The following is a 57,671-nucleotide window of genomic DNA, read 5'->3' as shown; positions in this document are numbered from 1 at the left end:
CACTTTGGCTTCCAGAATGGCCTCCTGCTTTTTGAGCATGGCCACCGTATCGGCCTGTGCCTGCTCCTTCTGGCGTTTGAGCTTGTTGAAGCGGGCGGCCAGGGCAAACGATAGCAGCAGCATTTCCAGTGCCGAGCCGATTTGAATGCCGTGCAAAGTAATGAAGTTGGCGGGCAGAACCCCCATGTTGCGTAGCGCAAATACCGCCGCACCCAGCAGGAAGATACTCCACGCCAATACGAAGAGGCGGGCACTGGGGACGCGCCGCCAACTGCCGTAGATGCCGCATACCAGCAGCAAAAGCGATGCGCTCAGCCCCGTGACATCCGTCAACTGCAGTGCCCACGGAATGGGTAACACCAGTGACGCTGCCAGTGCCGTCCAGCAGTAAAGCCGAAACAGTGAAATGACGCTATGCCAGCGAGGGGTATAGTGCGCCGTGTTCAAAAAGCTCTGGGCAAACAGCGTCGCCATGGCGGAGGCAAAGGTAAAACCAATGGCCACCAGCCGCGGTGTCTGTTCGGCCAGAAAGCTCCAGAACATCAGTGTCCCAAGGCCGTTGAAGGTCAGAATGGCCAGGGTGAAGCCGAATGCAAACAGGGCGTAGTGCAAAAAGACCCGTTCTTTCAGGCCAAAGAACAGCAAAAAGTTGTAAAGCCCCAAGGCGAGCAGCATGCCAAAGTAGGTGGCCAGCCAGAAGTTGTAACGATCGTTCTGCGCATGGAACGCATCAGGGGTCATCAGGCTGTAGCTCAAGAACTTGCTGCCGGAGGTATTGGCCTGCAGGTACAGCGTGACGCTTTCTCCTCCTTCCAGATGAATGGGAAAGACGATCTGGCGATGGGCCAGGGCACGCTCATCCACGGGCAGAGTACTGCCCCCGAGCTGTACTTCGCTGAACTGGTCGCGCAGCGTATAGAGCGCAATCCTGTCGATGAAAGGATACTCGAACTTGAGCATCCATTGGGCGGGTCGTGGCGAGGCGTTGTGCAGACGAGTGGTCAGCCAGGTCTCTTCGGCGGTATAGCCAAAATGCAGGTCGGAGGTCTGTGACACGGGCGTGAAAGATGGGGCGAGTGCCAGCAGTTCGCGCAGCGTCAACGACTCAGGCGTGTGCCAGAAGCGGGTGTTGCCATTCAGGGAGTAAGACGTCTGATCCGGTGAAACAGACAGCGTCGGCACAGCCCCCGCAAGAGAGCTGATACCCGACAGGTACAGCAGCAGGATGACCAGCAGGCGCTTTCCCCAACCGTGATGACCCATAAGCATCGCTTTTTTGATTTTTTTTCTCCTCTCGGCAGGCCGCTGCAGGGTTCCCTTGGCCTGGGAGAGCGCTATACGTTGTCACTGGGTTTTCCCGATGACAGTAGTAGCAAATTAATCACGCCGCGACCAGTGCTCTGCCTTGGCATTAGCGGCGGGTGCTCCAACGATACAAACGTGAGTGTAGCCAGCTTTGAAGATGCAAGCATGAAGGTAAAGCAAGATTGGTGCTAAATCGTGAAGCGGTTCAGTCTTTCGGTCAGCCGATGCAGCAGGTCGCCACTGTGCCGCCAGAAGTGCCAGTACAGCGGTACCGTCAGTGAGCTGCCTGGCGCAATGCTGACCAACTGGCCGCTCTTCAACAGCGTGGCGGCCTGTAACTGAGGGACCATGCCATACCCCATGCCTGCTGCGGCAAGCCGCACGAAGCCTTCGGAAGAGGGGCACAAGTGATAGGGAAAATGCCCGTGGTAGCCACACTGCGCCAGAAAGCGATGCTGCAGCTGGTCATGTGGGCCAAACACGATGGCGGGTGCGTGTTGAAAGGCCGTGGCCGTTGGGCCATTCGGGAAGAAATGCGCCACGTAGCCGGGTGAGGCCAGCGGCAGGTACACCATCTCGCCGACCTTGATGCAGCGTGCGCCTGCCATGGGCGTGGGCGTTGCACACAGGCAGGCCGCCACATCGCCATCCTTCAGGCGCTTCAAGCCGATTTCCTGATCTTCGATCACCAGATCCAGCAGGATGCCCTCGGCAAGACAGATTGGGGCAACGGCATCGGCCCACCAGGTGCCGACGCTGTCGGCATTGACGGCGACTCTCAATCGGGAGGCTTGTTGGTCCAGGGTGGGGAGGGTTTGCCGAAGGTCGCGTTCGAGCAGCCGTACCTGCTGGTAGTGAGTCAGCAGCCGCTGCCCAGCGGGAGTAGGGGTCAACTCGGGGTGACGTATCAGTACTGGCTGGCCCAGGCGCGTCTCCAGCGCTTTGATCCGCTGTGAAACGGCAGATTGGGACAGGCCGAGCAGCTCACCCGCTCGTTCGAACCCGCCGCCTTCCATGACTGCTGCCAGTGCTTGAAGAGATTTGTAGTCCACCATGGCCGTTCTTTTCGGGGGAGAAAGTGATGATCTTCCCTCAATACGCCACTGCGATGCCAGAACTCAATGGCGCTTGCGCGCCGCGCGGTCGCAGCCCTCCAGCGGGCAGTTGCTGCAGACGTCGAACTCCTCCAGCAAGTATCGCAGGCAACAAAGTTTGCGCACACGTTTGACGTCGTCGCTGCCGCTGGGCTGGTAGGTGCGTACTGGCTCGAAGAGTGGATTGCGTTGGCCGTTGAGCGTGCGCGACTCCAGCAGTGCCCGGGTCGCGGCCAAGGCGGAAGGCTTGACCAAGGGGTGAGTAGCGAGGGCATTGACGTAGTAATCCACATAGCCACCGGCGTTGCTCCAGAAGACGCGGGGAGCCGCTCCTGACAAGGCTGACAAGCGCTCAATGAGCGGCGCCCAGTGTTGCTCGATCAGCGTCGCGAAGCGTTGGCGGGTGTCCAAGGTGGTAAACCGTTCGCCTTCGTGTGGTAGCCAGAGTCCTTGTGTGCCCCCCTGATCATTTTGCATCACATGGAGGTCGTCCAGCCCTACGGGTAAATCGCGGTCAAGCAGTAGATGTGCCGTCAGTGTGGGGACGGTGACCGTACTGAAATGCCACTTCGACCAGAGCGATGCAATGGCGCGCAGGTCGCCACCTGGGTAACGGCTGGCGAAGTGCGCCATGTCCTCTTCCAGCAGCGCGGCATTACGCCATCGCGCAGCCTTGATGGCCCCTTGGGGGGGCACACCGCCGATCATGGGCACGGTAAAGTGCTCAAGTGGGCCCTGGTAGCAGTCGGCCAGGGTAGGCGGCGTGACGGTGTCGGGCTGGCGCAAGGCAAGTGGCATGACCAAACTCCAAGGCGTAAACGGGGCGCGAGGAAAGAGAGTCAGCATAAGCGATAATGCTTATCAGTTGAAGTGCTGATTGAGAACGACTCTTTTTCCTGTGGGGTGGAGTGGCGCCTACTGGGCGACGGCAATCCGGTGTTCTCCATTGGGGTGTGGCATCACCTGCATGGGTAGCCCGTAGATGGCTTCGAGGGTGGCGCCGTGCATCAGGACGTCGGGGGCGCCGTGTGCCAGCAGCTGTCCACTATGCAGCGCCATGAGCTCATCGCAGTAGCGCGAAGCCATATTGATGTCATGGAGCACGATGATGACGCACAGGTTCAGTTCGTCGCATAGCGTGCGTACCAGTGCCAGCACTTCCATCTGGTGGGCAATGTCCAGGGCTGCCAATGGCTCGTCCAGCAATAGAAATCGGCTGCCTTGGGCAATCAGCATGGCTAGCCATACCCGCTGGCGCTCGCCCCCGGAAAGGGTATCTACCAGGCGGTCGGCAAAGGCCTCCGTATGCGTCAGGGTAATGGCGCGCTCGATGGCCGCTTTATCCCGCTGGTCGTGACGCCCCAGTAGCCCGTGCCAAGGGTAGCGGCCAAAGGCGACCAGTTCACGGCCAGTGAGATTTTCAGCGCTGGGCAAATGCTGCGGCAGGTAGGCCACCTGGCGCGCAAACTCGCGCGTGCCCCAGGCACGCAACGGGCGATGGTCGAACAGGATATCGCCTTCGGTGACGGGCTGCTGCTGTGCCAACAGTTTGATCAGCGTCGACTTGCCCGAGCCATTATGGCCAATCAGACCGTATACCTTGCCCTCATGAAAGGTGTGCTCAATGGGTGCAAGGATCTGCTTGCCATTGATTTCAAAGGTGGCACCTTTGACCTCGAACATGAATGACTCCTGAAGATGGGTTGACCTTAACGTTCCATTCTAGTGCTAATGGTTCTCATTTTTAAAATAAAGATGCACTGATTCTACAACGGCAGGCACACGGCCAGGGCTATCTCGCCAGCCCTGGGGCGTTTGCCGGGCGGCTCCTGTGCATGATAATACAATTGTAGTGCTAATCGTTATCATTTAGAATCATCGCCGATGATTAAATCGGCAATGTTCCGTCCACTCGTTTTCCTCCAAGGTAAGGGTAAGACCATGATGGTGTTGGCTATCACGTCCAGTCTGGTGAGCGGTATGGCCATCACGAACGAGGGCTTGCCATGCTAGGTACCGCACGAGTTGCTCAACGTCTGGGAGGAGTATCACCCGCGAAAGCCTGCCTGCTGCTTAGCCTGCCGATGGTGGTGCTGTTTTGGGCCGGACTGGAAAGCCAAGGCGGAGTCACCTTGGGCCTGCGTGCCCTGGTGGCGCCTTCTTTCGAGAGTGTCGACGAGCTGCTGCTTTACTACGCTTGGTGGCCGCGCCTGTCGGTCGCGCTGCTGGCGGGGGCTGGCTTGGGATTGGCGGGTGTGCTGATGCAGCAAGTGCTGCGCAACCCGTTAGCTTCGCCGACGACGCTGGGGGTGGCATCGGGCGCTAACCTGGCGCTGATGACCGCCACTTTGCTGGCGCCGGGGTTGTTGGTGGCTGGGCGTGAGTGGGTCGCCTTGCTGGGCGGCGCGCTGGCCGTGGGGCTGGTTTTTCTGCTTTCCTGGCGTCGGGGGCTGGCGCCTATCGTGGTGGTGTTGGCGGGCCTGGTCGTCAATTTGTACCTGGGCGCGCTCTCGACAGCGCTGCTGCTGTTCAACCACGAGGCGCTGTCGGGGCTGCTGATCTGGGGGGCGGGGTCGCTGGCGCAAAATGGCTGGGACGGCGTGGCCGTGCTCTGGCCTCGGTTGGCGATTAGCTGCATTGCTGCCTGGTTCTTGCTGCGCCCGCTAGCAGTGCTGGAGCTGGACGATGCCAGCGCCAAGAGCCTGGGTGTCTCGTTGGCCTATCTGCGCTTTGCGGGGATGGGGCTGGCGGTATTCATTACCGGCAGTATCGTCAGCGTGGTGGGCATCATTGGTTTCATTGGCCTGGCGGCGCCCAATATCGTGCGCATGGCCGGGGCGCGCCGATTGGGATCGCGGGTGTTGTGGTCGACGCTGCTGGGGGGCGTGCTGCTGGCGACCACGGACCTGCTGCTGCAGCAGTTCGGTGGTATGGGGGCAGCCTTCATTCCCACCGGGGCGGTTACCGGTGCTTTGGGGGCACCGCTACTGATGTGGCTGATTCCGCGCCTGAAACTTCAGGGCGATCAGCCGCCCAGAGGGGCGAGTGTCGTTGCCCGCCGCCATGCTGCGCCGTCACGCTTGGTCACCGGATTGATCCTCGCACTCTTGGCGGCCACGCTGCTGGGGCTGCTCTTAGGCCAGGGGGTCGATGGCTGGTACCTGCTCTCGCCAGAGAGCTGGAACGTGATGCAGTGGCGCTTGCCGCGGGTGATGGCGGCCGCTGCCAGCGGGTTGATGCTGGCCATTGCCGGGACGATACTCCAGCGCCTTTCCGCCAACCCCATGGCCAGCCCGGAAGTGCTGGGTATCAGCGGTGGCTGTGCCATCGCGCTGATTCTGGGGATTTTTCTGTTACCCACGCCCACCAACATGATGCTGATGGGGGTCGGCACGCTGGGGGCTTTCGCCACGTTGCTGGTGCTCGTGGGCATCAACCGCAAGAGCGGTTATCTCCCCGAGCGTTTGCTGCTCACGGGGGTGGCCGTCAGTGCCCTGTTCGATGCGGTACGCAGCGTGATGCTGGCGGGGGGCGATCCGCGTGGCCAGCAGGTCATTGCCTGGCTGGCGGGCTCCACCTACTACGTGGATGTCACCCATGCGGTGACGGTCGGGGGAGTGGCTGCGGTGCTGGCGTTGATTACGCTGCCCTTTACCCGCTGGCTGGATATCTTGCCCTTGGGCGCGCCGACCGCCAGAGCATTGGGAGTGACCCTCAACCGTGCCCGTTTGGCGCTGCTGCTGTTGGTGGCGCTGTTAACCGCCTGCGCCACCCTGGTGGTCGGGCCGCTGTCGTTCATTGGCCTGCTGGCGCCGCACATGGCGCGCCTGGTCGGTTTCTCTCGGGCGGGGCAGCACCTGCTGGGGGCTGCGTTGATCGGCATGCTGCTGATGGTGCTGGCGGATTGGATCGGCCGACAGATCATTTTTCCCTATGAGATACCGGCGGGCTTGGTGGCGTCCTTGATCGGCGGCGCCTATTTCATGTGGGGGCTGCGGCGGTTGTGATTGCCCTCTCTATTGGTGGTGATATGAAAAAAGCCCAGGAGTCGTGGTGATGGAGCTGTTGAAGATCGTATGGCGTGATTACCGCTGGCCCTTCGTCGTCGTGTTGCTATTGAGTCTGGCCAGTGCAGGCCTGGGCATTGGCGTCATCGCGTTTATCAATCAGCGCCTGCTGGGTTCCTTCATTGATCCCTGGCGTATCCTGCCCGAGTTTCTGGGGTTGATCGCGCTACTGCTGCTCATAACCCTGGCATCGCAATTGGCGCTGACCACGCTGGGCCACCAGTTCGTTTATCGGCTGCGGGGGCAGTTGATCAAGCGTATTCTGGATACCCATCTCGAGCGTGCCGAGCAAATCGGCAGTGCGCGCCTGCTGGCGAGCCTCTCCACCGATGTGAACTCGGTCACCGTTGCCTTCATACGTTTGCCGGAGCTGGTGCAAGGCGGGGTGCTGACGGTGGGTGCCACGCTTTACCTGTGGTGGCTTTCGCCTGCCATGCTGGGGATCTCCGCATTGTGGGTGATCGTGACGGTGGTCATCGGTATGCGTCTGGTGGCGCGAGTCTATGGGCACATGGCCAAGCTGCGCGAGATACAGGATCGTCTCTACGCGGATTACCAGGCCGTGATCGAGGGGCGCAAAGAGCTGGCGCTCAACCGCGACCGAGCCGAATGGCTGTACCGCGATGTCTATACGCCCAACGCCAAGAATTGTCGCCGTCATTACATTCTGGGCGATACCTATCATCTCAGCGCCGTGAACTGGTTCAACATCATGATGCTAGGGGCGATTGGCATCACCTTCTTTTTGGCCAATGGCCTTGGCTGGGCATCGGTACAGGTGGCCACCACCTTTTCGCTGACTCTGCTGTTTCTGCGCGCGCCGCTGATACAGGCGATAGGCGCTTTCCCGACGCTGATCAACGCCCGAGTCGCGTTTGAAAAGATTCGTAGTCTGGAGCTGGCCGAGCACAGTGAAACCTTCGGCCACGTGGCCCTGCGCCACGATTGGCAGGAACTGACCCTGGAGCAGGTCTGCTATCGCTATCCGGATGAGGAGTCGCGCTCGGGCTTTGCCATTGGCCCTATCGATCTGACCTTGAAGCGTGGCGAAGTGGTCTTTCTGATTGGCGGAAACGGCAGCGGAAAATCGACCCTGGCGAGGCTACTGACCGGGCTTTACCACCCTCAGCGTGGCTGTGTCCGCGTCGATGGCAAGCCGCTGCGCGACCAAGACTGGACACGCTATCGACAGCACTTTTCGGCCATTTACACAGACTTGCACTTGTTTGACCGGTTGATGGGACCAGGGGGCGAGGCACCCGACCCGGCCCTGGTGGAACAGTGGCTGGCCGCCCTGGCCATGCAGAACAAGCTCGATTTCGACGGCGACCGCGTCACCAACGTCAACCTCTCCCAGGGCCAGCGCAAGCGCCTCGCCATGCTGCTGGCGGTAGCCGAACAGCGCGATGTGTTGCTGCTGGACGAGTGGGCTGCCGACCAGGACCCTCAGTTTCGGCGCGTCTTCTACCGCGAGCTACTGCCGCAGCTCAGGGCGCTGGGCAAAACGCTGGTCGTGATCAGCCACGATGACCACTATTTCGACCAGGCCGACCGACTGCTGGAAATGCGCGGCGGGCAGCTCGTCGAGCTCTCCGGTGAGCAGCGCGCAGCCGCCAGCCGCGACGCGGTGGCCCGAGTGAGCGGATGAAAGCACCATGACGATCCCTCCCGCCGTCGGGCACTCGGCTTATCATACGGGTTGTCGAGAGTCACTGGGCCAGCTCTATCATCACCATCAGCCTTGGTTGCAGCAGTTGCTCAGGCATCGGCTGGGATGCGGCGAATCGGCGGCCGATTTGGCGCAGGATGCGTTTGTGCGGTTGCTGAAGACGCCGCGCCATTTCGATAGTTTCGATGGCGCCCGAGCCTATCTCAGCCGCATGGCCAAGGGGATGTGCGTGGATCATTGGCGCCGTCAGGACATCGAGCGAGCCTGGCGAGAGACATTGGCCGTCCGCGCGGAAGTGAACATGCCCTCCGTCGAACACCATCAGATCGTCATCGAAACCCTGTGTGAAATCGACCGCATGCTGGCGCAACTGCCGGAGAAAGTCGTCAGTGCCTTTCTGGCCTCGCAGCTACACGGTAAACCCTATCGGCAGATTGCCGAGGAACTGGGGGTTTCCGAACGGATGGTCAAAAAATATATGGCACAGGCCATGCTGCAATGCGCGTTGATCGAAGCAGGCTTCGAGGCGAGCCTCTAGGTGGAGACGGCTGCCCGCGACGATGAAGCCGCCAAACGTCGTGCGTTGGCGGAGGCTGCCGAGTGGTTTGCCGAGAGGCAATCAGCGGAGCCGTCGGCCATGGCACATCGTCGTTGGCAGGAGTGGCATGAGGCCAACGACACCCACCGCTGGGCTTGGCAGCAAGTGGAAGGCGTCAGCCAGCGTTTCACCGCCCACCTTGATGATGCAGAGCGGCAGGCCGCCGACCGAGTCATCAGCTCGGCGCGACATCGGCGCCGAGGTCGGTGGCATCTGCTGAACGGGCTGTCCAGCCTGGTGGTCGTGGTCGTGCTGGCAGGGCTCTCCTGGCAGTGGACGCCGTTGCCTCAATGGGTAGCCTATTGGAGAGCCGATTACCGCTCTGCCACCGGCGACATTTACCGTATCGAACTGGAGGACGGCACTCAGGTATGGCTCAGTAGCGCGTCGGCGCTGAATGTCGACTACGCCGCTGGGTATCGTCGGCTACAGCTGGTGGTAGGCGAGGTGCTGATTGACACAGGGGATGCCCCCGAACGCCCCTTGTACATGGATACCCGTCATGCGCGGCTGACTCCCCTGGGAACCCGTTTCAGCGTTCGCCAGCGCCAAGACGACGAGCTTTTGGCGGTGTTCGAGGGCGCGGTGGCTATTCAGACCCTTGGCGATGGCGGGCAGGCTGGCCAACGTCAGGTGGTCGACGCCGGGCATCAGGCCAGCTATTCCGCTCATGAGGTTAGCGGGCTCACGCCTGCCGTGGTGAGTCAGGCAGCTTGGGCCCAAGGTGTCTTGCTGGCGGAAGACATGTCATTGAAAGCCTTCGCCATGGAGCTGAGTCGGTATCATCATGGCCGCCTGGAGGTCGATCCAGCGGTGGCAGAGCTGAACCTGTTCGGTGCCTTCCCCATTGACGACCTGGAGCGCACCCTGAGCATGGTCGAAACGACGCTACCCGTGAAGGTACACCGAGTCATGCCCTTTTGGGTCAAGATCGAGGCGGTGTCGGCTGACAAATAACAGCACACCCAATATAAAAACACGTTCTGGGTTCCCCTTTTTGGCGTTGGTTCGATTCCTCTCCATAAGTCGTCAAACATCATCTGCAAGGGGAATCGATATGCCGCACCAGCGCTCTGTATTGCCTTCATCGTCGACTGTCACCCGTCTGTTGCCAAGGCGTCACCGCGCCCTCGCGCTGGCAGTGCACCTCACAGCCGTGGGCTGGTTGGTGACACCACTGCTGGCGATGCCGGCCATGGCGCAAACCAGCCAGCAGCAAGCTCGCGACTATGAGATCCCCGCTGGCTCGCTCAGCACAGTGATCAATCGGTTTGCCACGGAAGCGGGGGTATTCATCAGCGGTGCCAGCCAACTGGGCGAAGGGCGCCAGAGCCCTGGGCTGTCTGGGCAGTACAGCGTCGAGGCGGGGCTTGAGCGGCTGCTGTACGGAACCCACCTTGGAGCCGCGCGGCAGAGCGATGGCAGTTATCGGCTGATAGAGCAGGCCGGTGATGAAGCGTTGCCGGTGCTTCATGTAGAAGCCGAGTGGTTGAGCCCCTCTGCCGTGGGGCCTGACCATGGCTATCGAGCACAGCGCAGTTTGACGGCCACCAAGACCGATACCGCGCTCGAGGACACGCCGCGTACGGTGTCCGTGGTGACTCGTCAACGCATCGAGGATCAGAACCCTCGAACACTCAGCAACATCTTGAGTTACGTGCCCGGTATTTCGTCGAGTGACTTCCCGGTGGGGGATGGCTTGGCAGGCGATATCTTCTTTATTCGCGGTATGAACCAGCGCGATTATGGCTACGGTACTTACCGCGATGGCCTGCGTGTGCAACCCAACGCCTACTCCACGTCGGCAGAGCCCTATGGCCTGGAGCGGGTTGAAGTCTTCAAAGGGCCCACCACGGCGCTTTACGGTGAAAACGTGCCTGGCGGATTGGTCAACTTGGTCAGCAAACGACCTACCGCTGATCATCAAGGCGAGGTGAACCTGAGTTATGGTAGCCATGACCGCCGCCAAGTCTCGGCCGACGTGTCTGGCCCGCTGAATGCTGACGGGTCGGTACAGGGCCGAGTCGTCTTTTTGCATCGCGACTCGGATACCCAGATCGATAGCGTACAGGACGATCGCACCTACATCGCCCCCTCGTTGACCTTCGAGCTGAGTGATCAAGACCGGCTGACCGTGTTGGGTATGTACCAACAAGATGACACCGAGCTGCAGCTAGGATTGCCAGCGGCGGGGACCCTGCTCGATCACCCTTCAGGAACGCTGAGCTCCCGCACGAACCTGGGCCATCCCGAGTGGGACACCTTCGAGCGGGAAGTCTGGTCGTTAGGCTATGAGTACGAGCACGCCTTCAACGAGGATTGGCGTTTTCAACAAAATGCCCGTTACTTGCGTTCTCACGTGAATCGTCGGGAAGTGTGGTGGAGTTACCCAGGCGATGGCTATGACGATGTCATTGGTGCTTACGGCAGAGACCGCGATAACGATAGCAGGACCTTGGCGATTGATAACCGCGTGGTAGGCAAATTTGGTAACGATACCGTTGAGCACACCTGGCTCGCCGGGTTTGGCTATGATCGAACCTCTTTTTCTCAGACCCAGGATGTGGGGTTCAGTACGCCTCAACTGATCAATATCTTTAACCCCCAGTGGAGTTCATCACCGCAAACGCTGCAGCGCTCTGAAGATGGTGAGGACGTCCAGGCGTTGACCGGTATCTACTCCCAGTTGCATAGCCAAATGGGGGGCTTGATTGCCCAGGTGGGTGGGCGCTTTGACTCGGCCAGGACGGAGTACAACAACCATCTGGCACCCGGAAGTGGCTTTTCTGTCACCGATGAGGAGTTTAGCTGGCAAGCAGGCTTGATGTATCAGTTCGACTCCGGTTTATCACCCTATGTGAATTATGCGACTACGTTTGTGCCCGCGCGCCAGGTCTCTGTCGCCACCAACGAGCCGCTAGATCCCATTACAGGCCGCCAGTACGAGTTGGGCCTGCGCTACGACCTGCCTGACTCGGATACCGCCATTACGCTCTCGACCTACGATATCGTGATGAAGAATGACATCAACTACGACAGCGCCATCGGTGGCTACCGCAACGTGGGGCGTACCGATTCCAATGGTATCGAACTGGAGTTGGTCAGTGATGTCAGCGATGCGCTTAGCGTTGCCGCCGCATACACCTACACCGATGCGCGTATTGTCGAGGACGTGGCGTTTCCCCGTTATGAGGATAATCAGGTGGCTGGCGTACCTCGCCACAAAGCCTCCCTATGGGCCCACTATGAGGTTCTCCAAGGGCCCATGCAAGGCGCTGAAGTAGGGCTGGGCGTGCGCTACCTGGGAAGCTCCAACGCCTATCCTGACGCGAGCCTGGCATACGGCGATACGCTCGCCACGCGCGCCGTGACGCTCGTTGACCTTTCCCTCGGCTATGCCTTGGATGCGAACTGGCGGGTAGGGCTCAATGTGGAGAATCTCTTCGATAAACAGTATGTGGGCGAGTGCAACAATGCCGCCCGTTGCTACTGGGGCACTGACCGTACGGTCCTGGGCACGCTGTCATTCCGGTATTGATCCATGCTGCAGATCATGCGCAGGGCCATGTGCGGGCTGTTGCCCGCCATGTTGTTGGCGACTCCGGCGTGGGGTCAACACGACACGCTCGGTAACGTCATAACGCTGGACTATGCGATAGCCGAAACCTTGCACGCGCTGGGGGAACCGCCTGAAGCCTTGGGCGGTCTCTCGGGTTATCGCGTATGGTGGCGAGACCCTCAAGCGCTGCCCGCCGTAATGGAGCTGGGTAGCCGCCACCTGCCCAACCTCGAGTTGATACAAGACATTGCGCCTTCGCATATTCTGATCTCGCCACCCGCCCACGCCAATCTGGTGCCCCAACTGAGCCGCCTGGCCGCACTGAAAGAGTGGACAATCTATCAGCAGGGCACACCGTTAAGTGAGCGGTTGGATGGATTGACGGAGCAACTGGGAGAATTAGCAGGCGTACGCAGCCATGCAGATGAATATTTGCAGGGCGTCAGGGCCCAGTTTGAGATCTTGGCTACTCACTTTCAGGACCATGACCAGGCGACTCAACCGTTGGTGCTGGTCAGTTTGATGGATGAACGTCATGCCAGAGTGTTTGGCCAAGGAAGCCTGGAAAACCTGGTGCTGGAGCAGTTGGGCCTGCGCAATGGGTGGGATGGGGAGGTCAATCGCTGGGGGTTTGCGACCGTCACCGCCGGGCAGCTGTTCGAACTCGAAGGCCGAGTGATGCTGTTGGAAAGCCCTTATTCTGCGGCGGGGACACAGCAAACGCTGCTTGAACGGGGAATTTGGCAATATTGGCCGGCCGTGACCCGTCAGGAAGCCACGACGTTGTCCGTAGCCTATTGGCACTGGGGAGGCTGGCCCTCGGCATTACGCTTTGCCACCTCGCTGGTGGAAGCGCTGGGTCCGCACGAGATGCCGTGACCTGCAGAGTCATGTTTCTCGTGTCTGCCAATCGACACCTCATGATTATAAGAAAAGCTAATGGCCTATTCACAGTATGATTTTTATTTATTGACGTTGCCACCTATCGTAGCGCTTCACTTCTTGCAGCGGCGATAGGGATAGGTCATGTGGCAAAGCTATATAACGGGGCTCGTGGTATGCGGCGGGATCATCATGGCCATTGGTGCACAGAACGCCTATGTGCTGGGGTTGGCCATTCGTCGGGAGTACCACTGGTGGTCGGCGGGTGTGTGCATGAGTGCGGACATACTGCTGTTGACCGCTGGCATGTTTGGCGTCAGTGCGTTCCTGCTGACCATGCCCAATGCCATGGAGGCCCTGCGCTGGGTAGGGGTGCTGTTTCTGGGCTGGTTGGCCGCCCAGGCCTTGTGGCGTGCAGGTAGTGGCCGAGAGGGGCTGACCGCCAACCACGCACGCACACGCAGTTTACGCGGCGTGCTGTTGGCGACCCTGGCTGTTACGGTGCTCAATCCACAAGTGTATCTGGATACGCTGCTGTTGATTCCTGCCGTCGGGGCCCAGCAGGAGAGCGCCGGGGTGTTCGTGGCGGGCGCCGCGACGGCCTCGGTTCTCTGGTTCAGCTTGCTGGCCTGGGGTGGCTCGGCGCTTTCCCCCTGGCTCTCTCGCCCCGGCGCCTGGCGCGTCATCGATGGCGCCATTGGCGTGATGATGCTGGTGATTGCCGTGCACCTGGCCTTGGGGTCGACACTGCTATCGTGATGCCGCCGCGTCGAAGTAGCGCCCCATGACCTCCAGCACACGCTCGACAGCGGCGTCATCGATATCGCGATGGATCACCAGTCGCGTGGCGTAAAGCAGCTGGATCAGAATGTCGTGCTCTTTCAGCCAGGCAGCCAGCGGGGTCACGTGGGCCTGATCGACGCGCAAGAACACCATGTTGGTGGCGTGAGAGGTGACCTCGAGCCCGGGCAGCGCTGCCAACCCCTCTGCCAAACGCGCCGCGCGGCGATGATCATGGGCCAGGTCGGCCACATGATGGTCGAGGGCATGCTGGCAGGCCGCGGCGATGATGCCCGCCTGGCGCATGCCGCCCCCTACCATCTTGCGCCAGCGCCGTGCGCGCTCGATCAATGCGTGCGACCCTACCAGCGCCGAACCCATGGGCGTGCCCAGCCCTTTCGAAAAGCAGAGTGACACGCTGTCGAACGGTTGGCACAGCTGCTTCAGCGAGGTATCCGTGGCGACGGCGGCATTGAAGAGCCGAGCACCGTCCAGGTGCGTTGCCAGCCCGTGAGCGCGCGCCAGCTCGGTGGCCTGCTGAACGTACTCGGCGGGCAGCACTTTTCCACCGATGGTGTTTTCCAGCGCCAGGAGCCGCGTACGGGCAAAGTGAACGTCGTCGGCTTTGACGGCGGCAGCGATTTTGTCGAGTGGCAGGCTGCCGTCTGCGGCGTGTTCTATCGGCTGTGGCTGGATGCTGCCCAACACGGCGGCGCCGCCGCCTTCGTAGCGGTAAGTATGAGCATTCTGGCCCACGATGTACTCATCGCCGCGTTCGCAGTGCGCCATGAGCGCCACCAGATTGCTTTGGGTGCCACTGGGGAACAGCAGGGCAGCCTCCTTGCCCGTGCGCTCGGCAAGGGTCGCTTGAAAGGCATTGACCGTCGGGTCGTCGCCCCAGACATCGTCGCCCAGAGGCGCTGCCAGCATGGCTGCCCGCATCGCGGAGGTGGGGCGAGTGACCGTATCGCTACGTAAATCGATCATCGTGACTCCTTGTTCACAGCGTGGCCGTCGGGCAGATCACCGATAAACCACTATGGTTAATGGGTGACAGGATCACCCAGCATAGGCGAAAAAATGGATCTTAAAAGTGGCTACCCCTTCTGGACGGTCAGCAATGGCTTGTTGACCCGTTATCCTCAGCTTACCCATGATCTTCAGGTAAACATAGCCATCATCGGCGGCGGTATCACCGGGGCGTTGATCGCCGACGAGCTGACACGCCATGGCCATGACGTGGCCGTCCTCGAGCGTCGTGACGTGGGGTGGGGCAGCACGGCGGCCAGTACGGCGCTGTTGCAGTACGAAATCGATACACACTTGTATCACCTGGCGCAGCAATATGGTGAAGCGAGTGCCGTCATGGCCTATCAGGGGTGTGCCGAGGCGGTTCATGCATTGGCCGCCCGTGCGGCAGAGCTGGGCGATATCGCCTTTCGTCGCCAACAGAGCCTTTATTTTGCCAGTGAAGCGGGCCATCTCTCTTCTCTTCGGGACGAGTTTGCCATTCGCAAGCGGTGGGGGTTCGATGTGCAGTGGTGTTCGCCCGAGCAGTTGCAGGAGGCGTATGGCTTTAGCGCACCCGGCGGTATCCTCTCGCATCTGGCGGCTACCGTGGACCCTTACCGCATGGCTTACCAACTGCTCGATGAGGTCGTTGCCAGAGGTGGGCACGTATACGATCGAACGGCGGTGGAGTCTTTGGAGGCAGACGGGGCGACCATGGGGGTTCGTTTGCGCAACGGCGCCCTGGTACGCTGCCAGCAGGTGATCATTGCGGCCGGTTATGAAAGCCAGGCATGGCTGCCAGAGCCGGTCGCCAGCAACCGCAGCAGTTACGCGTTCGTCACCGACCCTTTGCCAGGCGGCATGCTCGGCAAGCTTCGCGATACCATGGTCTGGGAATCGGCGCGCCCCTACCTCTATTTGCGCTCCACCCATGATGGGCGTTTGCTGGTGGGCGGTGAAGATGACGAAGAGGATATTCCTGAGCGCAGGGACGCGCGGGTGCTTGAAAAAGCGGCATCGCTGGCTGAAAGGGTATCTTCGCTATGGCCTTCTCTGCGCATGACGCCTGCCTTCAGTTGGGGGGGTACCTTTGCTGAAACCGAGGATGGGCTGCCTTATTTCGGGACCCATGAGGCGCTGGGGCCGAACGTGCATTTTGCCATGGCCTATGGCGGAAATGGCATTACGTACAGCATGATAGGTGCGCATCTCTTGAGAGCCCATCTCGAAGGCAGGCGGCACCCGCTGAGCGACTTGTTCTCCTTCGAACGGCGTCACCTGGCGCGCTGAACTTATCGCTCAACCACCAGACAAAGCCGGTAACCCAATGAGTCAACGCGATTGAATGAGACACCTATCATGAGCCCAGTACTGTATCTGAGGGCGCTGGAGCGCAACGACCTGCGTTTCGTGCACGAGTTGAATAATAACCAGAGCATCATGTCGTACTGGTTCGAAGAGCCCTATGAGTCCTTCGATGAGCTGGAAGAGCTCTATAACAAGCACATTCACGATAACGCAGAGCGCCGATTCGTTGCCGAAGACAGTAGCGGTAGTGCGATTGGCCTGGTGGAGTTGATCGAAATCGATTACATCCACCGTAGCGCCGAGTTTCAGATCATCATTACGCCAGAGCATCAGGGCAAAGGGTTCGCACGTTCGCTGATACGGCAAGCGCTACACTACTCTTTCACCATATTGAACTTGCACAAGGTCTATCTGATCGTCGCGGTAGAGAACGTCAAGGCCATTCACTTATACGAGGAAAGCGGTTTTATAGAAGAGGGGCATTTGGTGCAGGAGTTTTTCATCAATGGCAAATATCGTGATGTAAAGCGTATGTACATCTTGCAAGAGCGCTATCTGGCCGAACTCGAAGCGCAACAACCGAAGGATTGAGCCAGAACTCGGCCTCCATGATCGTTACCAGGCATAGGCTGCCCAGTAACGATCAAATTTGCCGCGTCTCGTGGCCGAGCTACATTAGAGCTGGGCTTCCAGACGGTCGGCGCGATCACCGGCAGCGGGGTGGCTGGAGAAGACGCTACGGCTGTTGCCATATTTGGCTTCGAGCTTGCGCAGCGCCGAAACAGAGGCTTCTGCACTCAGGTCGTGGCGGCGCATGAGTTCCAGGGCGAAGTCATCGGCTTCGTTTTCCTGGCGCTGTGAGAACTGAGCATTGACGAGTTTCTCACCCAGCGCACCCAGCTCGGAACTGGAGAGTGCCGCTGCGGTGGTGCTGCCGCTCGCAGCGGCTGCCTCACGCGCTGCTGAGGCGGCATAGGCGACTTGAAAAGCGCGCTTGGAGTGGCCGAGTACCACATGGCCAATTTCATGAGCAATCACGTACTGTACTTCTTCGTCGCTCATTTCATCCATCAAACCGCTGTAAAGCCGGATAGCGCCGTTGGGCACTGCAAACGCGTTGATTTCATCACGCAAGTAAACGTCATATTCCAGCGTACTGCCGTCGACGGTTTCCCAACCTTGAGTGAGATTAGCCAAACGCTGAGCATACTCGCTATTGCTGGGAGCCACTTGGTTTTCAGCATCCAATTGCGCAATCGTTTGATCGCCGATTTGCTGCATTTGCTGATCCGACATGGTGGCTGCACCTGCGAAACTGGAGCCTGCGGACATGAGTCCGCCAAGATCTGCTCCAGATTGACAGCCGCCCAACAATAATGCCCCTGCCATTACCCACGCTGCACGAGTTTTAATCCCTGAAAAGGATGTTGTCATCCTGTAGTTCCTTCTTTTATATGACTATTCCAGTTTGCAAAATGCGTACTGCTTTTTTAAAGCGAGGCAATGTTAAATGAATTTTTGACGCGTCTCTACCCAAAGCCATCTTTATTGTGCTCTGTGCGAATTCACGACAGGTCAATGAACCTGACGATCAGAGGTTCAAAATGAATAAATAGGTGTCACGGGCAACGTGCTGGTAAAGAGAAAAAGGGAAGTGCGGTAAAAGAAAACGCTCCTGCGTGACGTATCTATATATACGCACTGGCGGAGCGTTTTGGGGAACCGTATGGCAAGGTTTATTGCTGGCGCATGTAGTCGGCCAATGCGTCGAAGGCAGCACGCTGTTGCAGTGCACGTTTTGCCCATACTTCCATGACATCAGGGTTGGATTGGCTAAGGGTGGTCGGCATGGTACTCACTCCTGGAGCAGAGGTTGATGAATCGTTTTTTGTTATACACAGCCTGCGTTGTGCGTTGCAGCAAGTTAGCTGTGATATGAATATTATGCGCTTTTGAACAAGCTGGCTAGTCCAAAGGATGTAGGTGTTTTGCCATAACCTGTAAGCGATTGCTTACATTTGAATCGAAAATGCACCTATTTTATTGAATGGAAAAGGTTTTCATAAAGAAAAGCAGCCGGCAGAGGATGCCGGCTTGAGGTGTTATCTTTTCGTCTAAGGGAGGGGAGAAATACAGAAACAGCCACTATGGCCGGTATGCCCGGCGCTACTGATCAGACGGATGCTGATCGACGTAGGCGCTGATGGCGTCATTGGCGGCCTGCTGCCACTGTGCGTGCTGGCACCAGAAGTTGACTACTTCCGTATCCTCGTTCGTGCGATCCACAGATAGTGTCATTGCGTACTCCTTTTGGGATACCGCTTGATCAGTATAGACGGTTTTTGCTGCGATGCAGCATTGCTTTCCAGACCACCCCGTCCTGCAAAGCCACGTCACAGCAGCTAGGCTGAAGGTGTTGTTTGAACGTAATCGTCGCGAAAGGAGTCGCAAATGAGCGCAAATGTAGCTGAAATCATTGTCGAAACACTGCAAGACGCCGGTGCCAAACGTTGTTATGGCGTGGTAGGGGATACGCTGAATCACTTTACCGATGCCCTCCGGCAGAGCGATATCGAGTGGATAGGCGTTCGCCATGAGGAAGCAGGCGGCTTTGCAGCAGGAGGAGAGGCTTATATCACTCAGGAGCTGGCGCTATGTGCCGGTTCCTGTGGGCCTGGCAGCCTGCACTTTGTCAACGGCCTGTTCGATGCCCACCGTAATGGCTCCCCCGTGGTACTGATTGCCTCGCAAATAGCGCTGGGTGAAGCCGGTAGCCAGTTTCCTCAGGAAGTCGATCAGAGCGCCATTTTTCAGCAGTACAGCGTGTTTTGTGAAACCGTGGTATCGCCGGAGCAGGCGCGCCGCATGGCTGCCTTGGCGGCCCAGGCCGCCCTTACCAAACGTGGGGTGGCGGTGTTGATCGTGCCCGGCGATATCATGACGCAAACGCCCGACAGCACCCTGGGCTACCGTACCCACCGCTTCAGCTACTCCGTGCGCCCCAGTGCCGAGGCGCTGGTGCCCGCCGTCGAGCAGCTCAACAAGGGGGGCAATATCACCATCTTTGCAGGCGCAGGCTGTGAAGACGCCCGCGAGCAGGTCATGGCGCTGGCAGAAAAGCTCCAGGCGCCGATTGCCTGGACCTCCCGTGCCAAGGACTTCATGGAGTACGACAACCCTTACCAGGTAGGCATGACCGGGGTGTATGGCCTGGAAGGGGGCTACCATGCCGTCGCGGAGTGCGACACGCTGTTGCTGCTGGGATGCAATTTTGCCTTCAGCCAGTTCTACCCGGAGCGCGCCTGTATTCTTCAGGTAGATGTGGACCCCGCCCAGATAGGCAAACGTTACCCGGTGGATGTGGGCATCGTCGGCAGCACTCGGGACACCTGTGAAGCGCTGTGCCAGGTGGTGCAACCCAATACGCACACCCGGTGGCTGGAAAAATGCCGCAAGCGCTATGCCAAGTCGCTGGAAAAGTCGGCTCATCAAACCAGGGATAACGATACGATCCACCCACAAGAGCTGACCCTGGCCATCGACCGGCACGCGGCCGACAATGCCGTGCTGACCGCAGACACCGGCAGTGTCAACGTGTGGATGCTGCGCCATATCCGTGCCCTGGAGGGCCGCCGCACCCACTCCAGCCTTCAGCATGGCACCATGGCGAACGCTTACCCGCAGGCCTTGGGGATTCAGTTGGCCTACCCCCATCGCCAGGTGATTGCCATGTGTGGCGATGGTGGCCTGACGATGCTCATGGGTGATTTACTGACCCTGGTCCAGCAACGAATCCCGCTCAAGATCGTGGTGTACAACAACAGCTCCCTGAGCTTCGTGGAGCTGGAGCAGAAAGTGGAGGGGCTGTTGGATAGCTACACAGAGCTGCAGAACCCCGACTTTGGAGAAGTAGCCAAGGCCATGGGGCTGTGGGGGCGCCGGGTAGAGCAGCAGTCGGAGCTGGACGTGGCCATCAGCCAGTGGCTGGCTCAACCTGGCCCCGCGCTGCTGGACGTCGTGGTCAACCCCATGGAGCTAGTCATGCCGCCCAAGGTAGAAGCAGGGCAGGTCGCCTCGACCGCGCTGTACTCGGCCAAGGCGGTGTTGAGCGGACGGATGGATGACGTGGTGCATCTGGTCAAAAGCAATTTCCTGAAGCGCTAGCGCGGCAGTGGCATGCTATGTTGTCAGCAGCTCACACAACACTGACAACACAAAGAGCCATGCCATGACCTCACACTCGGATGCAGTGACCGTTCATGACCGCTGGGTAGATACCCCCAGCGGTCGTCTGTTTACCCGCACCTGGCAGCCGCGCCATGCACGCTCGGCGGTGCCGATTCTGCTGTTTCACGACTCGCTGGGCTGTGTGGAGCTATGGCGCAGCTTTCCCGCCGCCCTTTGCCAGGCCACGCAGCACCCAGTCGTTGCCTACGACCGTGCGGGCTTCGGGCGTTCTGGCGCTCGATTGGCGAAACCGCCCCATAACTTCATCGAGGACGAATACCGGCAAGCGGTTGCAGCACTGCTGGAGGCGCTGGCAATCACCCATTTCATCGCCCTGGGGCACAGCGTAGGAGGCTGCATGGCCGTTCACTGTGCAGGCCAACAGCCGGAGCGTTGCCGAGGCTTGATCACGATCGCCGCGCAGGCGTTCAACGAACCGCGCACTCGTCAGGGTATCGAAGCGGCCAAGGAAGCGTTTCAACAGCCCGACCAGTTTGCCAGGCTAGCCAAGTACCATGGCGACAACGCGCGCTGGGTGCTCAATGCCTGGATCGACACATGGCTGCACCCCGACTTTGCAGAGTGGACGCTGGTGCCCGCACTCGAGCGCGTGCTGTGCCCCACCTTGGTACTGCACGGCGAGCGAGACGAATATGGCTCCCACCGCCAGCCAGAACGCATTGCGCGCTACACCCACGGCCCAGCCCACTGTGACATCCTGCCAGGCGTCGGCCACGTTCCCCATCGTGAGGCAGAATCCACGGTAGTGGCCTTGGTCGAGGAGTTTGTCACCCGCCTGACGCTTGAAGTAAGCGTTACGAATGCGTGAGCGAGCATTCAACAAAGGAGCAGACGGATGCGCTTGAGAGTCTTGTCAGATTTACACCTGGAGCACTTTGCAGGGCAGCGCGAACTGCCGGAGGTAGCGGCCGACATAGTGGTGTTGGCGGGCGATATTCATCGTCATACCGAAGGGCTTGCATGGGCCAGAAGTCAGTTTCCTGACCTCCCCATTTTGTACGTACCGGGTAACCATGAATTTTATGGCACCTGCATGCCGACGTTGAGAGAAGCGCTTGTGGTAGAGGCAGCTAACCAGGGTATCGAGCTGCTGGATAACCGCAGTGTCGACTTGGGCGGCGTACGTTTTTACGGCACGACATTATGGACAGATTTTGCGCTTTACGCCGATGACCCTACCCGTGACCCCCATGAGACGTACACCAAGGCTCAGCGCTATATGCCAGATTTTAGCGTGATCACGCTTGATGAAGAGGAGGTGTTCACCCCCCAGGCCAGTCAGCGGTTGCACGCTGCTGCTGTGGCATGGTTGGAGAAAGAGCTTGCCATACCCTTTGAAGGGCGCCGCGTAGTCATTAGCCATCACGCGCCTCTGCATCGCTGCATTCCAGAGCGCTATCTCGGGGATGCGCTCTCTCCTGCCTTTGCCTCCCACCTTCCCCATCTGATGGGAAAGATGGATCTGTGGATTCATGGGCATGTGCATGAGCCAGTAGACACGATGTGCGCCGGTACGCGGGTGATCGCCAATCCGGGCGGTTACCCCGACGAGTTTTTGCCGGCGCTTTTTCGGCCAGCGTGGGTGGTCACGATAGCGGATAGTGCTTCTTAGATTCGCTTGCTAACTATTGTTGCTGCCTCTACCAAGGTCTTCTAGGCTGAACCGGTGATAACGCTAATGTTTAACTTTTTTTGGTTCAAGCAAGGAGCACCGCATGAAGACTCAGGGACGATTTCCGCTTTCCGTTGGCAAACTACCCCATTGGACGGCCGCATTTGCGCTGCTGGGCAGCGCGAGCGCCCTTCACGCCGATGTCCGCGCGGTCAATGAAGAAGTCGCCAGTGGCGTAGAAAGTGAAGAGACCCGCTTCACCATCACGCAGGTGTTGAGTGGGCTGGAGCATCCTTGGGCGGTGGCATGGCTGCCGGATGGACGGATGCTGGTGACGGAGCGTCCCGGACGCCTGCACCTGGTCGATGGCGACAGCGTGACCGAGCTGGGTAACTTGCCCAAGACGGACATCGACGAGGACGAGGAGTCTGCCACGGAGGGCGGCAATCAAGGCGGCTTGCTGGACGTGGCCGTGCATCCTGATTATGACGAGAATGGCTGGGTCTATTTTACCTTCTCCAGCCCGGGTGACCCCCGCGCCTTCAGTACCTACGAGCCGGATTACGGCACCGGCTTGGCGGTGGCCCGAGCGCGTATCGATGCGGACAGCGCCGAGCTGGTCGATCTCGAAACCCTCTATACCCAAGTACCGCGCACCCATCCGGGCGCTCACTATGGTTCGCGCATCGCGTTTCCGGGCAACGGCGAGATCATCTTCCCCATCGGCGACCGCAACGTGCAGAACCTGCCGCAAGACCTGACCAACCCGGGCGGCAAGATGATCCGCCTGCTTGAAGAGGGTGGCGCCCACCCGGACAACCCCTTCATCGGGGTCGAGCCCGGCAACCTGCGTCCTGAAATCTACTCCTATGGCCACCGCAACAATCAGGGGCTCACTCTGCACCCTGAGACGGGCGAGCTATGGGCGGTAGACCATGGGCCGAACGGTGGCGATTTGCTCTATCGTGTCGAAGCGGGCGCCAACTACGGCTGGCCCATGGTGGCCTTCGGCACCGAATATACGACCGATGCCCATATCGGCCTGGGCACCGAAGCGCCCGGTGTGACCGCGCCCACCCACGTGTGGGAAGAGTCGATGGCGCCTTCCGGCATGGTGTTCTATACCGCCGATGGCGTCACTGAGTGGCAGAACAGCCTGTTCGTAGGGTCGCTCAAGCGTGAGCAGCTGCACCGGCTGGTGCTGGACGACAACAACGAAGTCACCCATGAAGAAGTATTGCTGGCAGATACCCTGGGCCGTATTCGCGATGTGCGTCAGGGGCCGGACGGCTACCTCTACGTGCTGACCGACGAGGAAGATGGCGGCCTGTATCGCATCGAACCCGAATCCTGATACGGATAAGCTAAAACAGTGAAGAAGCACATGAAAGGCACCCTCGGGTGCCTTTCATGGTATGGAGCGAGTGCTTCAACGCGCTTTTTCTATCAGCATGCCGCAGGAGGGCGCCGCCCAGCGGTGATCGGAAGTAAAGACCACATCGCAGACCACCGGGGAGTAGTGCTGACGCACCTCCTGGTCGATGCGCTGGCGCAGGGCATCCTGCGCTTTCAAGGACAGGTTGGGCAGGTGCTCTGGCAGCACCACGTGCACGATCACGTACAGCAATCGACCTGGGCGTACCATCCGCACGCGAACCTCCTCGGTATCCACGTCTGCCAGGCCACGGGCCACCGCCTGGCGCACGGGGGCGGCAACGCTTTCCTCGGGTGTCTTGTTCAGTAGCTCGGCCAGCGCTTGTGAGGCCATGCGTACCGGCACGCCCAGGCAAAGCACCACAACGGCAATGACCAGCACCGAATCCACATATGGGAGCAGGGTTTGCCAACCCAAGGTGTCAAATACCAGAACCAGGCAAAAGGCAGCCAATACGGCGCCTGAAATCACGCTGTTGACCACCCAGTTGAGCTTGTCGGCGGCCACCAGCGGGCTGCTGACACGCTTTTGACTGCGGTGCATGACCCAGGCCGTCAAAGAGCACGCCGCGGTGGCAAACAGGGCATACAGAACCGCCAGCCCTGCTGAAATGGCGCGTCCCCCGGTCAGCAGTGCTGCCACCGCATCGACCAGGGCAAAGATGGAAACGCCCAGAATCAGCAAACCTTTGCATAGATTAACCAATGACTCGAAGTAGCTGTAGCCGAACGGGTACGATTCGCTGTCCGGACGGCTGGCGAGTTTGCTGACCTTGATGGTCACCAGCGCTACGCTAAAGTAGATAAGGTTGAACAGGCCGTCCAACAGAATGGCTTGAGAATTCGAGGCCAGCGTGGCGATGATGCCCGCACAGCCGATCAAGAGGGCCATGAAGGCGGAAAAAGCCAGGGTCGAGGCTTCTGTTTTCATGAACTGATGGCTCCCATGCCTACCTAATCAAGAGGCTGGCAAGCATAGCAACAGGATGGCAGGCAATGTCAGCGATTTCTTTTGGAATTGCCCTCAGAGGCCCCAAGGAAGGTGATACCCATGCAGCATGCCAAGGATTTGGCCTTTGATTTGATGTGCCCTGAAGACAGCGTTGACCTGCTGCACTTCGAGCTAGCCGAGCGCGTCTGGTTCGAGCAGCACATCGAAGCGCGTCCAGAGCGCTTTTACACGCCGCAAGGCGTGGCTCAGCACATCGTCGAGTGTCTGGCGCTCCATGCTCAGCGGCGGATGAGCCCCTTGATCGTCCGTTGGCGCGGCAGAATCGTGGGCCGTGCAAACCTGCGTGATATCGACAACGGCCAAGCCCGCGTCGGGTATCGCATTGCGCAAGCGGCCTGCGGACAGGGGCTTGCCCATAAAGCGCTCCACCGCCTGATCGAGGATGCCCGCTGCCTGTATGGCATCACCCGCCTGGAGGCCATCGTGGCGGAGGAGAACGCGGCCTCCAGGCGGGTGCTGGAGAAGGCGGGTTTCCGTGCGGAACTGCGTTTGGCGGCCTACTCGACCGTATTGGGCAGCCCTCGGGATTGCCAAGTGTTTTGCCGCCGTTGGTGAAGCGTGTGGCTCACCTTACCCCTTTATCCACACCTCCTCCCCCTGGAAGCGTACCTGCCAGGTACGCAGCCTGATGGTGTCATCTTCCACGCACAGGCCATTCTCCAGGCAGAAGTGCTGTTTATACAGCGGGGAGGCCACGACGGGCTTGCCCTGCAGGTCGCCGACGATACCTCGGGCGATGACATAGGCGCCTGAGAAGGGGTCGCGGTGGTCCAGGGCGTAGAGTTCGTGCTCGTGGCCGGGTACGTAGAAAAGCGCCACCTGGGCGGGGCCTTCCGGTGTATCCAGCCAGGCGGCCACGCCTGAAAAAGCGACCAGGTCGGCCCTGGTGCACAAGGGCTGCCAGGTATTCGCGCTGGCAGTGGTGCTTATATCAGTGCTGGTGTCTGTACTCGACATGGTGTCTGGACTCGACATTGTGTGCTGTGCAGTCGCGGTCATGGCGATTCTCGTGGCGGATGGGCGAAGTTATACGGGGCGCAGCTGGCCACGCTCGGAAGTCATGATGATCGACGGGTCGGGGCGCTGGTCGTTGACGAAGCTGCGGAAGCGCTTGAGTTTTTCCGGGTCGCTGATGGCGTTGGCCCACTCGCACTGGTAGCTATCCACCACATGCTGCATCTGGCGCTCCAGCTCAGCACCGATGCCGAGGCTGTCTTCCAGAATCACGTCTTTCAGATAGTCCAGCCCGCCCTCCAGGTTTTCACGCCATACCGAAGTGCGCTGCAAACGGTCGGCCGTGCGGACGTAGAACATCAGCAAGCGGTCGATGGTGCGGTAGAGCTGTTCGTCATCCAGGTCCGTGGCGAAGAGTTCCGCGTGGCGTGGGCGCATGCCGCCGTTGCCGCACACGTAGAGGTTCCAGCCGTTTTCGGTGGCGATGATACCGATGTCCTTGCTCTGGGCTTCCGCACACTCCCGAGTGCAGCCGGAGACGCCGAACTTGATCTTGTGCGGCGCGCGCAGGCCCTTGTAGCGGTTCTCCAGCTGAATCGCCATGCCAACGCTGTCCTGAACGCCGTAGCGGCACCAGGTGCTGCCCACGCAAGACTTCACGGTGCGCAGGGATTTGCCGTACGCGTGGCCGGTCTCGAACCCTGCTTCGATCAGTTCACCCCAGATGGCGGGCAGGTCCTCCAGGCGGGCGCCGAACAGGTCGATACGCTGGCCGCCGGTAATTTTGGTATAGAGCTGATATTTCTGGGCCACTTGACCCAATACCACCAGCTTGTCAGGCGTGATTTCCCCGCCCGCAATGCGTGGCACCACCGAGTAGGTGCCGTTTTTCTGCATATTGGCCATGAAGGTGTCGTTGGTGTCCTGCAGTGGCACGTGGGCGGCATCGGTAATCGGTTCGTTGAAGCAGGACGCGAGGATCGACGCCACGGCGGGTTTGCATATGTCGCAGCCCAACCCGTGGGTATCGGCGTTACCGTGCCTTGCCATCAGCTCGCTGAACGTCTTGATGCCTTCCACGCGCACGAGGTCGTAAAGCTCCTGGCGCGTGTGGGCGAAGTGTTCGCAGATCGAGGTGTCTACCTCGACACCGCGGGCGGTCAGCTCGTGGTCCACGACACTTTTCAGCAGGGAAGTGCAGCCGCCACAGCCCGTGCTGGCCTTGGTGGCCCCTTTCACGCTGGCCAGGTCGCTGGCACCCTCGTCGATGGCGCTGCAAATACGGCCTTTGGTGACGTTATGGCAAGAGCAGATCATCGCCGTTTCCGGCAGCGCATCCGGGCCAAGTACCGGGGCAGCGCCGCTTTGCTGAGGAAGAATCAGCGCAGCGGGCTCTTTGGGCAGCGGGATGCCGTTGGCGTAATACTGCAGCAAGGTGTCGTACACGCTGTTATCGCCTACCAGCATCGCCCCCAGCAGCTTCTTGCCATCGCTGCTGACCACCAGCTTGCGGTAGACCTGGGTGAGGGGATCCAGGTAGCGGAACATGCGGGCTCCCGGATTCTGGGTGCCGTGGGCATCGCCGATAGAGCCGACATCCACGCCCAACAGCTTGAGCTTGGTGCTCATGTCGGCGCCCCCAAAGCAGGCGTCCCCGCCTGTCAGCGTCGAGACCGCCGTTTTGGCCATTTGGTAGCCCGGCGCCACGAGGCCAAAAATACTCTGGTTCCACAGCGCCACCTCGCCAACGGCGAGAATGTTGGGATCGCTGGTGCGGCACTGGTCATCGATCACCACGCCGCCGCGCTCCCCGATACGCAGGCCGCACTCACGGGCCAGCGTATCCTGGGGGCGAATACCGGCCGAGAAGACGATGATGTCGGTTTCCAGCACCTTGTCATCCTGAAACACCATGCGCAGGCGGCTGGTGTCGCCGGGCTCGATGCGCTGCGTGGCCCGTTCGGTGAGTACCTGAACCCCCAGTGCCTCGATTTTTTCACGCAGCAGCTCGCCGCCTTCGCTATCGACCTGCATGGGCATCAGGCGGGGCGCAAACTCCACCACGGCGGTGTCCAGATTCAGGCCGCGCAGCGCGTTGGCGGCCTCCAGGCCCAGCAGGCCGCCGCCCACCACTACGCCATTGGTGGCGTCCTGGGCGGCGGCGCGAATGGCGTCCAGATCATCCAGAGTACGGTAGACCAGGCAGCCGGGCTGATCGTTGCCGGGAATGGGGGGGACGAAGGGAAACGAGCCGGTGGCCAGGATCAGCTGGTCATAAGGGTAGGCGCCCTGGGCGGTGCGCACCGTTTGCTGCTCGCGGTCGATGGCGGTGACGGCTTCGCCGCTGCGCAAGGTAATGCCGTGAGTGGCGTAATAATCGGCATCGCACAGGGCGAGGGACTGCGCATCTCGGCCGCTGAAGTACTCGGAAAGGTGAACCCGGTCGTAGGCACGGTGGCGCTCTTCGCCAAAGATCGTCACCTCGAAGGTGGCCAGCGCACCGCTGTCGACGAGCTGCTCGACGACATGGTGACCGACCATGCCATTACCGACGATGATCAGTTTCTGTGGGGGATGTTGAGTAGACATGGCTAAGCCGCCTCGCGGTGTGAGAATGAAGAAGATGCGTGGGATGCCAGCACGGCCTGGGCATCCGCTGCGCCAAACAGCAGCAGGTGGCGGCATGCAGTGAGATCGGTGGCGGCCAGCGCCTGTTCGAAGTACCAGGGCCCGTGCCGGGTATCACCGTATAAAATGGCGCCCTCCAGGCGTCCCTGATGCATCAGCAGGCGGCAGTAGTCGCCGTTTTCAGGATCCAGGTAGTGCAGCGTGTCGTGGTGTGGTTCCGCCTCGGTGGGCCCGAACGCGTAGAGCTGCACACCGCTGACCTTCAGCTTGGTGGCCGTGGGGGTTTCTGCATAATGGGCTGGCGTTTCGCCGCATAGTACGGCGGCCAAAACCTCGACCTGCCGCCAGATCGGTTCCACCAGGCCGTACGTATGTTGTTCGAACTGGCAGCACTCGCCCAGCGCAAAGATGTTCGGGTCGGAAGTGGTTAGGTGGCCATCGACGAGGATGGCCCGCTCGCAGGCGAGCCCCGCCTGCTGGCCAAGGGCGCTGTTGGGGCAAACCCCCGCCGCCATGATGACGTGATCGGTGGGTAACCGGCGCCCGTCGGCCAGCGTCACGGCACAGACCTGGCCCTGGCCGTCATCTTGCAGGCCGGTCAGCGTCACGCCGGTATGAAAGGTCATGCCTCGTTCCTGCAGGGTGGCTTCCAGCAATTTGGCGGCGGTGGTATCCAGTTGGCGGTTCATCAGCCGTGCACTGCGCTGCAGCAGGCTGACACGCAGTGCCGGGCCGCCGCGCTTGCGCAGGCCGTCGGCGGCTTCCAGGCCCAGCAGGCCGCCGCCCACCACCACCACGTGGCCACCGCGCTGGGCAATGGTTTCCAGGGTGGCCACGTCCTCGAGGGTGCGAAAACCGTGCACGCCGCGCAGGGCGACCCCCGGCAGGTCGGGCATGGCCGAGCGGGAGCCGGTGGCTATCACCAGGCGGTCATAAGAGAGTGCATCCCCCGAGTGAGTGATGACCCGCTGACGTTGACGGTCGATCTGCGCAACACGCTGGCCAAGGCGCAGGGTCACGCCTTGCCGGGCAAGGGCCTCTGGGTCTTGCAAGGTCAGGGCCTGCTGCTCCAGTTCACCGGCTAACCGAGGTGACAGCAGAATGCGGTTGTAGGCAGGCACCGGCTCCTCGCCGATCACGGTGATGCGTGTTGGGCGCGACGGGTGACGCAGCAGCGTTTCGACCAGTCGATGGCTGGCCATGCCGTTGCCAATGACCACCAGATGCGCGTTGGGTGTGCATCGAGAGACCGTTTCCATGGTGGCTCCTGTGAATAAAAAACGCCCCTGACACGACCTTCACGAGGAAGGGTGTCAGGGGCGTCGTTGCCCATGGGCAGATTCAGTTACATGCCGCAACCGCCATTGGCTGCGCGATGTAAACTCGTATGACTAGCAGCAGCAAAAAATCTGCCAGCCGATGGCTGGAGCAGTATAGTTTTTTAAAATCAATTGTTTGAGGGTATCAAAAGAAACAGAAGTAGCCGTGGAGCGGGCCATGCCTGCACTGGTTTGGTGCCTCTTGGGGTGATCCTGCACCAGCGAAAGGCTCGCTGGCGTGTTGTGAAGGCGCAGTATGTGAGAGGCGGTTTCTTTAGGTTTATGTTTTTGCTGATATTTATGAGTTTTTTGGAATATAGGGCCAATACTTGCAGTACCCCAGGTAACAACCAACAACGGCTCATTGCAGCATATTTGCCCATAATCAGCACAATGACTAATCGCGTCGAATAACGCTAAACGCAGCAAACCACTGATGAGTACGGCACGTGACGTGCCCCTGTGACAACGGCGTCCAGGCAAGCCTCTTGAGAGAGGCTGGCTTGGGCGCTTTTTGCTTTTTAGCGCGGGAGGAAATGCCATGCCAACGACCGCTCAGGTCAACACCACCTGCCCCTACTGTGGCGTGGGCTGCGGAGTGACGGCTACCCTGGAAAACGGCCGCGTTGCGGCGGTAGAAGGGGATCGCGGGCACCCTGCCAACCATGGCCGGTTATGCGTCAAGGGCACGGCGCTGCATGAAACCCTGGGCCACCATGGGCGACTGCTGCGCCCTCGGGTCGATGGCCGTGAGGTGAGTTGGGAGCAGGCATTGACCGCCACGGCCGAGCGGCTGCAGGCCCAGCGCAGTGCCCATGGCAATGGCTGCGTGGCGGCCTACCTGTCAGGACAGCTGCTGACCGAAGACTACTATGTCGCCAACAAGCTGTTCAAAGGCTTCCTCGGCACCCCGCATCTGGATACCAACTCACGGCTATGCATGGCGTCGGCCGTGGCGGGCTACAAGCGTGCCTTCGGGGCGGATGCCGTGCCCTGCCAGTATGAAGACCTGGAAGAGGCCGAGCTGGTGGTGCTGGTGGGCTCCAATCTGGCCTGGAATCACCCTGTGCTGTATCAGCGCCTGAAAGTCGCCAAGGAGCGTAATCCACTGATGCGCGTGGTGGTGGTGGACCCGCGAGTCACGGACACCTGTGATATCGCCGATCTGTACCTGGGCATCGCGCCAGGCAGCGACGCCTTTCTGTTCAACGGGTTGCTGGCCTGGATGGCGGCCCAGCAGAAGCTGGACGACGTCTATTTGCAGCGGCACACCGAAGGGATCGAGCAGGCGCTGGCCGCCGCCCAGCAGAGCGCCGGTAGCCTGCAAGCGGTCGCGAAGGCCTGCGACGTCGATGAAGAGCGGCTGGAGACCTTCTACTACTGGTTTGCCAGCCAGCTGCATGTGGTCACCCTGTACTCTCAGGGCGTCAACCAATCCTCCAGTGGTACCGACAAGTGCAATGCGATCATCAATTGCCACCTGGCGGGCGGCAAGATTGGCCTGCCGGGGGCCGGGCCCTTTTCGATCACGGGCCAGCCCAATGCCATGGGCGGGCGCGAAGTGGGCGGGTTGGCGAACCAGCTGGCGGCGCATATGGATTACCACACGCCCGGGGCACGCCAGCGTGTCAGCCGCTTCTGGTCCACGGAGCACCTGTCAGCTTCGTTGCCTGACGGGCCGGGCCACAAGGCGGTGGAGCTGTTCGAGGCCATCGAGCGAGGCGACGTCACAGCGCTGTGGATCATGGCCACCAACCCGGCAGTGAGTCTGCCGAACGGTGAACAGGTGCGTCGCGCCCTGGCCAAGTGCCCGCTGGTCATCGTTTCGGAGTGTGTGGCCCATACCGACCTGCTGCCCTTTGCCGATATCGTGCTGCCCGCGTCGGGTTGGTCGGAAAAGGATGGCACGGTCACCAACTCCGAGCGGCGCATTTCCCGCCAGCGGGGAATGCTACCTCCGCCGGGCGAAGCTCAACACGACTGGTGGATCATCTGCGAGGTGGCCAAACGGTTGGGGTTCGCAGAAGCGTTCGATTATGCCCACCCCTGGGAAATCTTCGATGAGCATGCGCGGCTTTCCGGCTATGAAAATAGCGGTGCCTCTGCGCGGCTGTTCGACATCTCAGGCCTGAGCGGCCTGGGCCAGGCGGCGTATGATGCGCTGGCCCCCATTCAGTGGCCGGTCACTCGGCAAGCGCCCCACGGCACGCCGCGGCTGTTCGTGGATGGCCAGTTTGCCACGCCCAACGGTCGTGCACGGCTGCTGCCGATCGATCCGCGTTTGCCCCAGCAGGCGCTTTGCGAGCGCTACCCGCTGCGCCTCAACACCGGCCGCGTGCGCGACCAGTGGCACACCATGACCCGCACAGCCCGTGCGCCTCGCTTGATGAACCATCGCGCCGAACCCTTCATCGAGCTGCATCCCGAGGACGCTGCCGAGCATGGGCTCGAAGCGCAGTCGCTGGCTCAGTTGAGCGCGGCCACGGGGGAGTATCGGGGGCGTGTGCGCCTTGCCCACGGGCAGCGCCGTGGGGAAGTGTTCGTGCCCATGCACTGGACCGACTGCTTTACGGGCCAGGGGCGCAGTGGCGCCTTGCTGCAAGGCATCACCGACCCGGTCTCGGGCCAGCCAGAATCCAAGCAGGGCGCCGTGGCCCTGCGTCGGTTACCCATCGCCTGGCAGGCCACCTTGCTGGTGGCCCAGGCAGACGAGTCGCCCGCGTGGTGCGACAGCGATTATTGGGCGCGTATTCCCTTGCCAGGCTGTACTCGCTGGCAACTGGCGGGCTGCCAGCCGAGGGAGGATTGGCTGGCCACGCTCGCCCACTGGTGTGGAACCCCGGCCTCGCTATGGTGTGAAGACGCTGCAACCGGGCGCTTGCGAGCAGCCAGCGTGATCGACGGGCAGCTGCGCTGGTGGCTGATGGTCGGGCCGCCTGACGAGCTGCCAGGGCTTGCCTGGTTGGCTGAACGGTTCACCGATGCGGCACTCTCCAAGGCTCAGCGGCGACGCCTGCTGGCCGGTTGTGACGATGGCGCAGTGGATGCTGGCCCGGTGGTGTGTAGCTGCCATCAGGTGGGGCAGGCCAGTATCGTCAAGGCTATTCATCAAGGGGATACCAGCCTCGAGGCGCTGGGCGCACGGCTGGCCTGCGGCACCCAGTGCGGGAGCTGTATCCCTGAATTAAACGCGTTACTCGAACAGGAGCGGCCACATGCGCACACTCGCCAAGCAGTTAACCCAGAAATGGCCTGAGGCCCTCATGCGTTTTGGCCTGCGGGCCTTGGCGCCGCTGCAAGACGACGCTACAGCGAACATTCGCTTGCCGCTCAGCGGCGAGTGCCGGGCAGGTACGGTCTACCTGGTGGGCGCTGGCAGCGGGGACGTCGAGCTGTTGACGCTGAAGGCAGCACGGTTATTGATGCAGGCTGATGCCGTGGTCTACGACCGTCTGGTCGGGGATGACGTGCTGGCGCTGATTCCCCCCGGCACCGAGCGCTACTACGTCGGGAAAGCCCGAGGCCACCACAGCGTGCCACAGGCCGATATCGGCCATTTGCTGGTGTCACTGGCCCTGGCGGGCAAGTCGGTGGTGCGCCTGAAAGGCGGTGACCCGGGCGTGTTCGGGCGCATGGGCGAAGAGCTGGCAGCGCTGGCGCAAGCCTCGTTATCGGCACACATCGTACCGGGCATTACCGCCGCGTCGGCAGCCGCGGCAGGGATGGGAATTCCTTTGACCGACCGCAGCCATGCCCAGCAACTGCGATTCATTACCGCGCAGCTGTGCCGAGAAGGCGGCACTCCGGACTGGGCAGCGCTGGCCCGTCAGGATGAAACGCTGGTGTTCTATATGGGGTTATCCAAGGTGGAGGCCATTTGCCATGGCTTGCGCCAGGCAGGACTGCCAGACACCTGGCCCATCATGCTGGTCGCCAATGCCAGCCAGCCCGACCAGCAATCGCTGACCGGCACCCTGGCGAGCATGCCAGATCAATTGAGGGACCAGCCGCTGCCATCGCCTTGCCTGATCATGGTCGGCAGCGTGGTCAGCATGGTGGCCCACAGCCCTGCGGCTCGGGGGGCGACGTTGGCGCGCTGACGCTTTCTCGTTGACGCTTTGGCTGGCGTTCACTGGGGGGAGCTGCAATCATGAGCCACGCTTATGAGGCAGGGAGCCACCCTTGAAACGCCGTACTCGACTCGTTTTCTATACCAGCTGCGTAGTAGCCGCTCTCTTCATGGTGGGCAGCGTGCTGTATCACAATGCCCAGCCGTCACCCAAGCGGCTGCTGGAGCCCGTGTCGGTAGACATGGGCACGCAGGACGAGGCGTTCATGCGCACCATGGGGTTGCTGCTGGAGCAGCCGCTGGTGTCGGGTAACCGCATCGACCCCTTCACCGATGGCGAAGCCATTTATGACGCCATGCTGGCAGCCATCGCGTCCGCCGAGAGCAGCATTACCTTCGAAACCTATGAATTTTGGGGCGCAACGGCCGCCGACCCCTTCGTGGAAGCGCTGTCGGCCGCTGCCGAGCGCGGCGTGGCGGTGCATGCACTGATCGATTACGTAGGCTCGGTACCTGCAGCTCAGGGCAAGTTCGAGCGCCTGGAAGCCGCCGGGGTCGACGTGATTCGCTGGCGCAAGCCCGCCTGGTACGAGTTGAGCCGTTTCAATCACCGTACCCACCGCAAGCTGCTGGTGGTAGACGGCCACACCGGTTTCATTGGCGGGGCCAACGTGACGGACAGCTGGCTGCCGGAAGGTGACGACGTCGGCTATCGAGATCACCATTTCCGCGTTCGAGGGCCCGTGGTCGGCAACATGCAGGCGGCCTTCGTGGATACCTGGCTGGATGCCAGCGGACGGCTGCTATTGGGGGAGCGCTACTTTCCCGAGCTGAGTGAAGAGGGCGATGTAACGGCACAAATGGTGACCAGTACCCCCCTGGAGGGGCGTCACCGCATGCGCAAGATGTTGATGCTGGTCATCGCCTCGGCCCAAGAGCATATCACTCTCGGGTCGGCCTACTTTTATCCGGATGAACAGTTTCTCCAGGCGCTGATCGAGGCACGGGAGCGGGGCGTGGAGATCACCATTCTGGTACCCGGTGACAGCATCGATAAAGGCTTCGTGCGCCACGCTTCGGTGAATCGCTGGCGGCCCATGCTGGAAGCAGGCGTGGCGTTCTACGAGTACCAGCCTGCCATGTATCACGCCAAGCTGATCAGTGTCGACGATCGCTTTGCCAGCATTGGGTCGACCAACCTCGACAATCGCTCGTTCAGGATCAACCAGGAAGGCAATCTCAACGTCTACGATGAGGAATTTGCCCGGTATGTGCGCCTGTTGGTGGAAGAGGATCTGCAGCAGGCGGAGCGCTACGACCTCGAGCGCTGGGAGAATCGCCCCTGGCGTAAACGGGTGGCCGGGTGGCTCAGCATGTTGGTGGGGGCGCATCTTTAGCGGCCATTTCCAGCAGCCATTTCCAGTAGCGATTGCCGCTCCAGGGAACCAACCTGCCGCTTGTCTGTCCAGAAGCGGGCCAATGCTCGTTTGCAAGTCCGAAGGAATTTACATAGGTAAACGTATGAAAAAGCGACACGGTATCAAGGACAATGCCTTGAAAGCACAGCTGCGAACACCCATGTTCAAACTGCAGCAGCAAACGCCCAAGAAGGGCAAGGGCAGCTACTCGCGCAAAGGACGGGGGAGGTTGACTCGATCAATCGACAGAGGGCATCGCCAAGCCGCTTGACGCAGGCAGTTTGGCGATGCTTTCCCCAAGCATCACTGCACACGCTGACGCGTGATTGCAGACTCTCATCAGCTTCGCCGACCCAGGCCCCTTGGGGTGTCGGTCGGCTTTTTTAATTGGCTACCTTTTTAATTGACCACCTTCTCTACGGGTGCCATATGACAGGTCTCCAGGCGATAGCCTGACTGGTAGATACTGCGCAACCGAAGACCGTGCCGCCCATCCAGTTCCAGCTTGCGGCGCAAGCGGCTGACATGGGTATCCACCGTGCGGGTCGAGACATCCCCTTTGATCCCCCACACCAGTTCGAGCAGATGTGCACGGCTCAGCAATTCGCCGACTTTTGAGAAGAACAGCGTCGCCAGACGGTACTCTCGCTCGGTGAGCTCCACCATATGCCCATCGACACTGATCGTATGTTCGACGGTATTGATATCGAACGCGCTAGGACAGTTGGCCGATGGGCGGGGCGTTTCATACCCTGCACGTCGGCCCAGCGCACTGACGCGAGCAAGAAATTCCTTGGGGCGTAGCGGCTTGGCCAGAAAGTCGTCGGCTCCCTGTTCCAGCGCCTTCACCACGTCGTCTTCGCCTTGGCTGGCGGTAATGAACAGAATCGGCCCACGCCAACCATCGTTCTGGCGCAGATGGCTCACCACGTCCATGCCGCAGGCATCTGGAAGGCGCCAATCAATGATCAGGAAATCGAAGCGCTTCTCTTGCGTGGCACGTCTAAGTTCACTGGCTCTGCCGAACAGCGACACCTGATGGTCGGCAGAGAGCAGGCACTGTTCAATAAATGCTTGTTGGTCAAGATCGTCTTCAAGCACACCGATATGCATAGTGAGTTACCTATTTTTATCGTGTGATAAATCTCACACCGCCTGGAAGAACTGCTCATCCATTAATTCTAGTTGAGTTTGGCCGAGTGACACAAAGGTTTACAGTTAACGCTTAAGTCTCAGCGCTATACTCCGCTTATCATCGAGGAGGGGGTGAAATGACCAATAAACTGATTAATAAGGCTTTTGTATTGTTGGCGGGGGTATCTTTCCTTACCAGTGTCCAAGCGTTGGAGGCTCCTGCCGGGCAAGTGGTGCTGGAAGTGGCGGGTAAGCTTACCCATACCAATGCGGGGGATGAAGCCCATTTCGATCGCGCCATGCTGGAAGCCCTGGCACAGCGCACGACGCGCACCAGTACGCCTTGGCACGATGGCGTGGTCAGCTTCGAGGGGCCGTTGGGGCGCGCGCTGCTGGAAGCGGTAGGGGCTGACGGTGAGCAGATGAGAGTGATTGCGCTCAATGATTATGCATCCACGATTCCCGTCAGTGATTTTCAGGAGTACGACGTGATCCTGGCCATGAGTGCCGATGGCAGTCCGCTGCGTATTCGCGACCATGGGCCACTGTTCGTCATCTATCCCTTCGATGAAACCCCGTCACTGCTGAACGAAGAGATCCTGACCCGCTCGGTCTGGCAAGTGAAGCGCATCGAAATCGAGTAACCCGCCGCGAGGTGCCATTGTTCGCCACGCGGTAACCTCGCCGGGTAAACGCCATGTTAGCCACTTTCAAACACTACTTTTCCAAACGCGTCAGGGTGGCCACCTTTTCGGCCATCCTGTTTTTTCTGTCTGCCATCATTACGGGTGGCGTCATCTTTCAGCGTCAGCACGCGATCGAGAACCGCTTGCTGGAAAACCTGGTGTGGACGGGCTATCAGTTCGACCGTGAAGTCCGCGAACTGCATATGGCGCTGGTAGACGTGCAGATCGGCAGTGCCAGCGTGGACGACCTGCTGCAGAGGTTCGAAATTCTCTATAGCCGCAAGAATCTTTTTCAACAGGGCGAAATCAACCTTGCAGTGTCGAAGATCGACGTTATCAACGACAACATCGTCCAGGCGGCTGAGTGGGTGGATGCACTGGATGGTCTATTAGACCCTTTATGGGAGCAGCCGGAGGCGTTGACCCCCGCATTGATGGCGGAGCTGATGAGCACGACTCAGCAGTTGCAGACATTTACCGGCACCGTATTGATCGAGACCAATGCCAGCGTGGCGCGTATGCGCACGGAAGAACGCGAGAGGATGACTCAGCTGTATGGGCTGGCGCTGGTGTTGTTGCTGTCGCTGATGTTTTCCGGCGGTATGTTGGTGCGTGCGCTGCTGCGGGAGGGGCGCTCGAGCTTACGCAAGGCCCAGGCGCTCGAGTTGAAGAGTCAGGAACTCAAGGAGACTGCGCGCCGGGCTGAAATCGCCAGTCAGGCGAAATCCGAGTTCATGGCGGTAATGAGCCATGAAATTCGCACCCCGCTCAATGGCGTGGTGGGCATGGCCGACCTGCTTGGTGACGAAGTGCACTCCCCCAAAGGCCAGGCGTACGTCTCGGCCTTGAAGCGCAGCGCCGACAGCCTGCGCAGCGTGATCAATGACATTCTGGATTACACCAAGATAGAGAGCGGTCGTCTGGACCTGGACAACCGTCCCTTTGATATCCATGAATGTGTCGAAGCACTTTGCATGGGCTATGTCTTGCAGGAAAAAAACCGTTGGGTCGAGTTCAGTTACTCCATCGACCCGGCGCTGCCTCGTTTCGTGGTGGGAGACATTGCCCGTTTACGCCAGATCATGATGAACCTCATCAACAATGCGCTGAAGTTCACGGATAGTGGGTACGTCAGATGCTCTGTGTCACCGCTAGAGAACGATCAGTTGCTGGTCGAAGTGCATGATAGTGGCTGCGGCATTTCGCAGGCGGATCAGGAGCGCCTGTTCGCGGCTTTTTCCCAAGTGGATACTTCCATCGCCAGGCGCCATGAAGGGACAGGGCTTGGGCTAGCCATTTGCAAACGGCTGGTGCAAGCCATGGCAGGGGAAATTGGTGTGGAGAGCGAGGTGGGCGTCGGCAGCCGTTTCTGGTTCGTGGTGACCATGCCCAAAGCAGGTAACGACTGTGAATACGCACAACGTGAGCAGTGTACTCGTCCAACGGCCGACCATCACATCCTCATCGTCGAAGACAACCCGATCAATCAGACCGTGGCACGCGTCATGCTGGAACAGCTGGGGCAGCGGGTCAGTATTGCCGAAAATGGTCAGGCTGCGTTGGAGCGACTGCAAGTAGAGTATGCTGCCATCGATCTGGTGCTCATGGACATGCAAATGCCGATTCTGGACGGCACGGAAACCACGCTGCGCTGGCGCAGCTTCGAGGCCGAACACCAGTTGCCGCACCTGCCGATCGTGGCCATGACCGCCAATGTCATGCCGGAGCATCGTCAGCGCTGTTTCGATAGCGGCATGGACGACATGATCAACAAGCCGTTCACCCGTGATGAGCTACAGCAGTTGATCAGTCGCTTCGTGACTGCAGGGAGTGACCCACAAGGCCCCTTGTGTGCGCCCCCTTTGCCTGCTGAAGAAGCACCGGCTACCGACGTGTCCGAGTCCGTGCTGGATGCACATATTTGCAACGAGCTGAAGGAGGCCTTCGAACCTACGGCGCTGGATGCGCTACTGACGACATTCCTGTCACGCCTGGAAGAGCGCTTGATTCGTTTGCGGGCATGTTGGCTGGCAGGAGATCACGACGCTTTGAAAAAAGAAGCCCACTCGCTGAAAGGTGCGGCCGCATCGCTAGGGTGCAAGGCCGTGGCGGGGCAGGCTGCCAAGCTGGAGCAAGCCAGTGTTCAGGCGCCAGAGAGTATTGCTGCCCTGCTGTCCTCACTGGAAACTCAGAAGAGTCTTACGCGCAAAGCGCTCAATGAGCAGGGCTTGTGCCACCTTTCGGATTCATGATCTGGGTTTGGCGGCCCGTTTCCAGGCAGGGCCTAGGCCGCCAGATGTTGTGCCAGCCAAAGGCTAAATGCATCGCCAGATAGCGGGCGAGAGATGAAATAGCCCTGGCCGACGGGGCAACCTGCCGCCGCCAAATGAGATTGTTGAGCGGCGTTCTCGATGCCTTCTGCTACCACGCTCATGCCGAGCTTCGTTCCCAATTCCACGATGGCAAGCGTGATGGTACGCGCATTGGGCTCGCTATCGATCAAGGAAACGAAGCTGCGGTCTATTTTCAGTTCGTCGAAAGGTAACCGATAAAGTTGCGTCAGCGATGAGTAGCCGGTGCCGAAGTCATCCAGCGCCAGTTTGAACCCTCGGCTGCGTAACTCTTCCAGTACGTGGCGCGCATAGCCCAGGCACTCGACGCTCACCGATTCGGTGAGTTCCAGGGTCAGCTTGGGCATCGTGGCGGGGTAGTGTGCACATAGCGCGTCGAAGGCCGAGAGCATGTTCTCCGCCTTGAGAAACTCGGCAGGCACGTTGACGGCCATGGTCAAATTGAGGCCTTGAGCATGCCAGGCAGCTTGCTGCTCGAGAGCCAGGGTCAATACGCTCCAGGTAAGGGGGACCATCAGGCCGCTTTTTTCGGCCAGAGGAATGAAGCTGTCGGGATAGACCATCCCACGCACCGGGTCCTGCCAGCGAACCAGCGCTTCCGCCCCGATCACCTGGCCCGTGGCCAGCGATATCTTGGGTTGCAGCGCCAGGCAGATATGCTCGTGCTTGATGGCCATCGCCAGCTCCCCTGCCGAGGGTGGCTTGGGGGAGGCTTCGATCTGTTCGATGAAGTCGCCCAGGTGAGTCAGCAGCTTCGCCTTGGGAAGAAAGCCAAGCATCTTCAATCCTTTGGCCTTTCCTTCGGCAAGTGCATGGGCGGCTGTCTCTGCCGAACAGCTGCTCAATAACAAGATCGAAGCGCTCAAGCGCAGGTCGTACAGGTAATCCAGAATATCCAGCCCGGTAAAGTCGCCGAGCCCAAAGTCCAGCACGATCAGGTTCACGTTCAAGAGCGCAGGGTTGCGGGCCAGCTCCCCAAGGCTGCCCGCCGTGACAACCTCGAACCCGTGGCGGCTGAGCAGCATCTTGCCTAGCAGCTGAATATCTACATCGTCATCGATCACTAACGCGCTGGGGGGCATACAAAGTCCTTTAGAGTACGTGCGTTGCGTATGGGTAAGTGTTATCGCTGCACGAACAAACGCCTGGGTAGGCAAGGCTCAAGCGCCTTTGGGCAGGGACCCCAAAGGCGCTATGAGAAACAGATCAGGAATTAACGAACGGTAATCGTGTCATCAGAAGGACTCCCAATCCGGTGTGGTCTGGAGTACTCGTTTTCTGGAGTGTGCTGAAGTTAACTGTAGTGTGTGTCGGCGCGGCTCAGCAAGTGCTACTTTACGTGTCACCAAAGGCGCGGAGGACGTATTGCTGAGCTTGAAGGCGCCCACCAGCATACCCAGTCTATCCGCTTGCTCGCGAAGCTCGGCGGCGGCGGCGCTCGACTCTTCCACCATCGAGGCGTTGTGCTGAGTCATGCTGTCCAGCTCACTGACAGCGTCGTTGACCTGGCCGATGCCGACACTCTGCTCTTTGGCGCCTGCGCTGATCTCGGCAACCACATCGGCCACGCGCTCGATGCTTTCCATCATTTGTTGCAGCGTCGCACTGGCCTTGTGTACCTGGGCCACACCCGCATGAGTGTGTTCGGCGGAGGTACTGATCAGCGCTGCAATACTCTTGGAAGCTTCGCTGGCACGGCTGGCCAGGGTGCGAACCTCCTGGGCTACCACCGCAAACCCGCGCCCGTGCTCGCCCGCTCGGGCGGCCTCGACCGAGGCATTCAGCGCCAGGATATTGGTCTGGAAGGCAATGCTTTCGATCATGCTGACGATATCGCCAATCTGACTTGAAGAGGTGCTGATATCGGTCATCGATTGCTGTACACCGTGCATCGCGCTGATGCCGTGCTGGGCTATTTCACGGGTCGAGAGCGCCAGCTGATTGGCTTGCTGCGCCGATTCCGAGGCATTGTTGACGACGGCTGCAATCTCTTCCATGGAGGCTGACGTTTGCTGCAAGTTGGCTGCCGCCTGTTCCGTCCGAGTGGCCAGCTCCTGGCTGCTCTTGGCAATTTCATTGGAGGCATGCTGCAGGCTGACCGTGCTATTGCTGACGGACTGAAGCGTATCGTCAATGCGTTTGATGAAGGCATCGAACTGCTGAGCGAGTTCGCCGATTTCATCCTTGCGTTGGCTTTCGATGCGCGCCGTCAGGTCGCCTTCACCCTCGGTAATGTCCTTGATGCGCGCCGTGACCTGACGAATGGCCCGTGACATGCTGATCGGGCCTGCCAGGGCAATGAAGATGGCAACGAAGAAAACGATGGCTGCAAATAGGCCAGTGATCCACTCCTGACGCTGAACATGCTGGATGGTACTGGTTTCGGTCGCGCTCGCCAGCGCTGCTACCTGGTCTCCGGCAAGGTCATAGAGTTCACGTAGTGCACTAAATGTCGTTAACGACGTTGTTTTGTGTAGCTGTAATGCTAATGTCAAGTTGCCTTCTTTATGCGCATTGAATACCGTGAGAGAGGCATCTTTCCACTGTGTGTATAGTGTTTCGAAAGTTGTTAGTTCGGATAATAACTCAGGATGATCTTGCATTAGCGATTTAAAGTTTTGCATGCCGGAAAGGGCTTGCAAAGCATTTTCTTCAAAGGTGGCAAGGTAGGTATTAGCCTCCACACTATTGGGGCTGACCAGTACGAATTCGGCTTCTGCGATGCGTGCCTGATGCAGGTCGCGGTCAGCATTGATGACCGCCGCTGCCGCAGGCCCAAATCGCTGGCTGAAGTCACTCATGCGCGACTGCACGGTGTTGACAAGCAGCACGTCCGAGACGAAAACAGCGAGCAGTGCCAGCGCTACACTGACAAAAGCAATTGAATATTTGACGCTGATCAATTGTAGGCGAGTTTTCATTTTTAGTGCCTCGGAGAAGGGGGGAGCTAACAAGTAATAACATAATCGACCCACCTCCAAAGAGCGATAGTGTCGGGGTGAATGTCACTTTTGTTCACGTTCTCCGAGAAACACTAAATAGTGAAAAACCATGAAGTTAATAGCGTATTAAAAGGCGGTAGTCGGCTATCGATACCCCTCTGCCTGGAGGTGGAACAGCGAGGCGTACCGCCCCTTGTCGGCAAGCAGCGATTCGTGGGTGCCACGCTCGATGATACGCCCCTGATCGATGACGATGATCTGCTCGGCGCTACGCACGGTGGAAAAACGGTGGGAAATCAGAATCGTCATTTTATTGCGGCTGTGTTCGCGAAAGCGCGCAAAGACATCGGCTTCGGCGGCGGCATCCATGGCGGCGGTAGGTTCGTCGAGCACCAGAATATCCGCCTCCTGGCGCATGTAGGCACGCGACAGCGCCACTTTTTGCCACTGCCCGCCCGAGAGCTCCTGGCCATTCTTGAACCAGCGCCCCAGCTGCGTCTGGTAGCCGTCGGGCATGCGCTGAATGAAAGGGTCGGCCAGCCCTTCCTCGGCAGCCTGCTGCCAGCGCTGTGCGTCATCGAAAGCCTGAATGTCGCCGACGCCCAGATTTTCGCCTACCGAGAGCTGATAGCGCACGAAATCCTGAAAAATAACACCCACGCGGGCACGCAAGGCTTGGCTGTCCCAGTCGTTCAGGTCGCTGCCGTCCAGCAGTATGCGCCCCTGGGTGGGCCGATACAGCCGGGTCAGCAGTTTGATCAAGGTGGTTTTTCCCGAGCCGTTTTCACCCACCAGGGCCAGGCTGCTACCGGGCGCCAGGTGCAGTGAAATATCGTGCAAGACATCTCCGCCGCCAGGGTAGGCAAACGAGACCTGCTCGAAACGCAGGCCATCACCTGGCTGAACCCCCTGCGTGAGGTGGCCTGACTCGCCTTCGGTGGGTTGTTCCAGATACTCGTAGAGATTCGAAAGGTAGAGGTTGTCTTCGTACATTCCGCTGATCGCCGTCAGGCTGGCCGACAATGCTGATTGGCCCTGTTTGAAGACCATCAGGTACATGGTCATCTGCCCCAGCGTGAGCGTCCCGGCAATGGTCTCGATCACGACCCAGCCGTAGGCGGCATAAAAGGTCAGCGTGCCCAGTAATCCCAGCACGAATCCCCAGCTCTCGCGGCGCAGCGTGAGCCGGCGGTCTTCGGCAAAGAGCTGCTGAAAGATCGCCCGATAGCGCTGCAGGAACAGCGGCTCGAGACCAAACAGCTTGACCTCCTTGATGCTGTCCTCGCGGGCCAGCACGGTTTCCAGGTACATCTGCATGCGCGTTTGTGGCGAGCGCCAACGAAACAGACGGAAGGCATCGCCGGAGAACTTGGCTTCGGAGATGAATACAGGCAGCGCCCCGGCCACCAGAATCAGCAGCGCCCAGGGCGAAAACTGAACCAGCAAGACGCCAAAGCTGACCAGTGAGATCGCATTCTGCAGCAGCCCGAAGGTTTTAGTGACCAGTGCCAACGGGCGTGTCGAGGCCTCTCGGCGAGCGCGGGTCAGCTTGTCGTAAAGCTCCGAGTCCTCGAACTGGCCCAGCGACAGTTTGCCCGCTTTTTCCAGAATCATGACGTTCACTTTCTGGCCCAGCAATGCACGAAGTAGCGCCTGCTGCGCCGAGAGGCCCCGCTGAGCGAGCGCGATGAGGGCAATGATCGCGCCTTCCAGCGCCACCAGGCCCAGTACGGGGGTAATGGCTTCCCAAAGGCTCGGCGCCTCGGTGGCCTGGTAGGCTTCCATGGCCGCCAGCACGCCATCCACGATCAGTTGGCCAACGTAGGCCGCCACGGCCGGCAGTACCCCCGCCACCAGCGTACACAGCGCAAGCCCCAGCATCATCCAGCGTGACGTCTCCCATACCAGGCGCAGGGCATGCTGGCTGTAACGAAAGACGTTGAAAAACCCGCTTGATAGCGCGGGAGAGGAGGAGGGGGCAGGTTTCATGGAGACATCGCTGGGTGGCCAGAAGAAGAAACATCGGTGCCCATGATGCGTTGATTTGCCTGCAAGAGCCAGCCCGCCCTGGGAAGGGCGGGTGGGCAAGCAGCGCCAACGCGGAAATGCGTTAGAGCGGCAGCACGGCGCCGTCGGTACGAGGCTCTGTGCCCCCCTGAAGCACCCCGGTGCCTGGGTTGCGCAGGATGATCTGGCCACGGCCAAAGCTGAGTGAGTCAGCGACCTTGACGATGTGGTGCCCTCGTCGTGCCAGCGCCAGGGCCAGGTGGTTGGGGAAGTCGGCTTCGACTTCGACGGTCTTGCCGGAGGTCCATTTCCAGCGCGGCATATCCAGCGCTGCCTGCGGGTTCAAGTGGTCTTCCAGCATGGCCGTGACAACCTGAACATGGCCCTGAGGCTGCATGTAGCCACCCATCACGCCAAACGGTCCTACCGCCTGATCACCCTTGGTGATGAACCCGGGAATGATGGTGTGATAGGTGCGTTTGCCCGGCGCCAGTGCATTGGCATGCTCGGGGTCCAGCGAGAAGGACCAGCCGCGGTTCTGCAGGCTGATCCCCGTACCCGGCACGACGATGCCAGACCCGAAGCCTTTGAAGTTGCTCTGGATGAACGACACCATGTTGCCTTCGCCATCGGCTGTTGCCAGGTAGACGGTGCCGCCTTGCAGCGGGTTGCCATGCTGAGGGTCCAGGGCTTGCTCGTTGATGAGAGCTGCACGAGCCTTCAAGTAGCCATCGTCGAGCATCTGTGCGACCGATGGCTGCATGGCTTCACCTTCGGTGATGTGCTTGAAGCCATCTACATAAGCCAGTTTGGTGGCCTCGATGCGACGGTGCAGGGTTTCCACAGGATCATGGGCAGCCGCGCCCAGGTGCTCCAGCATGCCGAGGGCCTGGAGCACGATCAAGCCGCTGCCATTGGGTGGAATCTCCCAGATATCATGCCCTTGGTAGCGGACGCTGATCGGGTCTACCCACTCGGGCTGGTAAGCCGCCAGGTCCTCCTTGCGCAGCAGGCCCCCGTGCTCCCGCGAGAAGGCATCGATGGCATCGGCCAATTCGCCTTCGTAAAATGCTTTGGCATGGGTGTTGGCAATGGCGGTAAGGCTTCTGGCGTGGTCTGGAGACGCCCATAGCTCGCCAGGACGAGGTGCCCGCCCTTTGGGAGCGAAGGTGTCAAACCACGGTTTGAAGGCGGCATCGGGGTAAACGGCGTAGGTGTTGAAGGCCTCTTGCCACATCTGATGAATGATGGGGGTGACCGCAAAGCCCTCTTCTGCCAAGGCGATGGCAGGGGCGATCAGGTCGGCAAAAGGCAGTTTGCCAAAGCGTTCCGAGAGCACCGCCCAGGCGGCCGGCGTACCGGGCACCGTGACCGGTAGCAAGCCATGGTTGGGCATGACATCGTGGCCCAGCGCTTTCAGGGCATCGATGGTGGCCGCCTGAGGGGCGGGGCCACTGGCATTCAGGCCGTGCAACTTGCCATCGACCCACACGATGGCAAAGGCATCACCACCGATGCCGTTAGAGGTCGGCTCCACCACGGTGAGCGCTGCTGCCGTTGCAATGGCAGCATCGATGGCATTGCCACCCTGCTGCAAGATGGTGGCCCCGACCTGGGCAGCCAGGGGCTGAGACGTGGCGACCATGCCACGTTTGCCATAGGTGGTCATGCGGCGCGAGGCGCTTGGGTAGAAAAGAGCATCGTTATGCATTGTTGGTTTCCTGTGCAGTGAACAAGGGTTATCGAGATCAGAGTCAGTGAGATCAGAGTCAATGAGATGCAGGTGCCTGTTTCAGACGTTTGGTCTTGCGGTCCTGGTAGAGCGAAAACACCACCGATGCGACGGCTAGCGCAAGAAACAGCGCCGACAGTGGGCGTGTCAAAAACGTCAGCCAGTTAGGGTCGAGTTCCAGCGCTCTGAACAGCTGTCGTTCCAGGTTGTTGCCCAGCACGACACCGAGGATCAATGGCGTCAGCGGCACCTCGGCCTTCCATAGCAGATAGCCAATTACGCCAAAGATGAACAGCACCCAGATATCGAACAGATTGTTATTGAGGGCATAAGCGCCAATGGCGCATAGCATCAGTACGACGGGCACCAAAATTTGCTGGGGAATCAGTGAAATCTTGGCGAACCAGCGCACCAGCAGCAGGTTGCACAGCACCATGACGACGGCGCTGATCAACAGCCCCGCGTAAATGGCGCCGACCAATACCGGGTTCTGTTCGAACATCATGGGGCCGGGCGTTATGCCATGCAAAATGAGCACGCCCATCATGATGGCCATGGGCAGGTCGCCTGGAATGCCTAACGCCAGGGTAGGCACGAAAGCGCCTCCAGCGACGGCGCTGTTGGAGGCTTCGGACGCGACAATTCCGCTAGGCGTGCCGGTGCCGAAGGTTTCGGGTTGGCGGGAAAATTTCTTGGCCTGATCATAGCTGACGAAGTTTGCCACGGTGCCACCGGTTCCCGGCAGCGCGCCAATCAGACTGCCGATCAGTGACGAGCGCAGGGTGTTCAGTTTCTGGCCCGCCATGTCACGCATGATCTGACCATAGGGGATGGCGACGTTGGTATCGACGCTTTTCCCGCTGCTGCCAGAGTCACGCATTTTTTCGATATTGCCGAGCAACTGAGAAAAGGCAAAGATGCCAATCATCACCGGCAGCATTTCAAAGCCAGACCCCAGGGCGGGTATGCCGAAGTCAAAACGCAGATTGCTGTTGCGGTCATAGCCCACGGTCGTGATCAAGAGCCCGATGGCCGCGGCCAGCAAGCCTTTCAATAGCGCGCCGTTGGAGAGCCCTGCCACCAGCGTCAGGGCGAACACGATAAGTGCCGTGATCTCCCAGGGGCGGAAATTCATGCTGAAGCTGGCAATCAAGGGGCCAAAGAACACCAGTACGGCAACACTGATCAAGGTGCCCAGAAACGAGGCCATGACCCCGATGCCCAGCGCCCGCCCAGGCTCCCCCTTCTGAGCCATGGGGTAGCCATCGTAAACCGTGGTAATGGAGGAGGGCGTACCGGGGATGCCCAGCATGACGCCCGAGACGATGCCGCCTGAGTAACCTCCCACGAAGACGCCCACCATCAATGACACCCCGCTGACCGGGTCCATGGCGAACGTGAAGGGAAAGACCACCAGGATGGCCATGGTAACTGTAAAGCCGGGAATGCTTCCCCCGACGATACCAAACAGAACGCCAAGTACGATGAGCCCCAATACGGAAGGGCTGCTGACCTCGGCGAGTGCCTGAAGAAAAAAGTGACTCATGTGAACGCCTCGCCGTTAGGGGAGCCAGACCTTGAGGCCATAGCGGAAAATGATATAGACCAGCGGTACCAGCGTGCCGCTGATACCCAGATTGATCAGCCACTTGCGTCGCGAGTCCATACCTAGCAGCAGCGCCAGCGAGGCCACCATGAACCCCATCGTGGCAACGATGTACCCGAGTACGGGAAGCAGGGCGGCATACAGCCCGAAGATCCCAAAAAGTGCCAGTACCGATTTCCGCCGGTTGAACCATTGAGAGACCGCTGCCGACCATGAAGGGGGCGGCGTGGCAGGGGAAAAGAAGGTGCGCACCAGAAGCACCAGTGACAGCAGGGCAATGGTGACCAGCAATATGCGCGGAAAGAGCGCTGAGCCATAGGGCTGCCAACTGGTGGGGGGCCTGATGGAACTCGATTCCACCCACATGACAGCCACGATCAAGAGCAGCGCCAGCGCCAGTGCGCGGTCTTTGGTAAGCGTTAGCATTAGCGATGCCTCCACAGGCCCCTGGGGTGCTTGCCGCAGGGGCCAATGACAGAGTGAGACCTATAAAGCGTCAGTACGTGATGAAGCAGCTCTCTGCGAGTCGATCAGTTCTGAAAATCGATGTTTTCAGCTGCCGCAGATAGCGCTGCCTCGTTCTCCGTCAAAAACGCTTGATAGTCGTCGCCTGCCAGGAAGCGAACCACAGACCCGAATTCATTCTCGATACGGCTCTGCACTTGTTCGTTTTCCAGCGCTTGGCCGTACGCGGCAGCCACCGTGTCGAGGATTTCCTGAGGAGTGCCTTTGGGCGCAAAAATGCCGCGGCTGGTGGAGTGGTCCATCTCGATGCCCTGTTCTCGCAGGGTGGCTACGTCAGGCAAGCTGTCCAGCCGCTCGGGGTGAGCGATGCCTAGCGGCACAAAGGTGCCGTCCTGGTAGAAGGCGCCCCCGGACGGAAGATTGAACATGGCGAAGTCGATCTCCTGGGCCATCAGCGCAGAAACCTGCTCGCCGGTATCCGGGTAACCCACCAGGCGGATATCGGCCATATCGATTCCGGCCTCCTGGAAAAATTGTGCCCAGAAGAAGTGGTCCGTCGAACTGGGGATCATGCTGAAGCGCACCTGGCCTGGATTCTCACGCACGTATTCGGCGATGTCGGCAGCGCTTTCCACCGGGTGCCCGGCATAGGTCGTGGGAATGTTGATAGTTTGCGTCAGCAGAGCGATCGGCTCGAAGGCATCGTAAGAGTAGTCGACCGTTCCAGCCAGCTTGGAAAGTGCAATGGTGTCATGGCTACCCAGCAGGGTATAGCCGTTAGGCGTGGCATCCTTGACGTTACGCGAACCCAGTGTCGCGCCTGCGCCAGCCATGTTCATGGGTACGATGGATGTGCCAAGGTGCTGTTCGGCCTCCTGGGAAATCAACCGGAAGATGATGTCTGTGGCGCCGCCAGGACCATAGGGAATGACCAGCCGGATGTCCTGCTCCGGATAGTCGGCGAAGGCATTGGAAGTGAACGCCATGCTGGCGCTGAGGCCAATGGCTGCCAGGGTAGTGCTGAGAGCAAGTGTCGAACGCGTCATGTGATACACCTTTTTTTGATTGAGTTGGTGTGGTGGGCCACTGCCTTTCAGCAGTGACAGGGTGAGCGCGTGGTCCCATTTCGGGTTCTTGTTGTATGCAGTGAAACGTCAAGATCAGCCCAGAAAGAGCCCTCCATAAACCAGTGCGCCGATGACAACGAAAGCGGGGTGGGTGTTGAATCGCACAAGCGCGATGGCCGCGACGATGCCGATGATCAGGGTGTGGACGATGCCGCTGCTGGCGGTGCTTTCCAGCAGGAAACTGAGCGTGAGCCACGCCATCATGATGGCAATGACCGGGCGTACCCACTGGCTCATGCGCTTGACCCTGGGCGATTCACGGTGGCGGTAGAGCAGCCCCAGTGCTCCGATCATCAGCAGCAGGGAAGGAACCACCGTCGCGGCAACGGCAACGGCGGCGCCTCCCAGGCCAGCGACTTCATAGCCGATATAGCCCGCCATCTTGGTGGCGATAGGGCTGGGAAGCGCGTTCCCCAGGGCCAGGGTTTCGGCAAACCCCTGTGAACTCATCCAGCCATAGCGGCCAACCACTTCTGCCTCGATGAGCGGGATGATGGCTGGCCCGCCACCGTAACCCACGATGTTGGGAATAAAGAATGCCAGAAACAGCTCCCAGTAGATCATGCGGCCTCCTTCGAGCGCGCTTGACGGTTTGGCCGCAGCAGCGCTGCCAGCAGAATGGCGCCGATGACGAAGCCTGGGTGAACGCCAAGCCAGTAGATGACGCCGCCCGCGACGACGGCCATGACAATACTGACCAGCCAGCCCAGCGCGGCGCGTGATTTATCGAAGAAATCCCAGGTGAGCTGGCCCATCATGACCATCACCACCGGGATCACGGCCTGCCCCATGCCCTGTATCCAGCCAATGTCGCGATAGCGACTGAAAGCACCCAGCATCACGACCATGGCGATCAGCATGGGCAACACCACTGCCAGCACGGAGAGCACGCACCCACTGATGCCCGCCACGCGGTAGCCAATGTAGCCTGGCATCTTGGTGGCAATGGGCCCCGGCAGGGTATTGCCAATCGCCAGCACATCGGCAAACTCCTCGTCGGTGAGCCACTGATGGCGTGTCACGACTTCTGCATGCACCAGCGGTATCATGGAGGGGCCACCGCCAAAGCCAAAAATGCCCACCCTGAAAAAAGCCCAGAAGAGCGCGGTTTGTTTCATGTGTCGAACGCCTGTGTAAACGTCTTCGAGGACGGCGTGGCAACGGCCGAAGCGGGGTCGAATGGCATGCGGATGACTCTTTGATCGTTTGTAGGTTAAAAAATCGATTATCTTGTCTAAAATAGAATATAGGTGAGCCTGTCGAGGGGCGTCAACACTTGGTCTCATCATCTCCGCCAACCGATGCAGAGAAAAACCTGCCTGAGGACTCGGTAATGAACAAACATATTCAGCTCTCCGCAGAGAAAGTGCCTGGCTCCATTTACGACGTTTTGCGCCGTGATTTGGTCGCGGGGCGTTTTGCGGCAGGGGAGAAGCTGGCCATCAATGCGCTCAAGGAGCAGTATCAGGTGGGGCTGAGCCCACTACGTGAAGCCTTGAACAAGCTGGCAGCCTATGGCTTGCTGATTCAGGAGAATCAGCGTGGTTTCAGAGTACCCAAGCTATCCCGAGAAGAGCTGGACGACATTGCTCGGATGCGCACCGAGCTCGAAGGCATGGCGCTGGAGCGTGCCATTGCCCACGGAGATGCGGTATGGGAAGCCGATCTACTGGCGGCGGCACACCGCCTCAAACGCGCCGATCTCACGCTGGAAAACGTCGAAGAGTGGGAGCGGCTGCACACCCAGTTTCATCGTACGCTGGTGGCGCCCTGCGGTTCGGTGTGGCTGCTGCGCTTCATCGAGCAGTTGCACGACCAGTTCGATCGCTACCGTCGGCTAGGCCCGAAAATGCCCACCATCCGTCAGGAACTGGACGATCAGCACCATCAGCTGGTAGAGCTTGCCCTGAAACGTGATGCGGTTGCTGCGCGGGCATTAATGGACGACCATATCCACAAATCCTACGAAGTCGCGCTGGCGCGATACCACCAGCATGCTTGATGGTAGGGTTCCAAAAGAGTGTTAGGGATCGTTTTTAAGAATCATTTTTAGGAATAGTTTTATGGATACCGCTTCCTCTGCTTCGCATCACGCTGACGATGCCTTGGTCGTTGCCCAGACGCTCACTTGGGTGGCCAACTTCATCGTCGGGCACAATATCTGCCCCTTTGCCAAGCGTGAATTGGAGCGCGAGGCGGTGCGTGTGGAAGTCGTGCGCTCCAAAAAGGTGGATATTGCGCTGGAGGAGCTGGTCGCCGAGTTCGAGTGGCTGGATACTCACCCAGAGACAGAAACCAGCCTGCTGGTGTTTCCCACGCTGTTCAAAAGCTTTGACCACTACCTGGACTTCGTGGAACTGGCGGAACAGCTATTGGAACAGCTGGGCTATGAGGGCGTGTATCAACTGGCGACGTTCCACCCCGATTACTGCTTCGCCGATGCCGACCCCGACGAGGCTGCCAACTACTCCAACCGTTCGCCGCACCCGATGATCCACGTATTACGCGAAGCCAGCGTGGAAAAAGCCATCGAGTTCTACGGCGATACGGCGGCCATTCCGGAACGCAACATCACTTACCTCACCGAGATGGGCCAAGATGCGCTGGAGCAGCAGTGGAAGCGCTGTTTTACTGGTCAGGTCGATAAATGACCAGGCGATGTTTGCCCTGATGCTTGGCCTGATACAGCGCGTTGTCGGCATGGCGTATGATCTGTTGCATGTCCATGCCATGTTCGGGCCACACCGCAGCGCCCAGGCTGCAACCGACTTGGGCGGTCATGTTGCCGGGCAATTCGATAGGCAGTGCGATTTGAGTGAGTAAGCGCTCGCTTACTTCCTCGGCCAGAGAGTGACTGTTTTCTGGCGTGCTCTTGATGACCATGAGGAACTCATCGCCGCCCAGCCTGGCGACCACATCACCACTGCGCAGGGTGGTCTTCAAGCGCTGAGTGATTTCGATCAGCAATAGATCACCCGCATGATGCCCCAGTGTATCGTTGACGTTCTTGAAGCCATCCAGGTCGAACATCAGCATGATCAGGTTCTGCTGTTGGCGTTGGGCCTCCGGCTGGGCATGCTGCAAGTACTGATTCAGAAAGGCGCGATTGGGCAAGCCGGTCAATGGGTCGGTATTCACCAGGTCCGCCAGTTGATTGATGGTCTGGCGCTGGTCCTGCAGGCGCTCGACCATTTTGCGGATCGAGGTGGAGAGGCGCTCCAGCTCAGGTGAGCCCGTTTCGATCTCGATGGCACAGCGGCTTTGGGCGGTTTGAATATGATCGGCTGAACGGGCCAGGCGCGTTAACGGGGCCACTAAGCGTGCTGCAAAAATCCAGCCGATAATCGAGAACATCAGCGCCATCAGTAAACCGGTGCCTAAAATGAGCTCCTGTACCCGCGCCACAGGGGCAAAGGCCGTGTCCACCGGCTGACGGCTAATGGCGATCCAACCCAAGCCAGGAAAGGCACCAAAGGCTTGGCTTGGTGCCATGCCGGTCATGTAATCTTCACCATCGGGCCAGGTTTCAATGTCCCAAGTAGCACTGGACATCGTGCCACTTGCCGAGGCAAACGTGAGCGTTTCGCCCAGCAGGTCAGGGGGCCCCAGAATCACAGAACCCTCTTCAGAAAGCAGTAGTAGCTCCGTTTGCTGCTCACGCAGGGCGGGGGTGAACATTGAGGCTTTTACCTGTGCCGCCCAGTCCCAGCTGAGGTGGACGGCCAGCACGCCTACCAACTGGTCTTGCCCATTGAGCAGCGGTGCCGCGATATCCACGAACTTGATCGGCTCGCCGCTGGGGTTGGGCAGCAGTTGGGCCAGCAGGACAGCCTCATGTACGTCGCCAATCCAGAGGGCTTGTCGGCCTTCCATGAACACCGGTCGAGCCGCGATGGACTGGCCTTCGAGTATGCCCCCTGTGGCGGCGACAACGATTCCTTCCGCGTCGGTCACGCCAATCCATGAGGTCACCTCGTAGTTGCGCTGTAGCTGTTCGAGTTGGAGGCGTGTCAACGGGGCATCGGGATTCCCCATGGCGTCACGAATGCCCAGGAGCAACTGCACCTCCTTGATGCGAGCATCCATGCTGCGGCTCAACTTATCTGCCATTTGATACGCCGTGTTGGCACTGGCGTCACCAATCTGACGTTCCAGATGAAACGCGGCTTCGCGAGAGGCGACCCAGCTCAGCAACAGCGTGATGGTAAAGATGAGCGCCGTAATCAAGCCGATGATGCGTGTGCGAAGCGGCAGGCGGCGTAACGAAGTATAGGGTGTCGGCATGGGGAGGCCAGGGAGGCAGTCAGCAGCGGAAAAGGGCTACCCTATCGCAATTTTAATTTTTGTACGATAGAGCAGGGCAATGACGCAGGCCAGCTTGGCCTGCGTCATGGGGTTATCGATAGCGTGATGCCGCTAGAACGCCCTGGACGAGGCGGCGATCAAAACTCTTCCCATTCCGGCTCGGCGTGGGAAGTGGGGCGCTTGGATGATTGGGCGCTCGTGGCGGCTTGGCGTAGCCGCGGAGCCGGGCGAGACGTCGGGAGCGTGTGGCTGGCGCGTTGCGTTGAATGATGCAGCCGGAAAGCTGCCACCAGTTCTGCCAGTCGAGAGGCTTCATCTTGCAGCGACGCCGAGGCCGTGCTGGTCTCTTCCACCAGCGAGACGTTCTCTTGGGTGGCGGAGTCCATCTCGGCGATGGCGGTGCTGATCTGGCTGATGCCTGACTCTTGCTCTTTGGCCGCCAACGCCAGCTCTTGCATCATATCGTTGACCCGCACGATGGCCTGGTTGATCTCCTCCATGCTTTCGCCATTTTTCAGCGTTTGATCGGCGCCATCGGCAATGCGCGAAGAGATATCCTCGATCATGGTGCGAATTTCTTTCGAGGAGTTCGACGTCTTGGTGGCCAGCGAGCGTACTTCGCTGGCCACGACCGCAAAGCCGCGCCCGTGCTCGCCGGCTCGGGCGGCTTCTACCGAGGCATTCAATGCCAGGATGTTGGTCTGGAAAGCAATGGAGTCGATGACCTGAATGATTTCATTGACCTTTTGCGAGCTGCTTTCCAGGTCACGCATGAGCAGGCTGGTCTGCTCGGACTCCTGCTTGCCATTCGCGGCTTTTTTCGAGGCGTCTTGGGTCAAGCGTTCTGCCTGCGAAGCGGTATCGGCGTTCTGGCGCACGATGGACGAAATTTCATCCATGCTGGCGGCGGTCTGCTGAAGGGCAGCGGCCTGCTGTTCGGTGCGTGAGGCAAGATCCTGGCTGCCTCCGGCGATTTGGCGCGAACTGGCCGCAACGGCGCTGCTGCTTTGGGCCAGGGTGCCCACCATGGTTTGCAGCTTGGCCTGCATGTCATGCATGGCGCTGTACAGGCGACCAATCTCGTTATTGCCCCGCAATTCGATATCGCTGGTCAAATCGCCCTGGGCGATGTTTTCACACAGCTGAACGGCCCGCTGCAAGGGGCGTACGATCATTCGATTGATCCCGATCTGTACGCCAATGAACAGGGCAATGGCCAGGAAAATCAAGGCGCCGCTGAAGATCAAGGTTAAATGATGCAAGCGCTCAGCCTGGGCAATTTCTTCGGCAGCCAGCGCCTGCGCACGGCTATTGAACGCACGGATCGAGTCGGTCAAGGTATCGAATTCGGCATTGAAGCGCTCGCGATGTTGCGCCAAGCCGGTAAAGTTGGCCGCAGCCATATCATTGCGAAAGGCATCATTGATCATGCGCGGGTAATAATCGACAATGGCAGCAATCAGCGGTGCCCGAATGGCCGTGGGAGGCACTTCAATGGCAGTAAATTCGCTGAACCGCGTATCCGCGCGCTCCAATGCGGCACGGGCAAGTTCAAGGGCTTCTTGCGCTTGGCCAGTGGCACCCTCATCCATATAAGCGGTGTAGCGAGCCAGGCGCAGGCGCATCTCCATCAGGTTGACTTCTGTTCGGTTAATCGCGGCAACTTGTTGTGCTGCCACCTCGTCCAGTTCGCGCAGGCTTTCCATCACACTGAGTTTGGAAAGAATGCCCGTCGTGGCAATGGCCAGTAGAGCGATCAGCAACAGGGCAAGCACCGCTGCCAGGGAGTGTTTGACAGAGATATTTCGCATGGTGGTCTTCTCAGGTGCGATAGGGGGATCGAGTCAGGGCAGGCAGGGGAGGCCCGCTTTCTCATTATCGGCACATTTGGACGCTTTATGAGAGTGGGTGTGACATTTTTTTACTTTTATAAGATGTTGATTTTTAATATAAAAATTATTTTGTAATAATTTTGTTGAATAGTTTGAGAAAGTTGTATCGTTTTTGAATAAAAAAGGGCCCGTCATGTACGGGCCCTTGGTTTTCTAAGCTCGACAATAGGTTAAAACGCTTCCCATTCCGGGGTGGCCGAGCGGTGGGCGGGAGAGGCCAACGCAGGTGTCGGGGCTGCTTGAAACGCTCGCTTTATCGCTGGCGGGAGCCTGGTGCTGGCCTGATGATGACTGGCGCGTTCGAGTTTGAACTCGCCTACCAGTTCGGCCAAGCGTGAGGCTTCATCCTGCAAGGATACTGAAGCCGTGCTGGTCTCTTCTACCAGTGAGACGTTTTCCTGAGTCGTTGAATCCATCTGCGAGACGGCAGTGCTGATTTGGCTGATGCCTGCTTCCTGCTCCTTTGCCGAGAGCGCCAGCTCTTGCATCATGTCGGTGACGCGCAGAATCGCCTGATTGATCTCCTCCATGCTCTCGCCGTTTTGCTGGGCCTGGTTGGCGCCTTCCGCGATACGCTGGGAGATATCCTCGATCATGGTGCGAATTTCTTTCGAGGAGCTGGAGGTTTTGGTGGCCAGCGAGCGCACCTCGCTGGCCACGACGGCAAAGCCTCGCCCATGCTCGCCTGCGCGGGCCGCTTCCACGGAGGCATTCAGGGCCAGAATATTGGTCTGGAAGGCAATGGAGTCGATCACCTGAATGATCTCGTTGACCCGCTTGGAGCTCTCTTCCAGGCCGTGCATCAACTGGCTGGTCTGCTGCGACTTTTGCTGACCCGTTTCAGCCTTTTGGGAGGCATCCTGCGTCAGCAGCTCAGCCTGGCTGGCGGTATCGGCATTCTGGCGCACGATGGAGGAGATCTCGTCCATGCTGGCGGCGGTTTGCTGGAGTGCTGCCGCCTGCTGCTCTGTGCGCGACGCCAGGTCCTGACTGCCGCTGGCGATTTGCTGAGAGCTGCTGGCCACGGCTGCGCTGCTTTGGGAAAGGGTGCCTACCATGGCTTGCAGCTGGCTCTGCATGTTTTGCAATGCTCGATAGAGCTGGCCAATTTCGTTATTACCGCGAGACTCGATGGTATTGGTCAGGTCGCCTTTGGCGATACTTTCACAGACAGTACCCGCCCGCTTTAGGGGGCCAACGACCAGTTTATTGATGCCTATCTGTACCGAAATGTAAATCCCGATAGCCAGTGCGATAAGAATACAGCTCAGCACGGTAATGAACAGGCTGAAGCGCTCCGTATCGGCAATCACGTCGTTCGATACTCCCTGAGCCAAGTCGTTGAAAAGGCGAACGGTTTCAGTGATGGCATCGAACTGTTGATTGATGCGCTCTCGGTGCTCCATGAGCGCATTGACGTTGGCACTGCTCAAGTCGCTTCTGAAGTCACTATTGAGAACCTGATGAAACAAGCTCTCAAACGAATTCAACAGGGTGCTGCGTGGGTCGCCTTGAGGAATGTCGGTGCTCAGTAGTTGATTGAGCCGACTATCTGCCAACACCAACGCATTTTGCGCCAGACGCAATGATTCTTGAGCTGCCTGGTGTTCACCAGTACGTGAGTACTCACCAAAGCGCGCCAGACGGATACGTATTTCCATCAGGTTGACTTCGGTACGATTGATATAGGTGATTTGGTGAGCCGCTATTTCATTGACGTAGTTTAAATTTCGTACTGCACTTCTCTCACCAATAATGCCTGCGGCAGCAATGATTAACAACGCAATGAGTAACGCAGCCAAGGCCCCCGCCACTGCGAATTTGACGGACATGTTCTTGATCATTTCTTTTTCCTAAAGTAATTGCTTGGTCAGATTTGTATAGATTTATTTTAGTTATAGGGGGCGTGACTTTAGATTTTGTCGTATTGATAGTAAAGAGTTTTAGGATGGAAAGATTAAAATAAAAGGAGAGCCATGTTAGGCTCTCCTTAATTATTTAATTAAATATTATCATGTGACTGCTAGAATGCTTCCCATTCCGGTGTGGTCGAATGGCGGGGTAACGGTGCTTGTAAAGGCTTGAAGGTTTGTTGTACTGAAGGCGCGAGCTTGCCGACACTGGGACTTTCGCCCATTCGCTTGAGCTTGAATTCGCCGACCAATGCAGCGAGACGTGAGGCTTCGTCTTGCAATGAGGCGGAGGCAGTGCTGGTCTCTTCTACCAATGAGACGTTCTCCTGAGTGGCGGAATCCATCTGCGAGACGGCGGTGCTGATCTGGCTAATGCCGGCTTCCTGCTCCTTGGCCGAGAGGGCCAGCTCCTGCATCATGTCGGTGACGCGCAGAATCGCCTGGTTGATCTCCTCCATGCTTTCGCCACTTTCCTGGGCCTGGTTGGCCCCTTCCACGATACGCTGGGAGATGTCCTCGATCATGGTGCGAATTTCTTTCGAGG

The 57,671-nt window shown here is 59.4% G+C and carries 49 protein-coding genes (1 of these 49 only partly in view); 23 read left to right on the top strand and 26 right to left on the bottom strand.

Features of this window, described 5'->3' with window-relative positions:
- From FEU76_RS08160 to FEU76_RS08145, 4 genes are all read right to left on the bottom strand, one after another.
- Positions 1-1,263 carry the 5' portion of a diguanylate cyclase gene (locus FEU76_RS08160; RefSeq protein ID WP_144982006.1) on the bottom strand. The gene continues 558 nt to the left of window position 1, outside the view, so the window shows 1,263 of its 1,821 coding nt (coding positions 1-1,263); it begins with the start codon at positions 1,261-1,263; its stop codon lies off the left edge, out of view.
- A 230-nt stretch (positions 1,264-1,493) separates the two neighbouring features.
- Positions 1,494-2,360, bottom strand: coding sequence for a LysR family transcriptional regulator ArgP (locus tag FEU76_RS08155; RefSeq protein WP_039176913.1), 867 nt, complete (start codon positions 2,358-2,360; stop codon positions 1,494-1,496).
- Between the two features lie 63 nt (positions 2,361-2,423).
- Entirely contained in the window at positions 2,424-3,197 is a 774-nt protein-coding gene (gene fhuF, locus FEU76_RS08150; RefSeq protein WP_039176910.1) for a siderophore-iron reductase FhuF, read from the bottom strand.
- Between the two features lie 117 nt (positions 3,198-3,314).
- Entirely contained in the window at positions 3,315-4,082 is a 768-nt protein-coding gene (locus tag FEU76_RS08145; RefSeq protein WP_144982002.1) for an ATP-binding cassette domain-containing protein, read from the bottom strand.
- 323 nt (positions 4,083-4,405) lie between these two features.
- Between FEU76_RS08145 and fhuB the strand changes: the two genes are divergently transcribed.
- The 7 genes from fhuB to FEU76_RS08110 all read left to right on the top strand — a co-directional run bounded on the left by fhuB (position 4,406) and on the right by FEU76_RS08110 (position 13,933).
- The gene (gene fhuB / locus FEU76_RS08140) at positions 4,406-6,406 is read left to right on the top strand and encodes a Fe(3+)-hydroxamate ABC transporter permease FhuB (RefSeq protein WP_144981999.1); all 2,001 of its coding nucleotides are present in this window, start codon (positions 4,406-4,408) and stop codon (positions 6,404-6,406) included.
- Positions 6,407-6,455: 49 nt separating this feature from the next.
- Positions 6,456-8,114 (top strand): multidrug ABC transporter permease/ATP-binding protein, encoded by a 1,659-nt coding sequence (locus FEU76_RS08135; protein WP_144981996.1) that lies wholly within the window; start codon positions 6,456-6,458, stop codon positions 8,112-8,114.
- A 7-nt stretch (positions 8,115-8,121) separates the two neighbouring features.
- Positions 8,122-8,673, top strand: coding sequence for a sigma-70 family RNA polymerase sigma factor (locus FEU76_RS08130; RefSeq protein WP_144981993.1), 552 nt, complete (start codon positions 8,122-8,124; stop codon positions 8,671-8,673).
- A complete protein-coding gene (locus FEU76_RS08125) occupies positions 8,674-9,690 on the top strand; it encodes a FecR domain-containing protein (RefSeq protein ID WP_144981990.1) in 1,017 nt (338 codons plus the stop codon).
- Positions 9,691-9,790: 100 nt separating this feature from the next.
- Positions 9,791-12,271, top strand: coding sequence for a TonB-dependent siderophore receptor (locus FEU76_RS08120; RefSeq protein ID WP_222114795.1), 2,481 nt, complete (start codon positions 9,791-9,793; stop codon positions 12,269-12,271).
- Between the two features lie 3 nt (positions 12,272-12,274).
- On the top strand, positions 12,275-13,171 hold the full coding sequence (locus FEU76_RS08115; protein WP_144981987.1) for an ABC transporter substrate-binding protein: 897 nt from the start codon (positions 12,275-12,277) through the stop codon (positions 13,169-13,171).
- Between the two features lie 147 nt (positions 13,172-13,318).
- Positions 13,319-13,933, top strand: a complete 615-nt coding sequence (locus FEU76_RS08110) for a LysE/ArgO family amino acid transporter (protein WP_096922420.1) — start codon at positions 13,319-13,321, stop codon at positions 13,931-13,933.
- Here FEU76_RS08110 and ltaE read toward each other — a convergent pair.
- Positions 13,925-14,941, bottom strand: coding sequence for a low-specificity L-threonine aldolase (ltaE, locus tag FEU76_RS08105; RefSeq protein ID WP_144981984.1), 1,017 nt, complete (start codon positions 14,939-14,941; stop codon positions 13,925-13,927). The two genes, FEU76_RS08110 and ltaE, sit on opposite strands and share 9 nt — an antisense overlap.
- Positions 14,942-15,034: 93 nt before the next feature.
- Here ltaE and FEU76_RS08100 point away from each other — a divergent pair, with 93 nt between their 5' ends.
- Both FEU76_RS08100 and speG read left to right on the top strand, forming a co-directional pair.
- Positions 15,035-16,255, top strand: a complete 1,221-nt coding sequence (locus FEU76_RS08100) for an NAD(P)/FAD-dependent oxidoreductase (RefSeq protein ID WP_144981981.1) — start codon at positions 15,035-15,037, stop codon at positions 16,253-16,255.
- Between the two features lie 69 nt (positions 16,256-16,324).
- Positions 16,325-16,864: a spermidine N1-acetyltransferase gene (speG, locus tag FEU76_RS08095; RefSeq protein WP_016914738.1), complete on the top strand. Its 540-nt coding sequence runs from the start codon at positions 16,325-16,327 to the stop codon at positions 16,862-16,864.
- An 84-nt stretch (positions 16,865-16,948) separates the two neighbouring features.
- On the opposite strand, the gene FEU76_RS08090 is transcribed toward speG, so the two are convergent.
- Positions 16,949-17,569, bottom strand: a complete 621-nt coding sequence (locus FEU76_RS08090) for a M48 family metalloprotease (RefSeq protein ID WP_229800830.1) — start codon at positions 17,567-17,569, stop codon at positions 16,949-16,951.
- 870 nt (positions 17,570-18,439) lie between these two features.
- A complete protein-coding gene (locus FEU76_RS18720; RefSeq protein WP_260851376.1) occupies positions 18,440-18,571 on the bottom strand; it encodes a hypothetical protein in 132 nt (43 codons plus the stop codon).
- Between the two features lie 153 nt (positions 18,572-18,724).
- Here FEU76_RS18720 and FEU76_RS08085 point away from each other — a divergent pair, with 153 nt between their 5' ends.
- From FEU76_RS08085 to FEU76_RS08070, 4 genes are all read left to right on the top strand, one after another.
- Positions 18,725-20,437, top strand: a complete 1,713-nt coding sequence (locus FEU76_RS08085) for a thiamine pyrophosphate-dependent enzyme (protein ID WP_144981978.1) — start codon at positions 18,725-18,727, stop codon at positions 20,435-20,437.
- Between the two features lie 64 nt (positions 20,438-20,501).
- Positions 20,502-21,329 (top strand): alpha/beta fold hydrolase, encoded by an 828-nt coding sequence (locus FEU76_RS08080; RefSeq protein WP_144981975.1) that lies wholly within the window; start codon positions 20,502-20,504, stop codon positions 21,327-21,329.
- 27 nt (positions 21,330-21,356) lie between these two features.
- Positions 21,357-22,133 (top strand): metallophosphoesterase family protein, encoded by a 777-nt coding sequence (locus FEU76_RS08075; protein WP_144981973.1) that lies wholly within the window; start codon positions 21,357-21,359, stop codon positions 22,131-22,133.
- Between the two features lie 103 nt (positions 22,134-22,236).
- A complete protein-coding gene (locus FEU76_RS08070; RefSeq protein ID WP_144981970.1) occupies positions 22,237-23,487 on the top strand; it encodes a PQQ-dependent sugar dehydrogenase in 1,251 nt (416 codons plus the stop codon).
- Between the two features lie 75 nt (positions 23,488-23,562).
- Here FEU76_RS08070 and FEU76_RS08065 read toward each other — a convergent pair whose 3' ends face one another.
- Complete coding sequence (locus FEU76_RS08065; RefSeq protein ID WP_144981967.1) at positions 23,563-24,498, bottom strand: cation diffusion facilitator family transporter; 936 nt, start codon at positions 24,496-24,498, stop codon at positions 23,563-23,565.
- A gap of 120 nt (positions 24,499-24,618) precedes the next feature.
- On the opposite strand from FEU76_RS08065, the gene FEU76_RS08060 reads away from it, so the two are divergent.
- The gene (locus tag FEU76_RS08060; protein WP_144981964.1) at positions 24,619-25,134 is read left to right on the top strand and encodes a GNAT family N-acetyltransferase; all 516 of its coding nucleotides are present in this window, start codon (positions 24,619-24,621) and stop codon (positions 25,132-25,134) included.
- Between the two features lie 15 nt (positions 25,135-25,149).
- On the opposite strand, the gene nirD is transcribed toward FEU76_RS08060, so the two are convergent.
- The 4 genes from nirD to FEU76_RS08040 all read right to left on the bottom strand — a co-directional run bounded on the left by nirD (position 25,150) and on the right by FEU76_RS08040 (position 30,023).
- Positions 25,150-25,536, bottom strand: a complete 387-nt coding sequence (nirD, locus tag FEU76_RS08055; RefSeq protein WP_144981960.1) for a nitrite reductase small subunit NirD — start codon at positions 25,534-25,536, stop codon at positions 25,150-25,152.
- A gap of 69 nt (positions 25,537-25,605) precedes the next feature.
- Positions 25,606-28,122 carry a nitrite reductase large subunit NirB gene (nirB, locus tag FEU76_RS08050; RefSeq protein ID WP_144981957.1) on the bottom strand — a complete coding sequence of 839 codons (2,517 nt, stop codon included), beginning with the start codon at positions 28,120-28,122 and terminating at the stop codon, positions 25,606-25,608.
- Between the two features lie 2 nt (positions 28,123-28,124).
- The gene (locus tag FEU76_RS08045) at positions 28,125-29,420 is read right to left on the bottom strand and encodes an NAD(P)/FAD-dependent oxidoreductase (RefSeq protein ID WP_144981954.1); all 1,296 of its coding nucleotides are present in this window, start codon (positions 29,418-29,420) and stop codon (positions 28,125-28,127) included.
- 132 nt (positions 29,421-29,552) lie between these two features.
- A complete protein-coding gene (locus tag FEU76_RS08040) occupies positions 29,553-30,023 on the bottom strand; it encodes a hypothetical protein (RefSeq protein ID WP_144981951.1) in 471 nt (156 codons plus the stop codon).
- Here FEU76_RS08040 and FEU76_RS08035 point away from each other — a divergent pair.
- The 4 genes from FEU76_RS08035 (at position 30,022) to arfA (ending at position 35,238) form a co-directional block, all read left to right on the top strand.
- Entirely contained in the window at positions 30,022-32,736 is a 2,715-nt protein-coding gene (locus tag FEU76_RS08035) for a nitrate reductase (RefSeq protein WP_144981949.1), read from the top strand. The two genes, FEU76_RS08040 and FEU76_RS08035, sit on opposite strands and share 2 nt — an antisense overlap.
- Positions 32,696-33,580: a uroporphyrinogen-III C-methyltransferase gene (gene cobA, locus FEU76_RS08030; protein WP_144981946.1), complete on the top strand. Its 885-nt coding sequence runs from the start codon at positions 32,696-32,698 to the stop codon at positions 33,578-33,580. The genes FEU76_RS08035 and cobA overlap by 41 nt, the downstream gene beginning before the upstream one ends.
- A gap of 82 nt (positions 33,581-33,662) precedes the next feature.
- Positions 33,663-34,946, top strand: a complete 1,284-nt coding sequence (locus FEU76_RS08025; RefSeq protein WP_222114794.1) for a phospholipase D-like domain-containing protein — start codon at positions 33,663-33,665, stop codon at positions 34,944-34,946.
- Positions 34,947-35,028: 82 nt separating this feature from the next.
- On the top strand, positions 35,029-35,238 hold the full coding sequence (gene arfA / locus FEU76_RS08020; RefSeq protein ID WP_313955437.1) for an alternative ribosome rescue factor ArfA: 210 nt from the start codon (positions 35,029-35,031) through the stop codon (positions 35,236-35,238).
- 128 nt (positions 35,239-35,366) lie between these two features.
- Here arfA and FEU76_RS08015 read toward each other — a convergent pair whose 3' ends face one another.
- Complete coding sequence (locus tag FEU76_RS08015) at positions 35,367-36,080, bottom strand: response regulator transcription factor (protein ID WP_052196350.1); 714 nt, start codon at positions 36,078-36,080, stop codon at positions 35,367-35,369.
- 158 nt (positions 36,081-36,238) lie between these two features.
- Here FEU76_RS08015 and FEU76_RS08010 point away from each other — a divergent pair, with 158 nt between their 5' ends.
- Complete coding sequence (locus FEU76_RS08010) at positions 36,239-36,745, top strand: molybdopterin-dependent oxidoreductase (RefSeq protein ID WP_144981943.1); 507 nt, start codon at positions 36,239-36,241, stop codon at positions 36,743-36,745.
- A gap of 53 nt (positions 36,746-36,798) precedes the next feature.
- Entirely contained in the window at positions 36,799-39,039 is a 2,241-nt protein-coding gene (locus FEU76_RS08005; RefSeq protein WP_144981940.1) for an ATP-binding protein, read from the top strand.
- 32 nt (positions 39,040-39,071) lie between these two features.
- On the opposite strand, the gene FEU76_RS08000 is transcribed toward FEU76_RS08005, so the two are convergent.
- Together FEU76_RS08000 and FEU76_RS07995 are read right to left on the bottom strand one after the other, a co-directional pair.
- The gene (locus tag FEU76_RS08000; protein ID WP_096922433.1) at positions 39,072-40,220 is read right to left on the bottom strand and encodes an EAL domain-containing response regulator; all 1,149 of its coding nucleotides are present in this window, start codon (positions 40,218-40,220) and stop codon (positions 39,072-39,074) included.
- A 153-nt stretch (positions 40,221-40,373) separates the two neighbouring features.
- Positions 40,374-41,633, bottom strand: a complete 1,260-nt coding sequence (locus FEU76_RS07995; protein WP_260851375.1) for a methyl-accepting chemotaxis protein — start codon at positions 41,631-41,633, stop codon at positions 40,374-40,376.
- 141 nt (positions 41,634-41,774) lie between these two features.
- On the opposite strand from FEU76_RS07995, the gene FEU76_RS18715 reads away from it, so the two are divergent.
- Positions 41,775-42,023, top strand: coding sequence for a hypothetical protein (locus FEU76_RS18715; RefSeq protein WP_260851374.1), 249 nt, complete (start codon positions 41,775-41,777; stop codon positions 42,021-42,023).
- Between the two features lie 201 nt (positions 42,024-42,224).
- Here FEU76_RS18715 and FEU76_RS07990 read toward each other — a convergent pair whose 3' ends face one another.
- The 7 genes from FEU76_RS07990 to FEU76_RS07960 all read right to left on the bottom strand — a co-directional run bounded on the left by FEU76_RS07990 (position 42,225) and on the right by FEU76_RS07960 (position 50,135).
- Positions 42,225-44,069, bottom strand: a complete 1,845-nt coding sequence (locus tag FEU76_RS07990; protein ID WP_144981933.1) for an ABC transporter ATP-binding protein — start codon at positions 44,067-44,069, stop codon at positions 42,225-42,227.
- A gap of 121 nt (positions 44,070-44,190) precedes the next feature.
- Positions 44,191-45,798: a gamma-glutamyltransferase family protein gene (locus FEU76_RS07985; protein ID WP_096922436.1), complete on the bottom strand. Its 1,608-nt coding sequence runs from the start codon at positions 45,796-45,798 to the stop codon at positions 44,191-44,193.
- 58 nt (positions 45,799-45,856) lie between these two features.
- The gene (locus FEU76_RS07980) at positions 45,857-47,365 is read right to left on the bottom strand and encodes a tripartite tricarboxylate transporter permease (RefSeq protein ID WP_096922437.1); all 1,509 of its coding nucleotides are present in this window, start codon (positions 47,363-47,365) and stop codon (positions 45,857-45,859) included.
- 15 nt (positions 47,366-47,380) lie between these two features.
- A complete protein-coding gene (locus FEU76_RS07975) occupies positions 47,381-47,851 on the bottom strand; it encodes a tripartite tricarboxylate transporter TctB family protein (RefSeq protein ID WP_096922438.1) in 471 nt (156 codons plus the stop codon).
- 104 nt (positions 47,852-47,955) lie between these two features.
- Positions 47,956-48,936 (bottom strand): Bug family tripartite tricarboxylate transporter substrate binding protein, encoded by a 981-nt coding sequence (locus FEU76_RS07970; RefSeq protein WP_260851373.1) that lies wholly within the window; start codon positions 48,934-48,936, stop codon positions 47,956-47,958.
- Between the two features lie 114 nt (positions 48,937-49,050).
- The gene (locus FEU76_RS07965) at positions 49,051-49,581 is read right to left on the bottom strand and encodes a chromate transporter (RefSeq protein ID WP_039176834.1); all 531 of its coding nucleotides are present in this window, start codon (positions 49,579-49,581) and stop codon (positions 49,051-49,053) included.
- Positions 49,578-50,135: a chromate transporter gene (locus tag FEU76_RS07960; protein ID WP_016914715.1), complete on the bottom strand. Its 558-nt coding sequence runs from the start codon at positions 50,133-50,135 to the stop codon at positions 49,578-49,580. The genes FEU76_RS07965 and FEU76_RS07960 overlap by 4 nt, the downstream gene beginning before the upstream one ends.
- A gap of 215 nt (positions 50,136-50,350) precedes the next feature.
- Between FEU76_RS07960 and FEU76_RS07955 the strand changes: the two genes are divergently transcribed.
- Both FEU76_RS07955 and FEU76_RS07950 read left to right on the top strand, forming a co-directional pair.
- On the top strand, positions 50,351-51,019 hold the full coding sequence (locus FEU76_RS07955) for a GntR family transcriptional regulator (protein ID WP_039176828.1): 669 nt from the start codon (positions 50,351-50,353) through the stop codon (positions 51,017-51,019).
- 61 nt (positions 51,020-51,080) lie between these two features.
- Positions 51,081-51,668 (top strand): DUF1415 domain-containing protein, encoded by a 588-nt coding sequence (locus FEU76_RS07950; RefSeq protein WP_144981930.1) that lies wholly within the window; start codon positions 51,081-51,083, stop codon positions 51,666-51,668.
- Here FEU76_RS07950 and FEU76_RS07945 read toward each other — a convergent pair.
- The 4 genes from FEU76_RS07945 to FEU76_RS07930 form a co-directional block, all read right to left on the bottom strand.
- Positions 51,646-53,301: a sensor domain-containing diguanylate cyclase gene (locus FEU76_RS07945; protein ID WP_144981927.1), complete on the bottom strand. Its 1,656-nt coding sequence runs from the start codon at positions 53,299-53,301 to the stop codon at positions 51,646-51,648. The two genes, FEU76_RS07950 and FEU76_RS07945, sit on opposite strands and share 23 nt — an antisense overlap.
- Positions 53,302-53,459: 158 nt before the next feature.
- On the bottom strand, positions 53,460-55,133 hold the full coding sequence (locus tag FEU76_RS07940) for a methyl-accepting chemotaxis protein (protein WP_144981924.1): 1,674 nt from the start codon (positions 55,131-55,133) through the stop codon (positions 53,460-53,462).
- 251 nt (positions 55,134-55,384) lie between these two features.
- A complete protein-coding gene (locus tag FEU76_RS07935; protein WP_260851372.1) occupies positions 55,385-57,046 on the bottom strand; it encodes a methyl-accepting chemotaxis protein in 1,662 nt (553 codons plus the stop codon).
- A gap of 191 nt (positions 57,047-57,237) precedes the next feature.
- On the bottom strand, positions 57,238-57,671 hold a 434-nt coding region (locus FEU76_RS07930), incomplete at its 5' end, for a methyl-accepting chemotaxis protein (RefSeq protein ID WP_260851371.1).

The organism is Halomonas sp. C22, from assembly GCF_007655045.1.
Taxonomy (GTDB): Bacteria; Pseudomonadota; Gammaproteobacteria; order Pseudomonadales; family Halomonadaceae; genus Vreelandella; species Vreelandella hamiltonii.
This window is presented reverse-complemented; position numbering and strand designations above follow the sequence as displayed.

What these genes read in the sequence shown, in the direction of transcription:
- FEU76_RS08155 (WP_039176913.1), bottom strand. Translation starts at nt 2,360, where the DNA reads ATGGTGGACTACAAATCTCTTCAAGCACTGGCAGCAGTCATGGAAGGC.
- fhuF (WP_039176910.1), bottom strand. Translation starts at nt 3,197, where the DNA reads ATGCCACTTGCCTTGCGCCAGCCCGACACCGTCACGCCGCCTACCCTG.
- FEU76_RS08145 (WP_144982002.1), bottom strand. Translation starts at nt 4,082, where the DNA reads ATGTTCGAGGTCAAAGGTGCCACCTTTGAAATCAATGGCAAGCAGATC.
- fhuB (WP_144981999.1), top strand. Translation starts at nt 4,406, where the DNA reads ATGCTAGGTACCGCACGAGTTGCTCAACGTCTGGGAGGAGTATCACCC.
- FEU76_RS08135 (WP_144981996.1), top strand. Translation starts at nt 6,456, where the DNA reads ATGGAGCTGTTGAAGATCGTATGGCGTGATTACCGCTGGCCCTTCGTC.
- FEU76_RS08130 (WP_144981993.1), top strand. Translation starts at nt 8,122, where the DNA reads ATGACGATCCCTCCCGCCGTCGGGCACTCGGCTTATCATACGGGTTGT.
- FEU76_RS08120 (WP_222114795.1), top strand. Translation starts at nt 9,791, where the DNA reads ATGCCGCACCAGCGCTCTGTATTGCCTTCATCGTCGACTGTCACCCGT.
- FEU76_RS08115 (WP_144981987.1), top strand. Translation starts at nt 12,275, where the DNA reads ATGCTGCAGATCATGCGCAGGGCCATGTGCGGGCTGTTGCCCGCCATG.
- FEU76_RS08110 (WP_096922420.1), top strand. Translation starts at nt 13,319, where the DNA reads ATGTGGCAAAGCTATATAACGGGGCTCGTGGTATGCGGCGGGATCATC.
- ltaE (WP_144981984.1), bottom strand. Translation starts at nt 14,941, where the DNA reads ATGATCGATTTACGTAGCGATACGGTCACTCGCCCCACCTCCGCGATG.
- FEU76_RS08100 (WP_144981981.1), top strand. Translation starts at nt 15,035, where the DNA reads ATGGATCTTAAAAGTGGCTACCCCTTCTGGACGGTCAGCAATGGCTTG.
- speG (WP_016914738.1), top strand. Translation starts at nt 16,325, where the DNA reads ATGAGCCCAGTACTGTATCTGAGGGCGCTGGAGCGCAACGACCTGCGT.
- FEU76_RS08090 (WP_229800830.1), bottom strand. Translation starts at nt 17,569, where the DNA reads ATGTCGGATCAGCAAATGCAGCAAATCGGCGATCAAACGATTGCGCAA.
- FEU76_RS18720 (WP_260851376.1), bottom strand. Translation starts at nt 18,571, where the DNA reads ATGACACTATCTGTGGATCGCACGAACGAGGATACGGAAGTAGTCAAC.
- FEU76_RS08085 (WP_144981978.1), top strand. Translation starts at nt 18,725, where the DNA reads ATGAGCGCAAATGTAGCTGAAATCATTGTCGAAACACTGCAAGACGCC.
- FEU76_RS08080 (WP_144981975.1), top strand. Translation starts at nt 20,502, where the DNA reads ATGACCTCACACTCGGATGCAGTGACCGTTCATGACCGCTGGGTAGAT.
- FEU76_RS08075 (WP_144981973.1), top strand. Translation starts at nt 21,357, where the DNA reads ATGCGCTTGAGAGTCTTGTCAGATTTACACCTGGAGCACTTTGCAGGG.
- FEU76_RS08070 (WP_144981970.1), top strand. Translation starts at nt 22,237, where the DNA reads ATGAAGACTCAGGGACGATTTCCGCTTTCCGTTGGCAAACTACCCCAT.
- FEU76_RS08065 (WP_144981967.1), bottom strand. Translation starts at nt 24,498, where the DNA reads ATGAAAACAGAAGCCTCGACCCTGGCTTTTTCCGCCTTCATGGCCCTC.
- FEU76_RS08060 (WP_144981964.1), top strand. Translation starts at nt 24,619, where the DNA reads ATGCAGCATGCCAAGGATTTGGCCTTTGATTTGATGTGCCCTGAAGAC.
- nirD (WP_144981960.1), bottom strand. Translation starts at nt 25,536, where the DNA reads ATGTCGAGTACAGACACCAGCACTGATATAAGCACCACTGCCAGCGCG.
- nirB (WP_144981957.1), bottom strand. Translation starts at nt 28,122, where the DNA reads ATGTCTACTCAACATCCCCCACAGAAACTGATCATCGTCGGTAATGGC.
- FEU76_RS08045 (WP_144981954.1), bottom strand. Translation starts at nt 29,420, where the DNA reads ATGGAAACGGTCTCTCGATGCACACCCAACGCGCATCTGGTGGTCATT.
- FEU76_RS08035 (WP_144981949.1), top strand. Translation starts at nt 30,022, where the DNA reads ATGCCAACGACCGCTCAGGTCAACACCACCTGCCCCTACTGTGGCGTG.
- FEU76_RS08040 (WP_144981951.1), bottom strand. Translation starts at nt 30,023, where the DNA reads ATGGCATTTCCTCCCGCGCTAAAAAGCAAAAAGCGCCCAAGCCAGCCT.
- cobA (WP_144981946.1), top strand. Translation starts at nt 32,696, where the DNA reads ATGCGCACACTCGCCAAGCAGTTAACCCAGAAATGGCCTGAGGCCCTC.
- arfA (WP_313955437.1), top strand. Translation starts at nt 35,029, where the DNA reads ATGCTCGTTTGCAAGTCCGAAGGAATTTACATAGGTAAACGTATGAAA.
- FEU76_RS08015 (WP_052196350.1), bottom strand. Translation starts at nt 36,080, where the DNA reads ATGCATATCGGTGTGCTTGAAGACGATCTTGACCAACAAGCATTTATT.
- FEU76_RS08010 (WP_144981943.1), top strand. Translation starts at nt 36,239, where the DNA reads ATGACCAATAAACTGATTAATAAGGCTTTTGTATTGTTGGCGGGGGTA.
- FEU76_RS08005 (WP_144981940.1), top strand. Translation starts at nt 36,799, where the DNA reads ATGTTAGCCACTTTCAAACACTACTTTTCCAAACGCGTCAGGGTGGCC.
- FEU76_RS08000 (WP_096922433.1), bottom strand. Translation starts at nt 40,220, where the DNA reads ATGCCCCCCAGCGCGTTAGTGATCGATGACGATGTAGATATTCAGCTG.
- FEU76_RS07990 (WP_144981933.1), bottom strand. Translation starts at nt 44,069, where the DNA reads ATGAAACCTGCCCCCTCCTCCTCTCCCGCGCTATCAAGCGGGTTTTTC.
- FEU76_RS07985 (WP_096922436.1), bottom strand. Translation starts at nt 45,798, where the DNA reads ATGCATAACGATGCTCTTTTCTACCCAAGCGCCTCGCGCCGCATGACC.
- FEU76_RS07980 (WP_096922437.1), bottom strand. Translation starts at nt 47,365, where the DNA reads ATGAGTCACTTTTTTCTTCAGGCACTCGCCGAGGTCAGCAGCCCTTCC.
- FEU76_RS07975 (WP_096922438.1), bottom strand. Translation starts at nt 47,851, where the DNA reads ATGCTAACGCTTACCAAAGACCGCGCACTGGCGCTGGCGCTGCTCTTG.
- FEU76_RS07970 (WP_260851373.1), bottom strand. Translation starts at nt 48,936, where the DNA reads ATGACGCGTTCGACACTTGCTCTCAGCACTACCCTGGCAGCCATTGGC.
- FEU76_RS07965 (WP_039176834.1), bottom strand. Translation starts at nt 49,581, where the DNA reads ATGATCTACTGGGAGCTGTTTCTGGCATTCTTTATTCCCAACATCGTG.
- FEU76_RS07960 (WP_016914715.1), bottom strand. Translation starts at nt 50,135, where the DNA reads ATGAAACAAACCGCGCTCTTCTGGGCTTTTTTCAGGGTGGGCATTTTT.
- FEU76_RS07955 (WP_039176828.1), top strand. Translation starts at nt 50,351, where the DNA reads ATGAACAAACATATTCAGCTCTCCGCAGAGAAAGTGCCTGGCTCCATT.
- FEU76_RS07950 (WP_144981930.1), top strand. Translation starts at nt 51,081, where the DNA reads ATGGATACCGCTTCCTCTGCTTCGCATCACGCTGACGATGCCTTGGTC.
- FEU76_RS07945 (WP_144981927.1), bottom strand. Translation starts at nt 53,301, where the DNA reads ATGCCGACACCCTATACTTCGTTACGCCGCCTGCCGCTTCGCACACGC.
- FEU76_RS07940 (WP_144981924.1), bottom strand. Translation starts at nt 55,133, where the DNA reads ATGCGAAATATCTCTGTCAAACACTCCCTGGCAGCGGTGCTTGCCCTG.
- FEU76_RS07935 (WP_260851372.1), bottom strand. Translation starts at nt 57,046, where the DNA reads ATGTCCGTCAAATTCGCAGTGGCGGGGGCCTTGGCTGCGTTACTCATT.